At 46.4% G+C, this 57671-nt stretch carries 50 protein-coding genes and 2 pseudogenes (1 of these 52 running past the window's edge); 48 read left to right on the top strand and 4 right to left on the bottom strand.

All coding sequences use genetic code 11. From position 1 onward, the window contains the following. Positions 1-823, bottom strand: partial view of a nicotinate phosphoribosyltransferase gene (locus Selli1_RS11160; protein ID WP_281873031.1) — the 5' portion only. It extends 638 nt beyond the left edge of the window; the window shows 823 of its 1461 coding nt (coding positions 1-823); its start codon is at positions 821-823; its stop codon lies beyond the left edge, outside the window. Between the two features lie 188 nt (positions 824-1011). Here Selli1_RS11160 and Selli1_RS11155 point away from each other — a divergent pair, with 188 nt between their 5' ends. Genes Selli1_RS11155 through Selli1_RS11145 form a run of 3 tightly spaced genes read left to right on the top strand, consistent with a single transcriptional unit; the run spans position 1012 to position 3150 of the window. Continuing rightward, entirely contained in the window at positions 1012-1275 is a 264-nt protein-coding gene (locus tag Selli1_RS11155; RefSeq protein ID WP_087167083.1) for an HPr family phosphocarrier protein, read from the top strand. Between the two features lie 33 nt (positions 1276-1308). Next, on the top strand, positions 1309-2418 hold the full coding sequence (locus tag Selli1_RS11150; RefSeq protein WP_087167084.1) for an AAA family ATPase: 1110 nt from the start codon (positions 1309-1311) through the stop codon (positions 2416-2418). Beyond that, positions 2419-3150 (top strand): DUF3226 domain-containing protein, encoded by a 732-nt coding sequence (locus tag Selli1_RS11145; RefSeq protein WP_087167085.1) that lies wholly within the window; start codon positions 2419-2421, stop codon positions 3148-3150. Positions 3151-3214: 64 nt separating this feature from the next. Here Selli1_RS11145 and Selli1_RS11140 read toward each other — a convergent pair whose 3' ends face one another. Continuing rightward, on the bottom strand, positions 3215-3949 hold the full coding sequence (locus Selli1_RS11140) for a lysophospholipid acyltransferase family protein (RefSeq protein ID WP_281873030.1): 735 nt from the start codon (positions 3947-3949) through the stop codon (positions 3215-3217). 168 nt (positions 3950-4117) lie between these two features. Between Selli1_RS11140 and Selli1_RS11135 the strand changes: the two genes are divergently transcribed. From Selli1_RS11135 to Selli1_RS11025, 24 genes and pseudogenes are all read left to right on the top strand, one after another. Then, the gene (locus Selli1_RS11135; RefSeq protein ID WP_281873029.1) at positions 4118-4549 is read left to right on the top strand and encodes a protease complex subunit PrcB family protein; all 432 of its coding nucleotides are present in this window, start codon (positions 4118-4120) and stop codon (positions 4547-4549) included. Positions 4550-4560: 11 nt separating this feature from the next. Beyond that, positions 4561-6120: a DUF3794 and LysM peptidoglycan-binding domain-containing protein gene (locus tag Selli1_RS11130; RefSeq protein ID WP_087167088.1), complete on the top strand. Its 1560-nt coding sequence runs from the start codon at positions 4561-4563 to the stop codon at positions 6118-6120. 118 nt (positions 6121-6238) lie between these two features. Further along, a complete protein-coding gene (ispE, locus tag Selli1_RS11125; RefSeq protein WP_087167089.1) occupies positions 6239-7126 on the top strand; it encodes a 4-(cytidine 5'-diphospho)-2-C-methyl-D-erythritol kinase in 888 nt (295 codons plus the stop codon). Further along, a complete protein-coding gene (locus Selli1_RS11120; protein WP_087167090.1) occupies positions 7126-7818 on the top strand; it encodes a GntR family transcriptional regulator in 693 nt (230 codons plus the stop codon). The genes ispE and Selli1_RS11120 overlap by 1 nt, the downstream gene beginning before the upstream one ends. A gap of 59 nt (positions 7819-7877) precedes the next feature. Further along, positions 7878-8498, top strand: coding sequence for a stage II sporulation protein R (spoIIR, locus tag Selli1_RS11115; RefSeq protein WP_281873028.1), 621 nt, complete (start codon positions 7878-7880; stop codon positions 8496-8498). Positions 8499-8538: 40 nt separating this feature from the next. After that, positions 8539-9726, top strand: a complete 1188-nt coding sequence (locus Selli1_RS11110; RefSeq protein ID WP_281873027.1) for a cation diffusion facilitator family transporter — start codon at positions 8539-8541, stop codon at positions 9724-9726. A gap of 12 nt (positions 9727-9738) precedes the next feature. After that, positions 9739-10500: an acyl-[acyl-carrier-protein] thioesterase gene (locus Selli1_RS11105; protein ID WP_087253702.1), complete on the top strand. Its 762-nt coding sequence runs from the start codon at positions 9739-9741 to the stop codon at positions 10498-10500. Beyond that, entirely contained in the window at positions 10466-11293 is an 828-nt protein-coding gene (locus Selli1_RS11100) for a CvfB family protein (RefSeq protein WP_191435513.1), read from the top strand. The genes Selli1_RS11105 and Selli1_RS11100 overlap by 35 nt, the downstream gene beginning before the upstream one ends. A gap of 42 nt (positions 11294-11335) precedes the next feature. Further along, positions 11336-11569 (top strand): polya polymerase, encoded by a 234-nt coding sequence (locus Selli1_RS11095; protein WP_087167095.1) that lies wholly within the window; start codon positions 11336-11338, stop codon positions 11567-11569. A 220-nt stretch (positions 11570-11789) separates the two neighbouring features. Further along, on the top strand, positions 11790-12383 hold the full coding sequence (locus tag Selli1_RS11090; RefSeq protein ID WP_281873025.1) for a hypothetical protein: 594 nt from the start codon (positions 11790-11792) through the stop codon (positions 12381-12383). After that, positions 12358-13122 (top strand): LytR/AlgR family response regulator transcription factor, encoded by a 765-nt coding sequence (locus Selli1_RS11085; RefSeq protein WP_191435509.1) that lies wholly within the window; start codon positions 12358-12360, stop codon positions 13120-13122. Before Selli1_RS11090 ends, Selli1_RS11085 begins: the two co-directional genes overlap by 26 nt. Further along, positions 13098-14429, top strand: a complete 1332-nt coding sequence (locus Selli1_RS11080; protein ID WP_281844404.1) for a sensor histidine kinase — start codon at positions 13098-13100, stop codon at positions 14427-14429. Before Selli1_RS11085 ends, Selli1_RS11080 begins: the two co-directional genes overlap by 25 nt. After that, the gene (locus Selli1_RS11075) at positions 14426-14575 is read left to right on the top strand and encodes a hypothetical protein (protein ID WP_162610124.1); all 150 of its coding nucleotides are present in this window, start codon (positions 14426-14428) and stop codon (positions 14573-14575) included. Before Selli1_RS11080 ends, Selli1_RS11075 begins: the two co-directional genes overlap by 4 nt. A 54-nt stretch (positions 14576-14629) precedes the next feature. Then, positions 14630-17662: a type 2 lanthipeptide synthetase LanM family protein gene (locus tag Selli1_RS11070; protein ID WP_087167099.1), complete on the top strand. Its 3033-nt coding sequence runs from the start codon at positions 14630-14632 to the stop codon at positions 17660-17662. Between the two features lie 575 nt (positions 17663-18237). Further along, positions 18238-18741 (top strand): hypothetical protein, encoded by a 504-nt coding sequence (locus Selli1_RS11065; protein WP_191437147.1) that lies wholly within the window; start codon positions 18238-18240, stop codon positions 18739-18741. Positions 18742-19244: 503 nt separating this feature from the next. Further along, complete coding sequence (locus Selli1_RS11060; protein WP_281873023.1) at positions 19245-21941, top strand: FtsX-like permease family protein; 2697 nt, start codon at positions 19245-19247, stop codon at positions 21939-21941. A gap of 169 nt (positions 21942-22110) precedes the next feature. Next, positions 22111-23142, top strand: a complete 1032-nt coding sequence (locus tag Selli1_RS11055; RefSeq protein WP_087167103.1) for a CPBP family intramembrane glutamic endopeptidase — start codon at positions 22111-22113, stop codon at positions 23140-23142. A 142-nt stretch (positions 23143-23284) separates the two neighbouring features. Next, a complete protein-coding gene (locus Selli1_RS11050; RefSeq protein ID WP_087167104.1) occupies positions 23285-25270 on the top strand; it encodes an FtsX-like permease family protein in 1986 nt (661 codons plus the stop codon). Next, entirely contained in the window at positions 25270-26022 is a 753-nt protein-coding gene (locus tag Selli1_RS11045) for an ABC transporter ATP-binding protein (protein ID WP_281873022.1), read from the top strand. The genes Selli1_RS11050 and Selli1_RS11045 overlap by 1 nt, the downstream gene beginning before the upstream one ends. 308 nt (positions 26023-26330) lie before the next feature. Continuing rightward, positions 26331-26759: a hypothetical protein gene (locus Selli1_RS11040; protein ID WP_281873021.1), complete on the top strand. Its 429-nt coding sequence runs from the start codon at positions 26331-26333 to the stop codon at positions 26757-26759. Between the two features lie 6 nt (positions 26760-26765). Continuing rightward, positions 26766-28970 carry an FtsX-like permease family protein gene (locus Selli1_RS11035; protein ID WP_281873020.1) on the top strand — a complete coding sequence of 735 codons (2205 nt, stop codon included), beginning with the start codon at positions 26766-26768 and terminating at the stop codon, positions 28968-28970. 57 nt (positions 28971-29027) lie between these two features. Beyond that, the gene (locus tag Selli1_RS11030; protein ID WP_281873019.1) at positions 29028-29531 is read left to right on the top strand and encodes a hypothetical protein; all 504 of its coding nucleotides are present in this window, start codon (positions 29028-29030) and stop codon (positions 29529-29531) included. Between the two features lie 121 nt (positions 29532-29652). Next, positions 29653-29826: pseudogene (locus Selli1_RS18695) on the top strand (HEPN domain-containing protein); the annotation flags it as partial. A gap of 278 nt (positions 29827-30104) precedes the next feature. Then, a complete protein-coding gene (locus Selli1_RS11025) occupies positions 30105-31358 on the top strand; it encodes an ATP-binding protein (RefSeq protein ID WP_281873018.1) in 1254 nt (417 codons plus the stop codon). An 87-nt stretch (positions 31359-31445) separates the two neighbouring features. Here the strand turns inward: Selli1_RS11025 and Selli1_RS11020 are convergent, their stop codons facing one another. Then, complete coding sequence (locus tag Selli1_RS11020; protein WP_281873017.1) at positions 31446-32642, bottom strand: Gfo/Idh/MocA family protein; 1197 nt, start codon at positions 32640-32642, stop codon at positions 31446-31448. 140 nt (positions 32643-32782) lie between these two features. Here Selli1_RS11020 and Selli1_RS11015 point away from each other — a divergent pair, with 140 nt between their 5' ends. The 11 genes and pseudogenes from Selli1_RS11015 to Selli1_RS18785 all read left to right on the top strand — a co-directional run. Beyond that, a complete protein-coding gene (locus Selli1_RS11015) occupies positions 32783-36247 on the top strand; it encodes a DNA polymerase III subunit alpha (protein ID WP_281873015.1) in 3465 nt (1154 codons plus the stop codon). 109 nt (positions 36248-36356) lie between these two features. Further along, positions 36357-37331: a 6-phosphofructokinase gene (gene pfkA / locus Selli1_RS11010; RefSeq protein ID WP_087167112.1), complete on the top strand. Its 975-nt coding sequence runs from the start codon at positions 36357-36359 to the stop codon at positions 37329-37331. Positions 37332-37449: 118 nt separating this feature from the next. Then, on the top strand, positions 37450-38298 hold the full coding sequence (murI, locus tag Selli1_RS11005; protein WP_087167113.1) for a glutamate racemase: 849 nt from the start codon (positions 37450-37452) through the stop codon (positions 38296-38298). Positions 38299-38316: 18 nt separating this feature from the next. After that, complete coding sequence (locus Selli1_RS11000) at positions 38317-38832, top strand: YwiB family protein (RefSeq protein ID WP_158099304.1); 516 nt, start codon at positions 38317-38319, stop codon at positions 38830-38832. Between the two features lie 94 nt (positions 38833-38926). After that, entirely contained in the window at positions 38927-39751 is an 825-nt protein-coding gene (locus tag Selli1_RS10995; protein WP_281873014.1) for a MerR family transcriptional regulator, read from the top strand. 135 nt (positions 39752-39886) lie between these two features. Next, on the top strand, positions 39887-40990 hold the full coding sequence (locus Selli1_RS10990) for an ABC transporter substrate-binding protein (RefSeq protein WP_204864200.1): 1104 nt from the start codon (positions 39887-39889) through the stop codon (positions 40988-40990). An 11-nt stretch (positions 40991-41001) separates the two neighbouring features. Continuing rightward, positions 41002-41859 (top strand): ABC transporter permease, encoded by an 858-nt coding sequence (locus Selli1_RS10985; protein WP_281873012.1) that lies wholly within the window; start codon positions 41002-41004, stop codon positions 41857-41859. Then, positions 41849-42640, top strand: a complete 792-nt coding sequence (locus Selli1_RS10980; protein ID WP_087255283.1) for an ABC transporter permease — start codon at positions 41849-41851, stop codon at positions 42638-42640. The genes Selli1_RS10985 and Selli1_RS10980 overlap by 11 nt, the downstream gene beginning before the upstream one ends. 6 nt (positions 42641-42646) lie before the next feature. Continuing rightward, positions 42647-43678, top strand: a complete 1032-nt coding sequence (locus Selli1_RS10975; protein WP_281873009.1) for an ABC transporter ATP-binding protein — start codon at positions 42647-42649, stop codon at positions 43676-43678. Further along, positions 43675-44634 carry an agmatinase gene (gene speB, locus Selli1_RS10970; RefSeq protein WP_087255289.1) on the top strand — a complete coding sequence of 320 codons (960 nt, stop codon included), beginning with the start codon at positions 43675-43677 and terminating at the stop codon, positions 44632-44634. The genes Selli1_RS10975 and speB overlap by 4 nt, the downstream gene beginning before the upstream one ends. After that, positions 44615-45928, top strand: a pseudogene (locus tag Selli1_RS18785) (D-serine ammonia-lyase); the annotation flags it as partial. The gene speB and the pseudogene Selli1_RS18785, both read left to right, overlap by 20 nt. Before the next feature lie 1126 nt (positions 45929-47054). On the opposite strand, the gene Selli1_RS10955 reads toward Selli1_RS18785, so the two are convergent. Continuing rightward, on the bottom strand, positions 47055-47540 hold the full coding sequence (locus Selli1_RS10955) for a 6TM ABC transporter family protein (protein WP_281873007.1): 486 nt from the start codon (positions 47538-47540) through the stop codon (positions 47055-47057). Between the two features lie 141 nt (positions 47541-47681). On the opposite strand from Selli1_RS10955, the gene cls reads away from it, so the two are divergent. From cls to Selli1_RS10905, 10 genes are all read left to right on the top strand, one after another. Further along, entirely contained in the window at positions 47682-49157 is a 1476-nt protein-coding gene (gene cls, locus Selli1_RS10950; RefSeq protein ID WP_281873005.1) for a cardiolipin synthase, read from the top strand. A gap of 155 nt (positions 49158-49312) precedes the next feature. Continuing rightward, entirely contained in the window at positions 49313-50152 is an 840-nt protein-coding gene (gene thiM / locus Selli1_RS10945; protein ID WP_405595539.1) for a hydroxyethylthiazole kinase, read from the top strand. Then, positions 50139-50780, top strand: a complete 642-nt coding sequence (thiE, locus tag Selli1_RS10940; protein WP_087255292.1) for a thiamine phosphate synthase — start codon at positions 50139-50141, stop codon at positions 50778-50780. Before thiM ends, thiE begins: the two co-directional genes overlap by 14 nt. Beyond that, positions 50777-51439: an HAD family hydrolase gene (locus Selli1_RS10935; RefSeq protein ID WP_087255295.1), complete on the top strand. Its 663-nt coding sequence runs from the start codon at positions 50777-50779 to the stop codon at positions 51437-51439. Before thiE ends, Selli1_RS10935 begins: the two co-directional genes overlap by 4 nt. 41 nt (positions 51440-51480) lie before the next feature. Then, positions 51481-52299 carry a bifunctional hydroxymethylpyrimidine kinase/phosphomethylpyrimidine kinase gene (thiD, locus tag Selli1_RS10930; RefSeq protein ID WP_087255298.1) on the top strand — a complete coding sequence of 273 codons (819 nt, stop codon included), beginning with the start codon at positions 51481-51483 and terminating at the stop codon, positions 52297-52299. A gap of 79 nt (positions 52300-52378) precedes the next feature. Then, on the top strand, positions 52379-53449 hold the full coding sequence (gene tig / locus Selli1_RS10925) for a trigger factor (RefSeq protein WP_118635516.1): 1071 nt from the start codon (positions 52379-52381) through the stop codon (positions 53447-53449). Positions 53450-53618: 169 nt separating this feature from the next. Beyond that, positions 53619-54335, top strand: coding sequence for a M48 family metallopeptidase (locus tag Selli1_RS10920; RefSeq protein ID WP_087167124.1), 717 nt, complete (start codon positions 53619-53621; stop codon positions 54333-54335). Further along, the gene (locus tag Selli1_RS10915) at positions 54332-55867 is read left to right on the top strand and encodes a YARHG domain-containing protein (RefSeq protein WP_087167125.1); all 1536 of its coding nucleotides are present in this window, start codon (positions 54332-54334) and stop codon (positions 55865-55867) included. Before Selli1_RS10920 ends, Selli1_RS10915 begins: the two co-directional genes overlap by 4 nt. A 61-nt stretch (positions 55868-55928) precedes the next feature. Beyond that, positions 55929-56759, top strand: coding sequence for an N-acetylmuramoyl-L-alanine amidase (locus Selli1_RS10910; RefSeq protein WP_087167126.1), 831 nt, complete (start codon positions 55929-55931; stop codon positions 56757-56759). A 39-nt stretch (positions 56760-56798) separates the two neighbouring features. Next, positions 56799-57485, top strand: a complete 687-nt coding sequence (locus Selli1_RS10905; protein WP_087167127.1) for a sigma-70 family RNA polymerase sigma factor — start codon at positions 56799-56801, stop codon at positions 57483-57485. The last annotated feature ends 186 nt before the right edge of the window (positions 57486-57671 follow it).

Below are 57671 nucleotides of genomic sequence, written 5' to 3'. Positions count from 1 at the left end.
CCTTCTTAGAAAGATATGCAAGGTCGCCGCTGTCAAGACGGATTCCGAAGCTTTTCGACTGGATTCCCTCTTCCCGCATCTCACTGAACACACGGATCGCGTTCGGTACACCGGATTTTAAGGTGTCATATGTGTCCACAAGCAGAGTACAGGAATCAGGATACATCCGGGCGTACGCCTTAAATGCTTCGTATTCACTTGGAAAACTCATGATCCAGCTGTGGGCATGGGTTCCCATCACCGGAACATCAAACATCTGTCCGGCCAGAACATTGGATGTACCGACGCAGCCGCCGATCATGGCAGCTCTCGCCCCGTAAAGTCCGGCATCCGGCCCCTGGGCACGGCGAAGGCCGAACTCCATGATGCCGCCGCCGTTTGCCGCGTAGACAACACGGGCAGTCTTGGTAGCAATCAGAGACTGGTGGTTTACGATATTCAAAATCGCCGTCTCCACCAGTTGGGCCTCCATAATCGGGGCAACGACTTTGATAATCGGTTCTCTTGGGAAAATCACACTTCCTTCCGGAATTGCGTAGATATCACCGCTGAAATGATATCCACTTAAATAATGAAGGAAATCTTCATCAAAAATGTGCAGGCTTCTTAAATAATCCACTGCTTCATACGAAAAATGCAGCCCCTTGATATACTCGATCACCTGATCCAGCCCGGCTGCAATGGAATAGCCATTATTACAAGGGTTGGCACGGTAAAAGACGTCAAATACAACGACTTTGTCGTGATCCTTCTCCTTAAAATATCCCTGCATCATTGTCAGTTCATACAAATCTGTCAATAATGTCAAATTACGTTCCAACATAGGACACACTCCTTTTTTGCCGCACAAAAGAGTGTACGGCCTTTTTTTCAGCATAATACTGGAAACATTATAGCACTCATCCGGGCAAAGGGAAAGAAAAAATCCGCAACTTCAAATTGAAAGCCCCGGGGAACTGGTATATAATAAGCTTAAAAAAAGAACATTTCCAGATGGAAGGAGGAGTCAATATGACCACACGAAAAGTGATAGCAGCAGATATCGAAAGCAGATATGAGGCACCGGGCGCAGAACTGGTTCGTATTGCATGCCAGTTCCAGAGCAGGATTATGTTAAAGAGCGGCGATATGCATATCAACGCAAAGAGTATTATGGGGATGATGGCTTTCCGACCATCAAAGGGAATGGAGATCGAGATCACTGCAGAGGGTGACGACGAAGAAGAGGCAGTCATCGGCATTGAGGCCTTTTTGAAAAATGACCAGGTAAGGTGAGAGAATGTAGTGGGCAGAGAGGAAGAAAGGCGAATGACATATATTAATAGTCTGGACATTCAATCGTTCAGAGGAATTTCTTCATTACAATTAGATCAGCTTTCCAGTATTAATATTCTGACAGGGGATAATAATTCTGGAAAAACAAGTGTACTCGAAGTCATAGAAAGTTACAGTAATCCAGAAAGCCTCAAAATGTGGGGGACATTGTTAAGAAAGGGATCGTCAGCGTCGGCATATTCTTTTTATGAAGGATTCTATGACCTATTTAATATCAATGAAAAAGATAAGAGTATCGAATACACTATTAAAAGCCAGGACTCTATATCAAAACATGTTGTAAAAGAAAGAATACGAGTTGATGCACGGATTATAGACGAAGAGATGACCGAATCTGAGTATAATCAAGTAAGAGAAATTGTCAATTATGCCCCAAGCGATTCAGAAGAAATGCTTCAGAGAGTGGGAAAGATGGAGCTTTGTATCCGAATCAATGATTCGACCGTGGCAAAAGGCTGGGTGTATGAGGGGCAAAGACGTTTAGATACCGCTTCCGTTGGAACAGAAGGAAAGCAAAAACATAATATAGTCTATATTGCGCCATCCAGTCATACGGATGCAGATATATATCTTACAGATATTCTAAAATATCCGAATCTTTATGAAGAAATGTTAGAGATATTAAAAGATTATGATGAAAATATTATCAGCATTAATTATGATAAAGGGAATCATAATTATGGAAAAGGTATCTATAAAATCTTGTCAAAGTCGTATCAGGAAGCTTTGCCATTGAATGTATATGGCGATGGAATGAAAAAAGCAGTTTTGCTGATGAGTGCAGTTTTAAAGGCGCAAGACGGGATTTTGCTTCTGGATGAATTTGAAACTGCAATTCATACATCAGCTATGAGCAGAACATTTCGATGGATTTTGGAAACTTGTCTTAAACTGAATGTACAGGTGTTTTTAACGTCACACAGCAAAGAAGCGATTGATAAAGTTTTAAAATGTTCTGAAAAAGTGAGAAGTCGTACAGCAGTATATACTCTTTACAGAAAGAAGGATAAAATCACAGTTAGGCGGCTTTCCGGAAATAAAGCGTTGGAAGTACAGGACGAAATGGGATTGGAGTTGAGATAAATGAAAAGTATGTTAATCTGCGAAGGCTCAACGGATTCCGTTCTGATCCAGTACTTTATGAGAAACACATATCAGTGGGAGGACACCCGGGAGAGTTTCCTCATAAGTAAAAAATTTAAAACATTTCGTGTTCTCAAAAAAGAAGAGCGATTATTGTGCATAGGAGGAAGCGGAGGAGCCAGTCGGATTTTGGAAAAGTTTGGATATATGCTGGAACTAAACAGTCTGGCTGCCGATGAAGAAGAATATAATAAAATTGTGATTCTGACGGATCGGGATGAGGTCGATACGGAGGCAGAATTCTGTACTAAGATTAGAGACATGATGTCTGAGCGACATGTACAAACTCAGCAAGAGATAAAGAATAATGAATGGATTCATTGTCATATGCAAAACGGACAGAAAAAGGAAATTACGGTGGATATATTATTACTGGTAATTCCGTTTGAGGAAACGGGAGCGATGGAAACATTTCTTTTGAAAGCGATTGCTGAAAACGATCCATATGACGCTCAATTGATCTGTCAAAGCAATCAGTTTGTAGAATCCGTAGATCCGAAAAAAAGATATTTAAATAAACGAAGATATATTACTAAGGCAAAATTTGATGTATTTTTTTCAGTTAGGACTGCTGCAGAGCAGTTTGTGGAACGGCAGAACATACTCAGAAGTGTGCCATGGGAGAAGTATCAGAAGATACAGGAATGTTTCAAAAAATTTGCGGATCTTTAAAAGAACAGAACGATAAAGGGGAGACAGTGACTCATAGGGCCGCTGTCTCCCCTTAACTGTTGCCTTATACCATATCCGCGTTTTTCTCAATCGTTTCCTTAATAATCGCTTCAAAATACGGCGCGAGATGTTTTCTTGTCTCCTTGTCCAGATCTTTCGGATATACCGGCTTCCCGTACTCTACGACCACATGAGTCTTCCGGACAAACGGAAGATGGGCTTCAAAAATCTGAGCGGTATTATTCAAACTGATCGGGACAATCGCACATCCCGCCTTTTCCGCAATCTTAAAGGACCCCTCTTTAAAAGGAAGAAGACTTAACTCTTCTCCGGTATTTCTCGTTCCTTCCGGGAAAATACAGATGGAAATCCCGCTCTTTACATAGTCAATCGCCTGAAGAATCGTTTTCATGCCCTGCTTCGGATCTTCGCGGTCCAGAAACAGGCAGTATACATACTTCATCCAGGTGGAGAGAAGAGGAATCCTCTCCATCTCCTTTTTGGCAACATATCCGGTGAGCCGCGGGCATCTGGAATAGGTCAGCAGAATATCGAAATAACTTCTGTGATTTCCCACAAACAGGACCGGCTCATCCGGAATATTCTCAAGTCCGATCACCGTAGCATCTACGCCCGCGATTTTCAGGATACATTTAAAACCCCACTGCACAATCCGCAGGGAAGAAAGATCGCGCATCTGCCGGTTTTTCTTTCCGATCAGCCATTCCACGAAAAAGACCGGTATGGAAAGAATCAGATAGACAACCAGATAAATGACAATACAGATAAAGCGAATCATGGGGATACGCTCCTTTCCATAAAATTTAATAGACAGTATGTCGAAAAAAGACGTACTTACAAAGTAACACTATTATACTATAAAAATGCGCGAAAAGAAATCAAGATTTGGTATTTTTTATGGGAAGTTTGTGTAAGATGATAAAGAGAAACTGCAGGATCGCATGGAATGAGCAAAAAAGTAGGAAATTTCCGAAAAATCATCTTCTCCTGTACTGCAGTCTTCCTGATTTTATGCATGTCCGGATGCTCTGTCACGGACCTGGGAGGAACGAAAAAGCAGGAGCTGGACTTTACGGTCCTGGAAAAGGAAGACATACCGGAGGAATTAAAGACTCAAATCGAAGAGAAAAAGGACGAACCGATGAAGCTGACGTATACGGACCAGGGACAGATGTACCTTGTCAGAGGGTATGGAAAAAAGGAGAGCAGCGGATACAGCATTGAGGTAAAAGAACTTTACGAGACCGAAAACGCCGTCCATATCCGCACGGAGCTGAAAGGACCGGGAGAAAAGGAACAGGTCATCGAAAAACACACATGGCCTTATCTTGTCGTGAAACTGGATTATCAGGACAGACATGTTGTCTTTGAAGAATGAGGAGGTTCCCTATGGAGTTGGTAAAAAAACAGATTATGAAACAATGGAGCGGAAAGCCGGTGACAGACCAGTTTCTGATTGATGAAGACTACAATGTGCCGGACAACAAAAAGGATATCAAAAAAGTCATGCAAAGCGAAGGAACGCTGCGGATCGAGGAAATCCGAAAGGTGGATCATTATGTGAAAATCCATGGAAAGCTGATGTTCAAAATTCTCTATGTCACCGATGAGGCGGATGAAAAGATGGCAGAAATCTCCGGACAGTTCCCGTTTGAAGAGATGGTTTACACAGAAGAGGAACGGGGAGACTGGCTGATCCGAAGCACCAGAACAGATGTGACGGCGGTGATGATCCATTCCAGAAAGCTCAATATCCGGACCATGGCGGAGATGGTGCTGGTTCCGGAAGCCGGAGAGGAAGGCGAATTGACGATAGACGTGGACGGCGTCGACCGGTGCTGTAAGAAAAAGGAGACCCGGAAGATTCTGAAGATGCTGACTTCCATCCGTGATACATACCGGATCAAAGAGGAAATCCACCTTCCGAAAGGGAAAGAAAATATTGCCTCCCTGCTGTGGACGGATATCAAACCGCAGCGGCTGGATACGAAACTGATACAGGACGGACTGATCGTGGAAGGGGAGCTGCTTGTTTTTGCCTTTTATGAGACGCCGGATGAGACATTGAACTGGATCGAGGAGCCGGTACGCTTTGAGGGCAGAATTCCGTGCCCGGGAGCAGACGAGACAATGTTCCACCAGATCGACAGCGCTTTTACCGACGAAAACGCGGAAGTGCGGCTGGATGAGGACGGAGAAATGCGGATTGTCGGCATTGAGGCATCGCTGGAAGTGAAAGCTTCCGTTTTCGAGGAGGAAGAAGTGGAAATCCTTCAGGATCTGTATTCTTTAAGCTGCAATCTGACAGCTGAAAAGGAGAAGGATGAATATGAGCAGATGGTGATGCAGAACCACCTGAAATGCAGTGTCAGCGAGACCCTTTCCCTGCCGGAACTCAAAGACAATATTTTTCAGATCTGCCATACGTCGGGCAGCCTTGAAATTGTCCGGACGGAAGCGAAAGAAGAAGGAATTCAGGTAGAAGGAATCCTCCACATCGGATTTTTGTATGTCAAGCCGGATGATGATATTCCGTTTGACACCTGGCAGGGCATGGTCCCGTTTTCCTGTATGCTGGAATGCAATGAAATGTATCCGGATATCCGCTGTTCCTTAAACGGCTGCATCGAACAGCTGACAGTCAACCTTCTGGGACAGGGGAAAGCGGAGATTAAGGCTGCCGTCTGCTTCCGGGCGCTGGTAAGGAAACCGGTGGAAATCGAAAATATCAAAGGCATTACCATGGAAGAACGCTCGATGGAAGAACTGGCAAAGAGACCGGGTATTGTAGGGTATGCAGTCAAAGACGGAGATGATCTGTTCTCCCTTGCCAAGCGGTTCGGAACGACCGAAGAGAGCATCTGTGAGGTCAATGGAATCGAGAAGGAAAAAGGACTGCGTCCAGGTGAGAGGATATTGATTTTTAAGGAAAATTTGAGTATACTATAAGAAAATGTATACAAAATACATATTGTCCGTTTCTTCTATATATATAGAATCTTTTATAAGATCCGGAACAGGAAGAAAAGGGCAGGAGAGAAAAGAGGATAAACTAAGGAGAGATTGGATGGAACGAATTCAGTTAAAAGCACTTGGAAAGATTAATCTGGGGCTCGATGTACTTGGAAGAAGAGAAAACGGATATCACGATGTCAGGATGATCATGCAGACCGTCTACCTGTATGATGAGGTCACGCTGGAAAAGCGGAAAGAGCCTGGCATTACCGTTGCATCCAATCTCGTTTTTTTGCCGACGGATGAAAGCAACATTGCGTTTCGTGCAGCAAAGATTCTGCTGGATGAATTTGGAGAAAAGCACGGAGTTTCCATCACGTTGAAAAAGCACATTCCGGTGGCGGCAGGGATGGCAGGCGGAAGCGCGGACGCCGCCGCCGTGCTCTTCGGGATGAACCGGCTTTTCGGATGGAAATTAAGTGAAAAAGAACTGATGGAGCGCGGGGTCACACTTGGCGCGGATGTCCCGTACTGTATCATGCGGGGAACGGCTCTGGCAGAAGGAATCGGGGAAAAGCTTACCCGCCTTCCGGCCATGCCAAAATGCCACGTTCTCATTGCAAAACCGCCCATCAGCGTCTCCACAAAGATGGTCTACGAAAAGCTGGATTCTTCTGCCATCGTGGATCATCCGGACATTGACGGAATCATCGAAGGACTTCGGGCAAAAGACGTCACCCGTGTGGCCGGCTCGATGGGAAATGTCCTGGAGAGTGTGACAGAGAAACAGTACCCGGTGATCACGCAGATCAAAGAAGAGATGCTTCGCGGCGGAGCCATGAACGCCATGATGAGCGGAAGTGGACCTACCGTATTCGGCCTGTTCAGGGAACGCAGTATGGCAAAGAAAACAGCGGAACAGATTCGACAGAAGGGATTTGCAAGACAGATTTACACAACAACCATTCACAATGTACGAAAGAACAGGAGGAACGATTGATGGAAGCAGATTTTGGAGCAGAAATGAATGAGTATCTTCCGCTGCGCGACGTGGTGTTCAATACACTCCGCCAGGCGATTTTGAGAGGAGAGTTAAAGCCGGGAGAACGGTTGATGGAAGTCCAGCTTGCGAAAAAGCTGGGCGTGAGTCGTACACCGATCCGTGAGGCGATCCGGAAGCTGGAGCTGGAAGGGCTGGTACTGATGATTCCGCGAAGAGGAGCAGAAGTGGCGGAAATCACGGAGAAAAGCATGCGGGACGTGCTGGAAGTCAGACGGGCGCTGGAAGTGCTTGCGGTCAGCCTGAGCTGCGAGCGGATCACAAAGGAGCAGATTGAAGAGCTCAAAAAGGCGGCGGAAGAGTTTGACCGGTCGCTGACATCTGATGATGTGACAAGGACTGCCGAGGCAGACGTCCACTTCCACGACATCATTTACAACTCTACAGAAAACCAGAGACTGATCCAGCTTCTGAACAATCTGGGAGAGCAGATGTACCGGTACCGGGTGGAATACTTAAAGCACCGGGAATTCCATCCGCAGATCTCAAAAGAACACAAAGAGCTGATCACCTATCTGGAAGCAGGCGCAAAAGAGCAGGCGGAAGAAAAAATCGGCGTACACATCGACAAGCAGGCAAGAACCGTGCTTGAGACGATCCGCCGGAATAAAAATCCGGAAAAAGCAGAATAAATCAACCAGATCCGGCAATACTCCCGTTAGTAATGGAAACAACGGGAGGGACATGGATCATGGAAAAACGAAGAAATCTCATCATGGCAGCGTTAGCTGTCATGATTTCGCTGATGCTGACTGCGTGTGTCTGGCGCACGGAGACAGTCAGCGCAAAAGTAGAGAAAACACAGGAGCACATGGCAGAGGAAGTGCTGCGCTTCCATGTGCTTGCAAACAGCGACAGCAAAGAGGACCAGAACCTGAAAATGAAAGTAAAGGATACGGTTGTCTCCTGGATGGAAGAAGAGATGGATACAAAAAGCCTTGCACAGACAAAAGCATTTATCCGCTCCCACCTTCCGCAGATCGAAGCACTTGCCGAAGAGACCATCCAGAAGGAAGGATATTCCTATCCGGTCTGGGCATCCCTTGAGTGGACAGTCTTCCCGGAAAAGACCTACGGGGATATCACCTTTCCGGCCGGAACGTATGAAGCGCTCCGGATCCAGATCGGGGAAGCAAAAGGGCACAACTGGTGGTGTGTTCTGTATCCGAGCCTTTGCTTTATCGACAGCGTCCATGCGGTCGTCCCGGAAAAAGGGAAAAAGCAGCTGGAACATGTCCTGACAGAAGAGGAATATGAGATGGTGACAGCGACATCAAAATTCAAAATCAAATGGTTCTTCTTCGGATCATAAAGAAAAAGTACTTCAGGACAAAAGACGAAAGGGAAAAGGAATGACAGAATTTTTAGTAAGACGGTTTGTAAAAAACTACGAACAGACAGAGACGGTTGCGGTGCGGACAGCCTACGGAGTACTGGCAAGTGTGGTGGGTATCCTCTGCAATGTCTTTCTCTTTCTTGTAAAAGGAGCCGTGGGAATTATACTTCACAGTATTTCCGTTACGGCAGACGCATTCAACAATCTTTCCGATGCCGGATCATCGATCATCGGTCTCGTCGGGGTCAAGATGGCGGAAAAGCCCGCCGATGAGGAACATCCCTTCGGACATGGGCGGATCGAGTATATCGCGGCGCTTGTTGTGGCATTTATTGTGCTGGAAGTAGGATTCACCTTTCTGAAAGACGCCGTCGGGAGAATCCGGAATCCGGAAATTTTAAGCTTCAATACCATCTCGGTTGTTATACTGATCCTGTCCATCGGGGTCAAGCTGTGGATGGCCGCGTTTAACCGGAAACTCGGAAAAAAGATTGATTCCAAAGTCATGCTGGCCACAGCAGCCGATGCCATGGGAGATGTGACAACGACAACGGCGACAATCCTCTCAGTGCTGTTTTTCCGTGTGACAGGGATCAATATCGACGGTTTCGTCGGAATCGGCGTGGCGCTCGTTGTCATGTGGGCCGGAGTAGGAATCGCGAAAGATACACTGGAACCATTAATCGGGGAAGCGGTTCCCCAGGAAACCTTTGATGAAATCACAAAGTTTGTAGAATCCTACGACGGCATTGTCGGGACACACGATCTTCTGGTACATAATTACGGACCGGGACGGAGCATGGCGTCCATCCATGCGGAAGTGCCAAATGACGTCAATATCGAAGTTTCCCACGAGATCATCGACCGGATCGAGCGGGATGCCAGAAAATATCTGGGTATCTATCTTCTGATCCACATGGATCCGATCGAGACAAAAGATCAGGATGTACTTCAGATCCGGGAAAAGGTGGAACACATTGTGGCCGAGACCGATCCGGAAGCAAGCATTCATGACTTCCGTATGGTGCCGGGCGAACATCAGATCAATCTGATCTTTGACATGGTGATGCCCCACGGGTATGATAAAGAAGAGGAAAATACACTGCTTCATCTGGTGATGGAGAAAATCCGTCATCTGGACGAGCGGTATCAATGCGTAATTACGATGGAAAAAAGCTATGTGGCAGAATCAAAAGAAAAGTAAAAGAGGGATGATATGTACGAGGTGAAATCAAGAGTACGGCTCAGTGAAGTGTCGGACAACGGATGCATGACACTTCCGGGCATAATCAATTCGTTCCAGGACGCAAGCATCTTTCAGTCGGAGGATCTTGGCGTAGGAACGAAGTATCTCGAAGAACAGAAAAAAGCATGGGTGCTTTCTTCCTGGCAGGTAGAAATCCTGCGCTATCCAAAACTTGGAGAAGAAATCCGGACCTGCACCTGGCCGACCGGATTCCACGGATTCTTCGGTGACCGGAACTTTGTCATGAAGGATCAAAATGGAGAAGTCACGGCGTATGCCAACTCAATCTGGGTTTACATGGATCTGGCATCCGGACGTCCGACCCGGCCTTCCGAAGAGGAGATCAGCCGTTACGGGATGGAAGAGCCGTATCCGATGGAATATGCATCCCGGAAAGTGCCGATGCCGGAAGGAGGAGTCAAAACGTCTCCGATCAAAGTCAGGAAGTATCATATTGACACGAACCATCACGTCAACAACTGCCAGTATGTGCAGATGGCGGTGGAACTTCTGGAAGAAAACGGGATGGAGCCGGACTTTTCCGGCCTGCGGGTAGAATATAAGAAATCAGCGGTTTACGGGGACATTCTTTATCCTTCATACAAGATACAGGACGGTATTTCGACAGTATTGCTTGGGGATGAGAATGGAAAGCCGTATGCGGTTGTGGAGCTAAAGCATAAAGGAGAACAGAACGATGAAATTGGGCGAAAAGCAAGTATTGACGATTGAAAAGCAGGTAGACTTCGGAGTATATCTGGGAACGGAAGAGGAGCATGTCCTTCTTCCGAAAAAACAGGTACCGAAAGGGGCAGAGCTGGGAGATCCTGTGGAAGTCTTTTTATACAAAGATTCCAGAGACCGTCTCATTGCAACGACAAATGAGCCGAAGCTCACCCTCGGAGAACTGGCGGTGCTGGAAGTGATCGATACCGGAAAGAACGGCGCATTCCTCGACTGGGGACTGGAAAAGGATCTCTTCCTTCCATTCAGGGAGCAGACCGGACCGGTGAAAAAGGGCGATCACGTTCTGGTAAGCCTTTACATTGACAAAAGCTCCCGCCTGTGCGCGACCATGAAAGTCTACGAAAAGCTGTCCTGCGATTCCCCGTACCAGAAAGACGATATGGTGGAAGGAATTGTCTACGAACTCAGTGACCGCTTCGGTGTCTTCGTGGCGGTAGACGGAAAATACTCTGCCCTGATCCCGAAACGGGAAGTGTACCATTCCTACCGGGTAGGCGAGACGATCCGTGCCAGAGTATCTGCAGTCAAAGACAACGGAAAACTGGATTTAAGCGTGCGGGAAAAAGCATTCATCCAGATGGATGTAGACGCGGCAAAACTGATGGACTACATGGAAAAACATGGCGGCCGGATTCCATTTACGGATAAGGCGGCGCCGGAAACGATCCGCAAGGAATTTGAGATGAGCAAAAACGAATTCAAACGGGCGGTGGGACGCCTCTTGAAAGAGAAAAAGATTGAAATCAGGGAAAAGGACATTGTCCTTGCAGGCAAATAAATCATATAAGAAACAAACAGGAAAAAGAAAGGAGAAACGCAGATGAAAGTACAGAACATTACGGACATTGACAAATTTTTTGAAGTAGTGGACAGCTGTAAAGGAAAGGTGGAACTGGTAACAGGAGAGGGTGACAGACTGAATCTCAAATCAAAACTGTCTCAGTATGTATCTCTGGCAAATATCTTTTCCAACGGCGAGATTCCGGAACTGGAAATCATTGCCTATGAAAAGGAAGATATCGACAAACTCGTATCCTTCATGATTAACGGCTAAGAAAACAAAACAGAATCAAAGAAAGCAGGGCGGAAGAGCAGATCTTCCGCCTTTTCAATACATTTTGCAAGCGTAGAAATACAAAAAGGAAAAGGGAAAATCGGAGAATTCGAGGACAAAAATGATGATTTCATGGCCAGTAGGGCGAAAATTAGTGAGAAATGTAGTACAATTTCATCAGGACGAAAAGATAGTTAAGTTGAGGGCGCAGGGAGAAAAAATGAAATTTGCCAAAGTAGAAGTCGAAGGAATCAAACTTGCGGTCTCAAAATTTTACAAAACGGACGCACTTCAGTGCAGGAAAATCTTATTAGAGAGTATTCAGTGGCTGAGGGATCGGTATGAGCGTTTGAAAGAGAAAGAAGATCTCAAGAAAGCGCTCTGCCACATGGAAGCGTATGGAGAGCTTGGCTTTTCATACGACGATGTAAAAGATGAGGCGGAAGAGATCTTCGGCCTGCTGGAAGCGGACAGGGAGGTGAGAAAGGAGTTTCGGAGACATTTCTGCGAAAAGATCGTCGTCAACAAAACAAGAGTCAACCGTCTGCTTGGACGATGGAATCCGGCCCGGCATTCTATGAGAATCAGTGATGCGGTGGATGATATCATCCGGAAAGTGACGGAACAGGAGGAGGGGATTTCCCTTTATCACTGCGGAAGAAAGATTGCCGGAGACGGGGAAGACGGACTGTGGGAGCATACTTTCCGCCTGCAGATACAGGATGGAGAAGCAATTTTCCACGATGTCAACAATAATCAATACTATCTTCTGCTGAAGGAGGAGACACATGCTGAAAATTGTAATTGTAGATGACGATAAACAAATGCAGGATATGATCCGGAACAAAATCAAAGAAACAGCGGACGCATTTCTGAACACACAACTTCTGGTTTTCTCATCCGGAGAAGCATTTCTGGAGTATGCGAAGACACAGGAATACGGAGAGGAAGGGGATCTCTTTTTTGTGGATATCGAACTTGGAGACGGTATGACCGGACTTGAATTTGGAAGGATTCTGCGAAAAACATATCCGAACCGGGGACTTGTATTTCTGACATCCCATACGGAATTTGCGCTGGAAAGCTATGAGATCGAGGCAGATCAGTATATTCTGAAAGAAACGATGGATGAGCGGCTGCCGCGTATTCTGGAAAAACTTATGCGCCGGCTGGGTGCGGAGAAAAATGATTTTCGGATGCTGAAACGTCAGGATGAACCGGAAGAAAAGGAACAGAAAGTCTTTTTCAGTGAGATGATTGCAGTCCATAAGAAAAAGATGGGAAAATATGCAGAATATGTGACTTTCCACGGGAACTTCAAAGAGCGGATTTCTTTGAGCGAATTGATGAAAGAACTGGACAGTAATGAATTTTTCCTTGCAGATCGAAGTAATATTATCAACCTCCGCAATGTCCAGGGAATCCAGGACAATACGATCTACATGGAGAAAGACTACGAACTTGAACTGAACCAGTACCGGATCGATGCAACGAAGAAACAGATTGAAGCTTACTGGAGGGAACAGAAATGGGACGACAAATTCATGGAATAGTACTGATTCTGCTTTCCATCTGTGAGGTGTGGATGTGCTATCAGGTCTTATACCGGACGGTATTGGAGAAGGAGCATCTGCGGAAATGGCAAAAGGTGCTGATCTGGGGGAATATTCTGGGGGCAGGCATCATTTTAGGGATTAATCGTAAGCTCCTTTTTTTCTCTATTACCATGTTTGTATTCGTTATTTCAATTACGCTATTCTGTGCCTGGATTGTAGAGAGAAAGAATATGTTAATTAAAATAGAAATCATTATTCTATATTATACGATTCTTGCTTTGCTGGATTTTTTCTGCGGATTTATCAGCATGGAAATGATCGGAAAACAATTTTGGGAAGAGATATATAAGTTTTCGCAGTCCATGGTGCAATGTGCGTTGTTTTTGATACCAAGAGCAGGTGTAGCTCTGCTTTTGGCAAAATGGGAAGAAAACGGTTTGGTTTTAAAAGGGGACAGAAAGAAGCTTGCACTCCTTTGTGCTATGTTTTTAGGACTTTTGAGGATATATTGGGTCATAATGATGAATATGGCAATAGATGCCAGAAAGGCACAAGGATGGGGTGCGGCAGTTTCGATGGTATTTGTGAGTGTGTTAACAGCAGGAGTTTTCATGTTTTTTCATCGTTTTCAACTGTTGAAAACAGAAAACAAAATGCTGTTGGAAATGGAAATACTATCCGAAAATCATATGAAAGATATGAAAATCATGATGGAAAAGAACAGAATACAGACCCATGACATGAAGCATCATCTGCTGATTTTGCGTGAGTATGGACAGGAGAAACAATGGGATTCGCTAATGTCATATCTCAACGAGTTGTCGGATGACATTTTGGTACAAAAGAAGACGGTGTGGACTCAAGTTGGAATTTTGGATACCCTTCTGGAACAGAAAAAGACAAAAGCAGAGTCAAAGGGGATCGAAGTTCGTGTCCAGGCGGATCGAATCGTAGGACTGCCTTTTTCAGATATGGAAATCTGCACCTTATTCAGTAATCTTTTGGACAATGCCATCGAAGCCTGTGAGAAAATCGAGGATGACAGGCGGTGGGTTGCGATACAGATCACACGAAAATCAGGGATGCTTTATCTTACCATTTCCAACAGTATCAAAGACAGACCGGCAGAACAAGAGGGAAAATTGATTACGAATAAACAAAATCATCAACTGCATGGGTATGGGATCAAAAGTGTACAGAAGATTGTCCGTAAATACGAAGGAGACTTTTCTTATCAGATACGTGAAAGTGAATTTATAGTAACCATTACATTTTGGAGATTAGAGGAGAGAAACGAAATATGAATCAAGAAGTGTATTTGTATACTGCCGGAGACTTAAAAAGCGAATTAAAAGAAATAAACGGGATGCAAGATCTGGAATTGGAAGAAGCAGTAGAGCGTTTTACTAATCCGGCTGGAGATACCTTTTTAACAATCTTATGTTGCTAATTATTTTAAGAGCAGGATGTTCATGCGAGCATCCTGCTTTTTTCGGAGGAGCTTATGAAAGATACGTATTTGTGGGAGAGAGAGTATAGAAAAGACCAGAAGAAACCAGCCAATGAAAAGAAAAAGCAATACTGGGAGCAGCTTTTAGGAGAAGCTTTGGTGTCGGAACTTCAAAAGCGACATCCTGACTTTCAGGCATATCTGGAAGATCAAAGATTTGAGCGAAAAGAAGGGACTTACACGGGAAGTTTGCGTGTGGAATATAGGGAATGGAATGATCCATCAAAGGAGATACGAAGAAAGATTGGAGATACGAAGCTGTTTTTTGCAGAATTTTACCAGCCTTTTTTGATAACAGGAATAGAGGAATTCAAACGTCAGTTACATACCGGGAAAGAGCAGATCACTTCGGGCGTATATGAAGATTTTGGGAATGAACTGGCGGTCCGTCTGCAAAATATGGCACTTCGCACTTTGATTGCGGAAATGCATGGTTACAAGCAAAGGGGAATGCTAAAGGGAGCGGACTCGAAAGAGGAGTATCAGGACTTTTGCAGAATATGTGGAAGAAAAGAGTTTTTCTATTATATCGCAGCCACCTATCCGGTTCTGATTCGATGTATCCGGGAGCGTATAGAGTGTCAGATCCAGTACTATGTACAGGTAGTGCAATGGTTCCGGGAAGATTCTGATAAAATCGGGGAACTCTTTTTTGACGGGGGAACTCAGGGCAGGATCACAGGGATAGAATCGGGACTATCGGATCTTCATAACGGTGGGAAAGAAGTACTGAAAATATGTCTGGAAAACGGGAAAAAGCTACTTTTAAAACCTCGTTCTATGGAGAATGAACAGTTTTTCACAAGGCTTCTGGGGTGGATCAGTGAAAGGACGGGTTCAAGCCAGTATCATTATAGAATCCTGTCCTGCCGCGACCATAGCTGGTGTGAAATCGTGGAATATCAAAGCTGTGAATCGGAGCAGGAGATCCGTCAGTATTACAGACGACTGGGAGAACAGCTCTTTCTCTCCTATCTCCTTGGAACGAGTGATATCCATGCGGAAAATCTGATTGCCTGTGGAGCATATCCGGTGATTGTGGATCTGGAAGCATTGGCACGACCGGGGAAAGAGATACAGGCAGAGTCAGCGGAGGATGCAATTTATTCCTGGATCCGGGAATCGGTGATTGGAACAGGAATCCTGCCTTTTTATGTGTGGAACAAAGAGGGAGAGGGAATTGACGGGAGCGCCATTCACAGCAAGAAAGGTCAAAAGCTTCCATTTCAGATTCCGGCGGTGGCGGAAGAAGAGACTTCCAACATGTATATCACCTACCGGGAGGGAGTTACTTCCGCAGGCAGGAATCTTGCATGGATGAAAGGAAAAGAGGAAACGATCACGGCATATGTGGACGATCTTCTTAGAGGATTTTCCGAGGCGTATCAGGCAGTGGAGAAAGAAAAAAGAAGCTTTCAAAGTGTTCTGGAAGAAGGGAAAGGACTCAAAAGCAGGGTTGTTTTGATGCATACGCAGCGGTACGCGATGCTGTTAAACAGTTCCTATCACCCGTCCCTTCTGATGGATGGAGCGGATCGGGAAATCTTCCTGTGTTCCATTGGACAGGGACGCCGGGACAGGGAAGAGCGGATTGTCCGGGAAGAAATCCGGGCATTGCTGCGGGGAGACATCCCATGCTTTTCCAGTGGAATGGATGAGAAGAGCTTATATGCCGGAGAGGAGAAGTGTGAGGAAGCCTTTTTTCAAAGGACAGCATACAGCCGGATTCTGGAACGTCTGGGAGGGATCGGTCAATCGGACCGGAATAAGCAGTGTGATCTGATTCGTACATCCATGGAACTTATTCCGGAGAATAAAGAGCATTTTGTGAATCAGATATACGAAGTCAGAGCGGACGAGGAATTTGAACGGACGGTGAATAAGGAAAGTCTGGATCGGGTCATTACTATGCTGTCAGACAGATTGTGCAGTTATGCGCTCTGGAATCAGAAGAGGAGCGAGGTGAGCTGGCCTGTCCTTCGCTTTGCTTCTTCCGGGAGCTGTGCGTGGCAGATCCGTCCGATGGGTATTTACTTTTATGATGGATTAAGCGGGATGCTGCTCCTTACTACTGTGATGCAGGAAAAACAAAAATCCGAAAGAATTGAGAGAATTCAGAAAGCGTTACAGAGACAGTTGTTTCGATATACAGATGAGGGGATGGAAGATCTAAAGAATCTACAGTCCCAAAATACCGGGGCGTATACAGGGGAAAGTTCTGTCGTCTATACCTATTTAAAACTGTATCAACTGACAAAGGAAGCGATTTATTTACAGTATGCCAGAAAACATGAAGAAATCGTTTCAAAAATCGTTCCGAAAGATACTTGTGCCGACCTGCTTGGAGGGAAAGCGGGAGCAGCATGGATCTTCCTTCAGATGTTTGAGCAGACGGGAGAAGAGAGATATGTGAAGGAGGCAGAAAAGGCGGTCTACTCTATGCTCCCGCAGGCGGTGAAGATGGATTGCGGAATCGGATGGAAATTGGAAACAGGAGAAAATCCAGTCAGTGGAATGGCACATGGAAACGCAGGAATTTTGATGCCGGTTCTTGCACTTTGGGAACTTACGAAGAAACAGGAGTATGAAATCCTGGCAGAAAAGATCCGGGAATATGAAGAGAGCCTTTATGATGAAAAAAGAGGAAACTGGATCGATCGAAGGAAAGATAAGGAAGAAGGAGAAGATACCGTAGCATGGTGCCATGGGGCGGCCGGGATCTTACTTGCGAGGCTGTGGTGCTATCAACGTGTGACGGACAGAGCATGGAAGGAAAGGTTGAAAAACGATATTGAAAGAGCGTATCGAAAAACAGAAACATACTGGAAACGCGACAGCTGGAGTCTGTGTCATGGAACAGGAGGTAATCTGTGGATTCTGGATATCGCAGATCGGGTACTTGGGAAGGAACAAAAGAACAGGATGGATATAGACGAATTCCGATTACTTCCACAGGAGAGATTGAATCCGGGGATTATGGGCGGATATGGGGGAATATTGTTATATCTTCTGCAAAAAATAAACTGAAAACAAAAAGAATATAAATCAAAGAACAGAAAAATAAATTAAATAAAAGAGTATTGAAAAAACAATAATGATGAATTAAAGTATAACTAACATAACAGAGAAAAAAGAGAGAATGAGGTGATGCCGGTGTATTTTAAAATATAATATTTTTTGAAAAACAAAAAGGCGTTTTGATAAGTAGAGGGATGGTTGAATAATCTACTCAGCACCAGCAAGGGGTGAATTATGAAAAGAAAATCTAAAATCAATTACCCGGCGATACTAGTGATCCTTACTGCAGTCGTATATGAGTTTATGTATAAACAAAATTTTTCTTCAATCTGGCTCAATTTTGTATCAACGATGGCTTCGGTCAGTTTTTCGATCTATCTGTTTTTTGAATGGAAAAAATCTCGCCGCCGTTTTGAACTGATATGCTTTATACTTTCTTTAATCCCAATATTTATTATTGGCAGTTATGTAATCAGAGTTTTGATGAAACAATAGATGCAAAGGAAATCTGGAGGAACTTGGGAATGGATCACCAAACTATAAAGAGAATATTGGTATTCTCCTTGTGTGCAGTCATAATAAGCTTGTCAGGTTGTTCTAAGGGAGAAGAAGAGCAAAAAGAGAAAGAAGTAGTAACTACGGTACTGGAAAAATTGTTTACAATTCCAAATCAGAAAATGCAGGATGCCTATGAAGAAGCAACGAAGATGGCAGAGCAGGATTCTTCTGAGACAACAGAACCGGGTGCATATGGAGTATATGATTTTCAAAAGTTACTGGAAGAAATGTACGGTTCATATTTTACAGAGGAAGGAATTGAAAGTATACCGTACTGGATTTATACGAATTTGAATGTATATGCTGCGGATCGGGATGTGACAGTTACGTTTAAAAGTGCGGATGTCCAGCCGGAAGAAAGCTCGGAGGGAAATTATTATACATTTGTAACTGAATTGGAGTATTCTATTGGTCGGGAAGAGGCATCGTTTGAACAGAATGGAACGGTACTGTTTGAAGATGGAAAGATCAAAAATATTTACTTTGCGGATGGGCTGATGACAGAGATTGAAAATCAACTGTTTATGTAAGAGATGACAGGAGGAAGGTAAAGATTGCTACCAGATACAAAACTGGTAGCAATCTTTTTTGAATATTTATTTGTTTGTCTAGAAGAAAATGAGTCAGATAGGATGGAAGAACTTCTTCTGTTGGTATCATTGCAGCTGAAAAAATAAAATTGTCAAGATGCATGATGAGAAAGGAAGCTGTAAATTGGATACGGAGGATTTAACTCAAAAAAAGAAAAGTACTGATATGTCTAAAGTTAATTTTTATGTTTAAAAACTGAATCTTATAAACGATTATTCTAGTAGAATTTTGTAATATCTTTAAAACAATTTTAATAACAAGAAAAATGGAAATTAGAGGACAGAAAAACCAAAGTCAAGGACAAAATATTGAAATCGTATTATCTGTAAATTATAGTAGGGTAAAAACGTGAGCAATAATTCATTTTAGATTTAAGAGAGAGGCAGTGGATTATCATAATGCCTCTCTTTCCTTAAGGGAAATTAGGAGAGGTGGGGAAAAGATGAAGACAGATAGAAAAAGCAAGTGGATCAGGTGCATACAGCTTGGCGGAGGCATTCTTGCGGTGTTGCCTTTGTTTTTTATGAAATTCCGTGCCCCAGGGGCATCGCTTTATTGGCCGAAAATGGCTGTCAGGATGATGCAAGAAGACGGATTCCACCCGGAATATCTGATTTTTGTTCTGACTTCGCTTTTTGTGATGGCGTCGGTGATCCGGATAGTTTTCATCCTGCGGGGAAAGAGACAGGGATGGTATTCCTATCTGCCTGTAGTGAGTCTGGTGGTGTATGGAGGAATGCTCGCGGTCATCACTAATACGATGGATCTGACACTTTATGTTAATTTTCCGCTGTATTATATCATCGTTTCCATAGTGGAATTTTTGAGTGTAAAATATTTGGAGCAGCAGGAAGAAATCAACGAACGGTACGAGACGATTCAGGAAGAAGAACGAAGAGAAAAAGCTCACCGAAAGAAGGCAGACTATTTTCCGGGAAAATATCCAAAAGAATTTTATCAGGTCATTCGGGCGAACCTCCGGTACCGGGGGAAAGATCAGGCAGTTTTCATTATGGCAGGGGCGATGCTTGCCGCAATTTGCTACATCGTTATTGCCATGTATCAGATGACAAATCAGCTCTACGGAGGAAAAGGGGAAACGCATACTGCCCTGGTGAGCGTCATGTTCGGGGAAGGCATCCATGGACTGTTCAAAAGTCTGGCACTGATTTTAGGAATTTTGAGTGTCTTGATGATGACCCTGGTGACTTCCTGGTATATGAAGGAGCAGAAGAAGGAATATCGTCTGATGGTGATCCTTGGAATCCGGAAGAATACGGCGTATCGTATTTTTCTTGCGGAGTTTTTCGGTAATCTTCTGATCGGTGCGCTCATAGGAATCCCGGCTGGAGCTCTGGGATCGGTCTTTATGAGAATGTCATTTGCGAAAAGCTTTCCTAAAAGTGTAGATCTGCCGGGAGTGGTGAGTGTTTCCCGGTTTCTGACAGGATTTCTGGTGTACCTTGTTTTGATGCTTTTGGCGCTTGGGTTCAATCAGGAAAACTTTATCGCTCTTGGAAATTCGACCAATCTGACCGAAGAAAAGATAAAGGAGCGACGACCGGAACGAAATCTGGTGTTTGTGGTTATCCTTGGAATCTTCTTTTATGTCCTTGGAATGAAGTGGTTTTCCATCCGGGGATGGGCAGAGATGAAAGTGGTTTACGTCCTTCCGGTACTTGGAATCCTCGGTCTTCTCATGGCGGGAATGGGACTGTGGCTGAAAAGACGAAAATGCCGGGCAGCATATTATCAGGGATTGTTCCGGTGGCATACATGGTATTACCATTTTTGGAAGAATGCCTGGGTGATGTTTTACCTCTCGATTATTCAGTTTTTACTTCTGTCGATGTTTTCACCGGCATTTATCAGTTCGATGATGAAGCAGAATGTAGAAACCATGTACCCGTATGATCTTGTATGTACGGCGTATGAGTCAGATCTTCCGGAGCTGGAACAGATCGTAAAAAAAGCCGGAGCTGATGTCATCGAGTACCCGATGGTGAGAATGACATCCTTATATGGAAGCGATCAAATTCCATCGTGGGCAGGCCCGCGCCCGGTGCAATGGCCGCAGGGACAGCATATCGCCATTTCCGAGACTTCTTATCACCAGATGCGGGAGAGGATGGGAAAGAAAGCAAACAATCTGGCACTTTCCGGGGAGGATATGCATGTCGTCTATCAGCAGGATCTTTCCGTCAAGACTAATACCATTGACTGGGATACGACCAGGATCGAAAAGCACCTGCGTTTTGGACAGCCTTTACAGTATTATGATACGGTAGACTATGAAAAAGCCTTTCCGAAACGTCGGATTGTAAGCGAAGAGAAGGACAGTCTGATTGGAAGTTTTCAGCAGGGAAAGCAGGAGAATCTGATTGTCCTGTCTGATGAATATTTTGAAAAAGTATGGAAGAAAATCACATCCCACAATCAGGAACACTGGGCGGAGCGGGAACATGCATCAGAGGAAGAGTGGATTCTTTATACCGGAACTCACACAGGCAATCTGACGGAAGGACCTACCATGCTACTTTGTATAAATGTCCCAGATGGAACAGAAAAGCAAGTCGCAGAGCAGATGGAATATTTGAAAGAGAAAAACCGGTTTGATCAGCTTTGGGACCGTTCGATCCAGCCTTTCTATGAGAAGACACAGATGATCCAAAATACGGAATCAGAAATCCTTCTGACCCGGACAGCAAACGGGTTTATCTTGCTGATCCTGCTGATGATGGCAGTCTTTCAATATGTTCTGTTTGTCAGGGAAGAGGAAAGAAATTGGAAATGGGAGAATGACTTTTTGGAAAAGCTGGGAATGAAGCAGAAAGACAGATGGGAAAAAATTGTATTTCAGCTCCGCTTTTTCATTCTTCTGCCATTAGTTCAGGCGTTGATCGGTGGAGCGCTGTTTGCTGCACTTACAGGAAAGGCAAGATTATTTACCGGGGAAGAGGGTATGGAATACGCAATGACTCTTGGCATTGTGTACCTGATATATGCCACAATTTGGCTTGGGATCTATCTGGCGATGAAACATGATATCAAAAAAAGAGTGATAGATCACGGGTTCCGTTGTACAGAAAACAACCTTGAGACGAAATCCGGCAATGTAGATAAGAAGATGGGGGTGTGATATACTAAAATCAATAAAAAGAAACCCAGAATTTGACAGGAGGTTGGTGTCATGGATAAGAACCAGGGCTAAAAGTAGAACTGTAAAAAAGAAATTTGATATTATTTATTAGCGCAATTTACCGTAATGTAATTGTTCTATAATTATTTTTAAAAAGAGGGGTGATTATATGAAATTTTTACGCCGTCAGAAACCGCTGCCTTTATTTTTGCTTTTTTTAATTATCCTTACTATAGGGGAGGGGGTAGGTATGGGGCTTGCTTCGTACTTTCACAAACCGCTATCTGGGTTAGAAACCTTTCAAATGATGATTCCGGCTACGGCAGCGTTTTTAGTCTTCCGGATTTTGGCGGGACAGACGCAGCCATTCCCGAAATATGTGTGCAGAGCTTTTTTTGCAGCAGATATTCTGTTTTTGATCGCTGTTGTCTTGGAAAGTGTGCTTCTTCCGGTATCCTTAAGTCAAACTGTGAGTCCAATATTGGTTTTGACCGGTATAGTATTTTTTGATCTTGCTCTTTTTCTGGAACCGGCAGAGACAAAAGATGCCTATGGGCTGCTGTGTAAAACAAAGATCAAAACAATACTTTTTTATTTGTTTTTATTTCTGATTCTTCAGGCAGGCAACTATTTCATCCAAACTGTTTTTGACTATTTTTCCGGAAACCGTCACGCATTTTTGGATTTTATAGAATTATATAGTCATTTTCCTTCGGCTCTTCTTCGACTGCCCTTTTTTTTCCTCTGTGTGTTTCTTCCATATTTCGGAGAAGAATACGGTTGGCGCGGTTTTCTGCAGCCAAGGATGCAGAAACAGTTTGGGATGAAAAAGGGACTGATTTTGACAGGAATGATATGGGGTGTCTGGCATTTGCCTCTGTATTTGTTTCGCTATCCGTCATCAACACTTTTGCAGGAGCTTCTTCATCAAATCGCTTGTTGTGTGTTGATCGGTATCTTTATGGGATATGTCTACTTAAAAACAAAGAATATTTGGATTTGCACAGCAATTCATTTCCTGAATAATGCAATGATAGGTACACTCTTTCCTTCTGTTGCAGAGTCCGCACCATCGAGTTCGCTGGAAGATCAAGCAATAGGGATTTTAGCTATTTTCCTCGTATATGGATTTTTCATAGGTTCCAGGGTATTTCGGGAGAAAAAGATTCTTGAGGATCTTCTATTGCCGCGAACCAGATAGAGAGGTGAGATTCCCGTTAGTGTAACTTGGAAAAAACAGAAAATTTTGAATGGGGGGGCGGGTATTGATAAGACAATATATGCCGTGATAAAATATATTCAAATATTAATATATTATATTTTATGGGCTGGGGGAAAAGATAATGTTTAATAAAATTATTCTCAAAAATTTTAAAAGTAATCTACATAATTACATTTTATTTTTCATCAGCAACATTGTTGCGGTGGCGGAGATGATCGCATTCTGGGGCATGAATGACATTGTAACAAAAGCAATTACAGATAAGGTGACGGCAGCGGCACTGAAAATGGACTTCAAGATTGCAGCCGGACTCATTACCGTCATCACTGTTTTGCTGATGGTTTTTTCTATGAAGCACTATATTCAGCTTCGGATGAAGGACTATTCCACCTTTATTATTCTTGGCATGAGGAAACGAACCTCCTATCTCATGATGCTGACTGAATATGTGGCAGGATGTGTGCTTTCCCTGATTCTGGGGATTCTGCTTGGAATCGGGCTGTTATACGGCATCCAGTACTGGATCCGGGGTATCTATCCGGAGTTTATCAAGATCACGGCATTTGACTGGAAGATTCTGAGAAATGCCTGCGGTCTGAGTATCGGAATTATGGCGCTTGTTTTCGTGGCGCTGATTACGTGGATGGACGGGAAGGATATGAGCGCCTTCATGTCGTCCGCAGAGCAGAATGAGAAACGTCCGGTCAGCGGGCGGTGGCTTCTGCTGGTTGTATTGGGTATTGTTCTTCTTGTGATTGGGGAAGACATGTATCAGGGTTCGGATTCTATGTATCTGACGTCCCATGCGGTCTTTCCGGCAGGCATGGTACTGATTGTCGTGTTTGGACTGGCGTGGGTGCTGGAGCGGTTTCGGAAACGGAAAAAATCTTATCTGCGCCATATTTTTCAGCTAAACCAGTTGTACAGTAAATTCCAGAATAATTTGATGATCCTGATCCTTCTGTTAGTGATTCACTTTTTTGCTCTGACCTATCTGACAGTGGAAATTTCCAGCCTCCTGCCCCTTGATAGGTACCGGGAGAACTATCCGTATGACAGTGTATGGATTGCAAGGGAAGAGGACAAAGAGTATGCAAAAGAACTGGCTGAAAAATATGACGGTACCGTAACAGAGTTTCCGATGCTGCGTGTCACAACCGCTTATACAGCACAGCAGATCGGCGTGTCCGCCTCCACATATCAAAAACTGACGGGAAAAGATTGTGATCTGGAAGGACGCGAGATCTGGTTTGGCATGGAGGATGCGGAATTTCGGAAGGAAAAAGATATAACGAACTGGGACAGTCATGATTTGTATGAAGATGTGTTTGTAGGAAATTATGATCCAGAGTTTAATATGGTCATGCTGAAGAATACAGAGGAAGGGAAACCGTATCATTACGAATTGACGAAAGCTTTCACCCAGAGTCTTATCGGACAGTATTCGCTGGATCAGTACCATGAAAACATGGTTATTTTTTCCGATGAGTTCTTTGAAGAACGGTGGCAGGAAGTGCGGAGGGACAAGACGGAAGCTTCCGAGCTTTACCTGTTTACTTTCCCGGCGAGGGAAAGAGCGGATGCATACACAGAACTGACTGCATATAATGATGCCAATGGAATCAAAAATAAGAATGAAGTAATGATGGAGAACAGTCTGTACAATACGGATGAGTTTTTGAAGGGACAGCGGATGCGTGCGGTATTCAGCCTGTCCAGCAAGCTGTTTTTGATGGCGACCCTTCTGCTCAGCGGATTTTTCGTTGTGGCATTGAAGAACCTGTCGGAGATGACATCTTTCAAACGGCGGTATGAGTTCCTGAATTATATGGGAATGAAAGAAAAGGAGCAGCGAAAGAATATCCGGTTTGAGACAAAGATTTTGACGATGATTTCGGCAGGAGCGGCATTTGTCATGGGCGTGCTGTATGTATGTTCCTATCTGTATCAGCAGAATACCGGTGGAGGCGACGGAGTCGGAACCGAATTCTGGAAGTACTGGGCGGCGATTATGATCGCATATTTAGTGGTAGTATATTTAATCCAGCAGTTATTCGGATGGTATGTGATCCGCAGATTAAAACGTGAGAGGAGGAAACAGGGGTAATGCATGTACTGGAAGTAAAAGATTTGATTCGGAATTATCAGAAGTCGTCCTTTAAAAAGAGCGAGGATGATATTAAAGTCCTGAAAGGACTGAATTTTACCGTGGAGGAAGGAGAGTTTGTTGGCATCATGGGAAAATCCGGGTGCGGGAAGACGACTCTTCTGAAGGTACTTGGCATGATCGACAAGCAGACGGATGGAGAGGTTTTCTTCATGGAGCAGAATACCACAGATCTTTTCAGGGATAAGCTGGCGGACATCCGAAGGACCAAGATCGGATTTATCTTTCAGGATTTTTATTTGATGGACAGTCTGTCCGTGGAAGAAAATATCATGCTGCCGATGATCCTCGGAAAAGAAAAAGTGGATGTCATGACAAAGGCGGCGAAGAAATATGCAGATCAGTTTGAGATCACCCATCTGCTCAAGAAGAATCCATACGAACTGTCCGGCGGGGAGAAGCAGAGAGTGGCGATCTGCCGGGCGCTCATCAACGACCCGGATCTGGTACTGGCGGATGAGCCGACGGGGAACCTGGACTCCAAGTCCGGGAAGATCGTCATCGACGCTCTGAACCGGATCAACCGGGAGTTCGGAAAGACCATCGTTATGGTAACACATGATCCGCAGATGGCAAGCAACTGCAGCCGGATCATTCTTTTAAAAGACGGGGTGATTCTGGATACCCTTAACCGGGGAGACAATCAGGAGAAATTTTATCAGGAGATTATCAGCCGGATGGCAGATCTGTAATATGGGAAAAGATATTTACAAGCAGTTTTTGAAAACGAGGAAAAGTCAATGACTAAAGATTCGACGGATACGCGATTTGTGCGTATCCGTTTTGTAATTGCGTTGTAAAAAATGTCACAAAAATTAATGAAAATAGAGTGCAAAGATATTGAAAATGAATAGTCTGAATGTTATTATTTAGACAAATTAGAGACGAAAAAACATTGTAAACAGAAATCTGTTTTTGGTAAGAGGTGAGACCGATGGTGAGTAAATCAAGAGGATAAAAAGTTCATACGAGGCCGGGGAAGGCTGGAGGTGAAGGTGTTATGAAGAAGAGATCGAAATATCAGCAAAAGATCTGGTGGTGCCGCCTGATTGTAAGTGTCGTACAGGTTTTCCTGTTTTTGTTTTGTCCCATCATACTGAAAGAGGGGAAGACATGCGGCGCGATGGTGATTTTCACTATGATAGTGGATACGGGATTTCAGATCCGGTATATTCTGCTGATGCTCTGCATGGTGCCGGCCCTGCTTTATCTGATCCGTTTTATCCTTATGATCCGTAATAAAAGTCTTGGCATTTTGGAAAAGCTTTCTGCAAAGACGCTGTGCTGGCTGGGAATTTCTATTTTTGTTGTGTCAGTGCTGCCCATTTCTCCGGATGATTTCAGCAAGACGGATATAGCGGGCATGATGCTTGTATACTGCCTGTTTACTTTCATCGGGGGAATTGAGTTTTTATACTGCCGGTGTTAGGAAACAATGGAAGACACCGAGGAAGAAGTGATTGCAGCGCGGGAGAAAGAGAAGATCGACAGACAGCACCGGAAGAAGGCGAATTACTTTCCGGGGAAGTACCCGAAGGAATTTTATCAGGTGATCCGCAGGATGTTCCGGTCCAGAATAAAGGTGCAGGTGTTGATGATTGCTTCGGAAGCTTTTGCAGCAGCGAGCCTCTTTATCGTCTTTTCCATGTATGGAATCATGAAAGATACCTATGAGATGGAGAGTTCCATTACCGGGGACGGGCTGTATGGTCTGTTCCGGAGTCTTGGGCTGATTCTGATCCTTTTACACCTCGTGATGATGACAATGATGAGTGCCTGGTATATCAAAGAAGCGAAAAAGGATTTCCGTCTGCTTGTTATTCTGGGAATCAGACGGCGGACAGTCTACATGCAGTTTCTGCTGGAATTCTGGACGGGCGTGCTTGTCGCCGCAGTGTTTGGTTTGGGAGCAGGGGCGGCAGGAGCTTCTGCAATGCGGATGGAGCTGCAAAAAGGGATCCCGGGCGGAGCGGTATTTCCGGAAGTCGTTACCGGAAACTATTTTCTCATCGGACTGATTTCTTTCCTGATTCTGATGGGATTGTCGTTGGCTTTTAATCAGGAAAACTTCATTGACCTGGGACAGTCCGTGGACAGAAATGAGGATGTACAGAAGGAAGAACGGTTGAGGAAAGGAATCAGTCTTTGGATTGCAGGAGGAGTGTTTCTGGCAGCTCTGGCGGTGGGATGGTATTCGGTCAGAGAATGGGCGGAGAGCAGGTTTATCCATATTTTGACGGTTGTGGCAATGTTCCTTCTGCTTTCCGGCGGAACAGCACTGTGGATGCGGATACGGGAGAGAAAGCATAGATATGATACCGGTCTTTTGAAAAGGAACCTGTTTTATCACAAGTTTGAGAGTAATATAGAGCGTCTGTTTCTTCTGGCAGTGATTCAGTTCCTTGCGCTTGGGATGTTTGCGGCGCCGATGGCGGGGGCATGTATTCCGCAGAAGATTCCGTCCATGTACCCGTATGATATCGTGGTGACGGCATATGAACCGGAGCTTGAGAAGCTGGAAGCGATTGCGGACAGGTACGAAGCCCGGGTTACGCAGTATCCGATGCTTCGGATGACTTCCATCTACGGGAGCGATAAAATCAAGCCGTGGAGAAGGACAACCAGACCAATCCAGTGGCCGCAGGGACAGCAGATTGCCATTTCGGAAAGCACCTATCAGCAGATGCGGAAGTTTGTGGGAAAAGAGCCGAAAAAGCTTTCACTGCAGGGCGAGGAGCTGCATGTAGTGTATCAGCAGGATCTGTCTGTCAAGGCACATACGATTGACTGGGATACCGGACGTCTGGAAAAGCATTTAAGGTTCGGCCAGCCTCTGGAATATTATAATCCGGATGATTTTCGCAGATTCTTTCCGGTCAGAACCATCGCAGGCGAAGAGCGAGCCAGCCTGACCGGAAGCTTTCACCAGGGAATGCAGGATAATCTGATCGTGTTGACAGATTCGTATTTTCAGGAAAATTATGACCGGATCACGGCGTATAACAGGAAAAACTGGGAGACGAGACAGAAGATGACGAGAGAAGAGTGGCGGATGTACACAGTCCGGCATCCGGAGAATCTTACAGAGGGACCAACAACACTCTTCTGTATGAATCTGGATGATGCCCTTGTGGATCAGGCAGCGGCGGATCTGGAATATCTGAACGAGGAGCAGGATTTTGACACGGTATGGGACAATAATATCCAGCCGTTTTATGTGAAATCTCAAATGATCGTCAATACAGAGTCGGAAATCTTTTTTACGAGAATGGGAAATGGATTCATTTTGCTGGTACTGATGATTCTCGGAGTCTTTCAGTTCTTTGTAAAAGTTAAGTCGGAAGAAGATAACTGGCGGTGGGAGAATATCTTCCTGAAACGTCTTGGAATGCACGAGAAGGAACGAAAAGCCAAGCTCCGGTATCAGATCCGGATGTTTGTACTCATACCGGTGCTGTCCGGGATCACGGGAGGAGTTATCTTCGCGGCATTGACTGCAAAGGCAAGGCTGTATACCATGCAGGAAACACTGCAGTTTGCTGGATATCTTGGAATGATCTATCTGATCTGGATTCTGGTGTGGGCAGCTGCCTGTCAGGTGATGGACTGGAATATCTGGAAACATGTTGAGAAAGAATAGGGAAAAAGTAAGATCTTGTGCTCCGAACAGGGGCTTCCTGTTCAGAAAGGAGAGCTTATGAAAAGAAAGTATATTTATACGATAGTAGCTGCAGCACTTCTGGTCTGCCTTGGTATGTCGGTTGCTTTTCTTAGACCGGACAAGGAGGAACAGCTCGTAAAGGAGTTTCTGAATCAGACATTCACCAAGAGCGAAGAAAATGCAAAGTTGTATCAGGCAGTCATGGATTCGCCGTCCGTCATAGGGCTGGGTGTAGATCAGCAGACACAGAAAGAAACGGCGGGAAAAGCGCAGCAGGCGTCGGAAGAATTTGAAAAAGCATACAGCACCTATCTGGATTCAAATGGCATGGATGATTTCCAGAATGGACTGTTTGGCTATATGCTGGACTTGTATACGGCAGACGAGATGTGGGAGATTTCTGAAACAGAAATCACGAAAGATAACGAAGCGTATAAATTCCGCGTCAGCATGAATGTGGGAGATACGCCGCAGGAAATTCAGGGAAGAGCAGAAGTGAACGATGGGAAGATCGGCAATCTGGATATTACAGAGTTATAGGAAATATTGGGGAAACCGCAGCAGGATTTAGCCTGCTGCGGTTGATTTTTGGTATGCAGAATGTATATACTATAATTGAAATTGAGAAACATCCGGGAAGGAGGATTTTGTCCATACCGGTGTATTTCCGAAAGAAATCAGTAGAAAAATCAGCAGGGCACAAGAAGTTCGACATGCCAGCGATTACGATGACTTTTATATTATTTCAATAGAAGATGCAAAAGAGCAGTTGGAAACAGCGAAAGAGGTAGTAGAATTGGTTGAACGGTACCTCAAGACACTGGATGAAAAATAAGATTGTTAAGAAGGTAAAATATAAAAAATCGGAAGAATTCCACAGAGGAAAAGTCTTCCAATTTTTTCTCCGGGAAACTAAGTGATCGTCGAGCAACTTTATGTAAAAAGTTTTGCATGATGTAGAAAAATCAGTAGATCTGGAAATCCTTTTATTTAAGAATCGACGCAATTGATTTGCAACGCAAAACGAATCGTTGTACAAAGAAGTGCAACGCAAAACAAAATCGTTGCAAAATGATTGCGACGATTTTATAATAATAGGAGAGGTGATGTGCGATGAGAGAGAATAAAAGGCTGGAATATAAAGAAAATATGGAATCAGGAACATTTCTGAAAACGATCAGTGCATATGCAAATTATGGTGGTGGGAAGATCATTTTTGGAATTGCAGATGATGGAACTGTAAAAGGAATCTCTAAACCGGAAGAAGCATGTCTAAATCTGGAAAATAAGATTAATGACAGTATAAAACCGGTTCCGGAATATTCGATAGAGATTGGGGAAGATTCTACAATTATTCTCAGCGTCTGCGAGGGTCCTTATAAACCTTATCTTTATAAAGGAAAAGCGTATAAGCGGTATGATTCCGCTGCCACTGAGGTGGATCGCCTGGAATATGGAAGACTGATTCTGGAGGGACAAAATCAGTCTTACGAAGAACTTCCTTCATCTATGCAGGAACTGACATTTGACCGTTTGGAAGAGGAGTTAAAAGAAAGTCTGGGAATTACCAGTCTGAATGAAGATATCCTGAAAACGCTGGAACTCTATTCGGAAAAAAGAGGATTCAATAATGCGGCAGCTTTACTGGCTGACAGAAATCAGTTTCCGGGAATCGATATGATTCGCTTCGGAAGCAGTATTGATGAGATCATGGACAGGGCGACGTTTGAACATATGTCTGTTTTGGCACAGTTAAGCAGTTGTATCGAGATGTTTCAGACGTACTATCAGTATGAGAAAATAGAAGGCGTTGAGAGAAAACAAATTGACAAGATACCGGAGAAGGCCTTCCGTGAAGCGATTGCAAATGCTTTGGTACATCGGGCATGGGATGTCCGGGCTTCCATAAAAATCAGTATGTTTGAAGATAGAATCGAAATCAGCTCACCTGGCGGGCTCCCGGCAGGAATTGGCCGGGAAGAATATTTGAATGGGCAGATTTCTGTCCTCAGAAATCCGATTCTTGGAAATGTTTTTTTCCGGCTGAAATATATTGAGAAGTTTGGAACGGGGATTATGAGAATTAACCGGTCTTATTCTAATGCATTGGAAAAACCGTCCTATCAGATTTTTGAGAATTCCATTCAGGTGGTACTTCCGGTAATCGCATCAGATGAGGAACTCTCAGAAAAGGATAAGAAGATTCTGGACATTATCCGGGACAAGGGAACCGTGAGCAGAAGTGAGATTGAAAAGCTTGCGGGAACAGGAAAAGATTCGACAATCCGCAGTCTGAATCTGCTGTTGAAGAAACATATTATTGAAAAAACGGGAGCCGGAAGAGGAGTAAAATATCATATCCGGTAAAGAATAAAGCATACGAAAAGCAACCGGAATACATCCCATGGAATGAGATGCACCGGTTGCTTTCTATTTACTGTAGTCCGACGGTGTCTATCTTGTCATCCACCGCCCGTTTGTAAAGTCCGGAATGGCAACCGGATGTCCGCCCATTGCGATGGACTGTTCGGAGAGGACGCTGATGCACATCCAGGAAGCTGCGTCATAGACATCGATCGGGCAAGGCCGTCCGTCGCGGATGCACTGTGCGAATTCACGGAAGACGAGGTAGTCCATGCCGCCGTGTCCGCCTTTGATTTCGCTCTTTAAGAAGTCTTTCCAGACCGGATGGTCATACTGCTCTTCATATTCTTTTGCGTTTCCCCAGTGTTTGTTCCAGAAGAATTCCTCTTCCATGGAATACAGTCCGTCCAGGAAGACGGAATCGGTCTTTTCCTCATACATGCCCTTTGTGCCGCAGACTGTGAAATCACGGCTGTAGTAGCGTGGAAGAGAGGTATCGAGTGTCAGCAGAATCGTTTCCCCTCCGGCGCAGGTGATGACAGTGTTGACGACGTCGCCCTGGGCAAACCGTGCGTGGAGCAGGGACTGGTCGCAGTCCGGGTGCCGGCGCACGTATTCATTCATCCCTTTGGAGATGGAAGCGGTGCTTGTCAGAGTGAGCATCCGGTTTCCGTGGTTGATATCAAGGATCCGCGCGATCGGACCGAGTTCGTGAGTCGGATAGTTCTCCGCATTCCGGTTGAGATAATTTCTGAGACGGTAATGGCGGTTTTCTTTTCCGCGGGTAACCTCGCTTCTCAGATCATGCATATAGCCGCCGCGGCAGTGGACGATATCTCCGAATACACCCTGCTCTTTCATATTCAGGGCCATCAGCTCCCGGCGTCCGTAACAGCAGTTTTCCATGAACATAAACGGTGTTTTTGTCTCTTCGTAAGTCCGGACAAGCTCCCAGCATTCTTCCAGACTGTATACGCCTCCGACTTCAATTCCTACCGGGATTCCTGCTTTCATTGCCTGGATGGCAGCAGGTACGTGGTGCTCCCAGGAGGTGGCGATAATCAAAGCGTCAATATCCGAGCGGGTCAGAACTTCTGAATAATCCAGCTCAGCAGCAGGACGGCGCCCGCAGCGTTCTTCGATCAGGTCCTGTGCCTGTTTGATTCTGTCCTCATAAGCATCGCATACGACAGAAATCTGCATTTCCGGGATATATAAAAGGGTCTCTTTTAAAAGCATATACCCCCTGCTTCCCAGTCCGACAAGTCCGATCTTTAATGGTTCCATAATCAAGTCCTCCTTCATGAAATCTCATTCACAGCATAGCACAAAGCAAAGGGAGTTACAATAATCACAAATCTCTTTTTCCCCCTGTTTTCCGATGCCTTTTTTTCTGCTATAATAGGTACCGGAAAAGGAGGAACACAATGAGTTTTGTACATTTGCATGTTCATACAGAATATAGTTTGTTAGACGGTTCCAACAAGATCAAGGAGTATGTCGCCCGTGTGAAGGAACTCGGCATGAACAGTGCCGCCATTACGGACCACGGTGTGATGTACGGTGTGATCGATTTTTATAAAGAAGCAAAGAAGGCGGGGATCAATCCGATCCTTGGATGTGAGGTATATGTGGCTCCGGGTTCCCGGTTTGACCGTGAGGCAGGGCACAATGATGACCGGTATTACCACCTTGTCCTTCTGGCGGAAAATGATGAGGGATACCACAACCTGATGAAGATTGTATCGAGAGGGTTTACGGAAGGGTATTACTACAAGCCGCGTGTGGATAAAGAGCTTTTGAGGCAGTACAGCGGCGGGATCATCGCTCTGAGTGCCTGTCTGGCCGGAGAGGTGCAGAAGAATCTGGTGAGGGGTCTTTATGAAGAGGCCAAGAAAGCCGCATACGAGTATCAGGATATTTTCGGAAAAGGGAACTTTTTCCTGGAGCTGCAGGATCACGGGATGGGCGAGCAGCAGACGGCCAACCAGGGTCTTCTTCGTCTGTCGGAAGAGACGGGAATTGAGCTGGTAGCTACCAATGACGTCCACTATACCTATGCGGAGGATGAAAAGCCGCATGACATCCTGCTTTGTCTTCAGACGGGAAAGAAGCTTTCTGATGAGAACCGGATGCGTTACGAAGGCGGCCAGTATTATGTAAAGAGTGAAGAGGAGATGCGGGGGCTCTTCCCGTATGCCCTGCAGGCACTTGAGAATACGCAGAAAATCGCAGACCGCTGCCATGTGGAGATTGAATTCGGAGTCACCAAGCTTCCGAAATACGATGTGCCGGATGGCTATACATCATGGGAATATTTGCAGAAGCTCTGCTTTGACGGGCTGGAGGACCGGTATCCGGGAAGCCCCAAGGAACTGGTGGAGCGGCTGAATTATGAGCTGGATACAATCCGCACGATGGGGTATGTGGACTACTTCCTGATTGTGTGGGATTTCATCAAATATGCACGGGATCATGACATTATGGTGGGACCGGGACGAGGTTCCGCGGCGGGAAGTATCGTGTCCTACTGTCTTGGAATTACCAACATTGATCCGATCCGGTATAACCTGCTCTTTGAGCGGTTCCTGAATCCGGAGCGTGTCACCATGCCGGATATCGACGTGGACTTCTGCTTCGAGAGAAGGCAGGAGGTTATCGATTATGTAACGAGAAAATACGGAACAGACCGTGTGGTACAGATTGTTACCTTCGGTACCCTGGCGGCGCGGGGAGTTATCCGGGATGTGGGGCGTGTCATGGATCTTCCGTACGCCTTTGTGGACAGCATTGCAAAGATGATTCCGACCGAGCTGAATATGACGCTTGACCGGGCGCTTACGATGAATCCGGAGCTGAAAAAGCTGTATGATACGGATGAGCAGGTAAGAGAACTGATTGACATGAGCAGGCGTCTGGAAGGTCTTCCGAGACATACGTCCATGCACGCGGCGGGGGTTGTCATCAGTCAGAAGTCCATCGATGAATATGTGCCGCTCTCCCTTGGATCGGACAATTCTCCGGTGACCCAGTTTACCATGACGACGCTGGAAGAGCTCGGACTTCTGAAGATGGACTTTCTTGGGCTTCGGACCCTTACCGTCATTCAGAATGCGGCCAGGCTTGCCCGGCAAAGCACCGGAAAGAAGATCGACATGTCCAGGATCGACTATGATGACAAGGCAGTCTTCGATTCCCTTTGCAGCGGAAAGACGGACGGCGTGTTCCAGCTGGAAAGCGCAGGGATGAAGAGCTTCATGAAGGAATTAAAGCCGCGGAATCTGGAGGACGTCATTGCGGGGATTTCTCTGTACCGTCCGGGACCGATGGACTTTATTCCGCAGTATGTCAAAGGAAAGAATCATCCGGAACAGATCACCTATGACTGTCCGCAGTTAAAACCGATTCTGGAACCGACCTACGGATGTATCGTCTATCAGGAGCAGGTTATGCAGATCGTGCGGGATCTGGCGGGATACACGCTGGGGCGAAGCGACATTCTGCGGCGTGCCATGTCAAAGAAAAAGGGCGATGTCATGGAGCGGGAGCGCCAGAATTTCGTCTACGGCAATCCGGAGGAAAACGTGCCGGGATGCGTGGCAAACGGCATCGATGAGAAAACGGCCAACAAGATTTACGACGAGATGATTGATTTTGCGAAATATGCCTTCAACAAGTCTCACGCGGCGGCCTATGCGGTCGTTTCCTACGAGACGGCATGGCTGAAATATTATTATCCGGTAGAATTTATGGCGGCGCTGATGACTTCGGTCATCGATAATCCGGGGAAAGTGGCGGAATACATTTATACCTGTAAGGAGATGGGCATAAAACTGCTGCCTCCGGACATCAATAAAGGGTACGGCAACTTTTCCGTGGACGGGGGCGATATCCGTTACGGCCTTGCGGCAATCAAAAGTATCGGACGGTCCGTGATCGATGACATTATCCGGGAAAGAGAGGCCGGGGGAGAGTTCAAAAACCTCCGGGATTTCGCGGAGCGGATGTCCGGCAAGGACATCAACAAAAGGACGGTTGAAAACTTTATTAAAGCCGGGGCCTTCGACTGTTTTACCGGGACGAGAAAGCAGCACATGATGGTCTATCTTAAGATCCTTGACCAGATCAATCAGGAGAAGAAATATTCCATGGCAGGACAGATGAGCCTGTTTGATATTGTGGATGAGGATCAGAGAAAGGAATTTGATATTCAGTTCCCGGATGTGGGCGAATACGAAAAGGAGACGATGCTTGCCTTTGAAAAGGAAGTGCTCGGCGTCTATGTCAGCGGTCATCCGCTGGAGGAATACGAGGACCGGTGGAAGAAAGCGATCACGGCGACGACACATGATTTCCAGTATGACGATGAGACCGGACATACGAAAGTCCGGGACGGGGCCAAAGAAACCATCGGCGGTATGATTACGTCCCGCACCATAAAATATACGAAGACCAACAAGGTGATGGCATTTATTACCATCGAGGACCTGCTTGGTACGGTGGAGGTCGTGATTTTCCCGAGGGATTACGAGAAGAATCAGCAGTATCTGGAAGTGGACCGGAAGGTGTTCGTAAGAGGCCGGGTGTCAGAAGAAGACGAAAGTGCCAGCAAGTTGATCTGTGAGACGATCATTCCGTTTGAGCAGACAGAAAAACAGCTCTGGATTCAGTATCCCGATAAGGCATCCTTCCTTCAGGAAGAGCAGCTTGTCTACTCCATGCTCCACATGAGTGAAGGGGAGGAGAAAGTCTTCATTTACTGTCAGGCAGAACGGGCAGTCAAACAGCTTCCGGCGGGGCGGAATGTGGATATCTCAGATGAACTCATGAGCAGATTGACGAACTATTTTGGCAAAGAGCGGGTAAAAGTAGTAGAAAAGTCAAAGATATAGGAAAGATATTGAAAAACGAAAATAAATAGTTTAGTATATTAGGTGGTTAAACTATTCACAGAAAACACATACAGAAATCAGGGAATGACCTAATGGAGGTATAAGAATCATGGCAAAAGAAATCAGGACAATAGGTGTTTTAACGAGTGGTGGAGATGCGCCGGGAATGAACGCGGCGATTCGTGCCGTTGTAAGAACAGCACTTGGAAATGGACTGAAGGTCAGAGGAATCAGAAGAGGATACTCAGGACTTTTAAATGAAGATATTATTGATATGTCCGCGCGCGATGTTTCCGATACGATTCAGCGCGGAGGTACGATTCTCCAGACTGCAAGATGCCAGGAGATGTGCACAGAAGAAGGACAGCAGAGAGCGGCAGCGATCTGTAAGAAATATGAGATTGACGGACTGATTGTAATCGGAGGAGACGGTTCCTTTAAAGGAGCAAGAGCGCTGTCCAATCTCGGGGTGAATACGATCGGTCTTCCGGGAACGATTGACCTGGATATCGCATGTACAGAGTACACGATCGGATTTGATACTGCGGTGAATACGGCGATGGAAGCCATCGACAAAGTACGTGATACCTCTACATCCCATGAAAGATGCAGTATCGTTGAGGTTATGGGACGTGATGCGGGATACCTTGCGCTGTGGTGCGGTATTGCCAACGGAGCAGAGAGAATTCTGCTTCCGGAAGAGCATGATTATAATGCAGAGAAGATCATCGAAGATATCAAGCTGAACAGAAAACGCGGAAAGAAGCATTACATCATCATCAATGCAGAAGGTGTCGGTAACTCCGTCGGCCTTGCAAAAGAGATTGAAGAGGCAACAGGCATGGAGACAAGAGCGACGATTCTTGGACACATGCAGCGCGGTGGAAGCCCGACAGCAAAAGACCGTGTCTACGCGTCCATCATGGGAGCAAAGGCAGTGGATCTTCTTCTGGAAGGAAAGACAAACCGTGTCGTAGGCTACAAGCACGGCGAATATGTAGACTTTGATATCGACGAAGCACTGGAAATGGAAAAGGGAATTCCGCAGTATCAGTACGATATTGCAAAAGAACTCTCTCTTTAATTTACCTTGGAGAGCCAAAAAGCAGGGGGCATTGCGTACTCCCTGCTTTTTTATACTTGAAAAGCAAAAACAGAAATTGTACAATGATAGGACAGAAGGTAAAAAGGAGATATGGACTGTGAGTAGCAATAAAAAGGCGGCGCCTGTCGGCGTGTTTGATTCCGGAGTGGGAGGACTGACAGTAACAAGAGAGATCATGCGGCAGCTTCCGGACGAAAATATGGTGTATTTCGGGGACACTGCGAGAGTGCCGTACGGAAGCAAATCGAAAGATAATATCATACGTTACAGCCGGCAGATCATCCGGTTTCTGCAGACAAAGAATGTCAAGGCTATTGTGATCGCCTGCAATACAGCCAGTGCGCTGGCGCTGGATGTGGTGAAAGAGGAGACCGACATCCCGATTATGGGAGTGATTGTGCCGGGAGCCGCTGCGGCTGTCCGGGCCACCAGAAATAAAAAGATCGGCGTGATCGGGACAGAGGCGACGATCCGGAGCCAGATGTATTCCAAAGTGATGAAGGAGATGCTTCCGGGTGTGGAAGTGATCGGAAAGCCGTGTCCGCTTTTTGTTCCGATTGTGGAAGAAGGATTTGCAAAGCACAAGATTGCGGAGGAGGTCATCGATTACTATCTGGCATCGATGAAAGAGACGGATATAGACACAATGATTCTTGGATGCACCCATTATCCGCTGTTAAGATCCCGGATCATGAAATATCTGGGAGACGGCATTCAGCTGGTGAATCCTGCTTATGAGACGGCGATGGAGCTTAAGAAGCTTCTCAGGAAGATGGATCTGCTCAATGAAGGGCAAAGCAGCGCAGAAGAGAGCGGTCAGGTCTGTGCCAACGGCTCCTATGAGTTTTACGTAAGCGATACGGCGGACAAATTCAAGCAGTTTGCAAATTCCATCCTTCCTTATGATATCCGCACAACCCAGCGGATCAATATCGAAGAATATTAAACATGACGGGGAATGATTATGGATAGAGAGATATTACTTGGAATTACAGGAATGCAGTGGGAGATGATGGACGATGGAGAACAGAAGACAGAGGATGCCGAAGCAGTGGAAATGCTTACTTCTGCTGATTATTTCTTTAAAAATGGAAAACATTATTTCGTGTATGATGAGACGTCTGGAAGCGGTCGAAAGATTGGAAAAAGCAAGATCAAAATTACGGGAGACCGGATCGTTGAAATCATGAAAGCAGGAGAGATGAGAGGAGGACTGTTCTTTGAGAAGGACAAGCGCACCCTTACCTGTTATGAGACTCCGTACGGTCAGCTTCACTTTGGCGTCTGGACGACCGGTATTGATGTTGATGTAAAAGAGGACGAAATCCTTGCGGAGATCCGCTACCGGATGGAGATGGAAGACAAGCCGATGGCGGACTGCTGCGTCAAAATTCATGCCTGCAGCAAGGGGGAAAAGTCGGCTCAGATGGTGAGAGAGCTGATGGAGCATCAGAAGCAGGATCTCATAAAAGCAGAATAAAGACAGGACAAAGAGTACATTTCATGCTGGATGAAGAGTACTCTTTTTTTCTATTAGAAGTGTTGTCATGACAGAGATGGAAAGGAGCGGGAAAATGAGAAAATATGTACTGACTATTTCGGAGCTTGCAAAGCTTCGAAATACGACAAGCGAGACGCTGAGGCATTATGACAGGATCGGGCTGTTAAAACCGGTCTATGTATCGGACGGCGGACACCGGTATTACTCGATCCGGCAGTATGAAAAGCTTGGGACGATTCTGGAACTCAAAGAGATGGGGATGTCGCTGGAGGAGATCAAGGAATATTTCGAGAACCGGAACCTGAGGAAATCCTATGAGATGCTGAAAACGTACCAGCAGAGGTTTGAGGAACGGCTTAAGGAGCAGATCCGGCTCAATGAGATCATGCAGGAAAAGCTGGAGTTCGTCCGGAGTCTGTTCTCCCTTCCGGAAATGGAGACGGTTTTCGAGGAGGAGTTTCCGTTACGCCATATGATTACTCTTGGCAGGGAGTCCGGCGACCGGGAAGAGCACGCCATGGCCTTTACGAAGCTGGAGGGGAGCCTGGAAGAGAAGATTCCGATTCTGGCTACCGACCGGATGGGTGTGTTTTCAGATCAGAGGATCCTGATTCCAAGCGATGAGATGATTCCGGCTGTCCCGATGGTACTGGTGGATTCGGAAAAAGAAGGAAACAAGTACGTCCGGGAAATCCAGGCGGGAAAGTATGTCTGCATGATGTACAAAAATGGTCTTCTTGAGAAATATCATCCGTCCTTTGAAAAGATCAAACAGTATCTGTATCAGAAGCATTACCGGATCTGCGGACCGATTTTGCAGATCTATATTGTGGATGCCACCCTGACCAACGAAGAAGAGGAAAAGGTTCTGGAGATCCAGATCCCGGTAGAAGAATAAAGAAACGCCTTCCGGTCAGACTGATTTCGACAAAATTTAACAGTACTTTACAGAAACGTGCATTGAACTTTGTGTAACACAAAGATTTAAATTAAATTCGTAAAGGATAATCAGTTTGATTAGAGGAGGAAGAAAATGAAAGTGAGATTTGCAAAAGCGGCTGCGGCAGCTCTCGCGGCAGCAATGTTACTGACAGGATGTGGTTCTTCAGGAAGCACAAACAATGAAAATCTGGATTTAAACAGTATGTCACTGGAAGAGATTGAAGAGAAAGCAAAAGAAGAGGGCGAAGTCAACTCGGTAGGAATGCCGGACGACTGGGCAAACTGGGATGACACCTGGGCAGGCCTCAAGGAGAAATACGGACTGGAGCATACAGACGTGGATCTTTCCTCCGCGGAGGAGCTTTCCATGTTTGAAGCTGAGAAAAACAATGCGACAAAAGATATCGGAGACGTGGGAGAGACCTACGGTGCTGTTGCGGAAGACCAGGGCCTGACACTGAAATATAAGACAAGCTACTGGGATGAGATTCCGGACTGGGCAAAAGACGATGACGGCGACTGGGTCGTTGCATATTACGGAACCATGGGAATCATCACAAACAAGAAACTCGTATCCGATGCACCGACTTCCTTTGCGGATCTTCTGGAAGGAGACTACATGGTTTCCGTTGGAGACGTTGCAAGATCCACAAGAGCACAGTATGCAGTCCTTGCGGCGGCTTATGCAATGGGAGGCGATGAGAACAATATCCAGCCTGGACTTGACTTTTTCAAACAGATTGCAGAGCAGGGAAGACTGGACAAAGGAGAATTTACGCTGAGCAGAATGGAAAAAGGAGAGATCGAAGTTGCGATTGTATGGGATTTCGTAGGAATCGGTTACCGTGAACAGATCAAGGAAAACAATCCGGACGCGGACTTTGAGATCTGTATTCCGGAAGAAGGATCCGTACAGAGCGGATACGCTACCATCATCAATGCCTATACGAAACGTCCGCATGCAGCGGCTCTTACCAGAGAATATATTTTAAGTGATGAAGGACAGCTCAACCTGGCAAAAGGATATGCAAGAACAGTCAGAGATGTAGAACTTCCGGCAGAACTGGAAGAAAAGATGATTCCGGACGAACAGTACCAGAATGTACACATGGTAGAAGATGCGGAAGGATGGCAGAAGACAACGGAAGAACTTCCGACACTTTGGAATGAACAGGTACTTGCCTACGCAAATTAGGAGATGGGATCATGAAAAAATCAAGGAGCAAAACGTATTTACTGGCACTGCTTCCGTTCCTTGTGCTGGTCGGGATGTTTGAGATCGTACCGGTCATCTCGATTATCGTACAGAGCTTCATGCCGTCCGGTTCGGGAGCGGGAGTCACACTGGATAATTACATTCGGGTTTTTAGTGAAAAGCTGTACCAGACAGCAATTATCAACAGCGTGGTGATCGCAGTCTTTTCCTCGCTGATAGGCCTTGTGATCGCGTTTTTCGGCGCGAAAGCGGCCAATGAAAAAGGCGGAAAAATCGGGAGACTCTTCATGAGCCTTCTGAACATGGTCTCCAACTTCTCCGGAGTACCGCTTGCCTTTGCCTACATCATCATGCTTGGAAATACAGGAATCCTGACCCTGATCGGGCAGAAATACGGGATCGGATTCCTGGCGGAATTCCCGCTTTATTCTACAGTGGGGCTGATGATTACCTACATTTATTTCCAGGTTCCCCTTGCAACGCTGCTTCTGATTCCGGTATTTGATTCCGTGAAAAAGGAGTGGAAAGAAGCAGTCGGAATTCTGGGAGGCACACAGAAAACATTCTGGTTCAAAGTCGGAATTCCGGTTATGATGCCGGGAATCCTGGGAACCTTTTCGACACTGTTTGCCAATGCCATTGCGGCTTATGCAACAGCATACGCGCTGGTCATGAACAATGTTTCCATTCTGCCGATCCGGATTTCGGAGCAGTTTGTCGGTGACGTTGTCCAGAATCCACAGCTTGGCGGTGCCCTTGCGGTCGTACTGATGGCGCTGATGGTACTTTCGATTCTTTTCAATGACGGGATTTTGAAGAAGAACAGGAGGAGAAGCAATGGCAGGTAAAAAGAAAAAGACGGGAAGCATGGTTGTGCTTATTATTGTTGCGCTGTACCTTCTGATCCCGCTGGTTTTAACATTTTTATATTCCTTGTTTACGGAATGGATTTCCATTCTGCCAAACGGTTTTACCTTGAATGCCTATGTGGAATTATTCCAGGACAGCTATTTCTGGCAGAGCATTGTGCGGACACTTCTGATTTCGATACTTCCGATCGCGATCTGTACGCTGGTCGTGCTGCTGGCCATGTATGTGGTAGTTGTATACGTGCCGGCGCTTGACAAGGTGATGAAGATGATCTGTACGATCCCGTACGCGATCCAGGGCGTCATCCTCCCGATCAGTGTGCTCGGACTGTACGCAGGAGCGCCGGAACCGTTTTCCAATCGTGTGTTTATGCTGGTATGCACCTATTGTATCGTTGTCCTTCCGTATGTTTATCAGGGAGTGAGAAACAATCTGGACGCAGTGTCCGCTCCGAGGCTTCTGGAAGCGGCACAGATGCTGGGGGCAGGAAAGTTCTATGCATTCTGGAGGATCATTCTTCCGAATATCACAAATGGAATCATGGTATCCGTCATGCTGGCCATGTCCATCGTGTTTGGAGATTTCGTAATTATCAATACACTGGCAGGAAACTATTTCCCGACCGGACAGATGTACCTGTATTCGGCAATGAGACAGTCAGGTCAGAAAGCAAGTGCCGTGATCGTGATTCTGTTTATTATCACACTGGCAATTTCACTGGTGGGTTTTGGTCTGCAGAAAAGCAAGAAAAGGAGATAAGAGAAGATGTCTTACATAGAGTTTCAGAATATCAATAAGTTTTATGGAAAGAACCAGGTATTGAAGGATATCAGCCTGAACATTGAAAAAGGACAGTTTGTGACATTGCTCGGACCTTCCGGATGCGGAAAAAGTACGCTTCTTAGGTGTCTGTCCGGACTCGAAGAGATCAGCTCCGGCCGAATCATCATGGATGGAAAAGACATTACGAATCTGGAACCTAAAGACAGAAACATCGGAATGGTGTTCCAGCACTACAGCCTCTTTCCGAATATGACGGTGGAGGAAAACATTGCCTTCGGTCTGAAAATGCAGAAGAAAAGTAAAGAAGAAATCAAGGCGAAAGTGGATTCTGCGATTCAGATCGTGGAGCTGGAAGGAAAGGAAAAGGCCTATCCGGAAAATCTTTCCGGAGGACAGCAGCAGAGAGTGGCGCTTGCGAGAAGTATCGTGCAGCAGCCAAAGGTTCTGCTTCTGGATGAGCCGTTAAGCGCCATCGATGCGAAGCTTCGGAAGTCTCTGCAGAACAGCATCAAGCAGATTCACAAGGATCTGGGACTGACCTGTATTTTCGTAACCCATGATCAGGACGAGGCGATGGTAATGTCTGATACGATCCACCTCTTCCATGAGGGACGCATTGAACAGTCCAGCGATCCGATTACCATGTATACATCTCCGGTAAGCCAGTTTGCAGCGGCATTCATCGGTAACTATAATATTCTTTCCCGGGAGCAGTTTGCAGCTGTAACCGGAAAGAAGATTGCATCTGAAAACGGAATCGCAATCCGCCCGGAAACGATTCAGATTGTAACAGATCCGTCGGAAGAGACAGACTATACATTTGACGGTGTAATTATTGATAATACACCAAAAGGAAACGTTTTGCAGTATAATATTAACGTAAATGGTGTTAAAATGAAAGTAGACGTACTCTTCAGGAGTAAGGTACTTTTTGAAAACGGACAGAAACTTCGTCTGTCTGTAGCAGATCACAACTGCATCAGAATTTGCAGAAAGGAACAAAAACGACTATGAAACATGGAATCGTCAATTCGCTCGAAATCCCGCGTTTTTCAGGGATTCAGACCTTTATGAGAATGGAGAATGACACGGATCTTCAGGATGCGGACTTTGTCGTGGCAGGAATTCCGTTCGATACCTGTGCGACTTACCGTGCAGGGGCCAGATTTGGCCCGGCCGCAGTCAGGGAGATGTCTTCTCTGGCGGCCAAACCGTATAATCCCGTTCTGGAAGTGGATATTTTCGGGGAATGCCGGGGAGTGGACTACGGCGATCTTCCGACGGTGCCGGGGTATGTGGAGGAGACTTTTGACAAGGTGCATGCGCAGATGAGAACACTCTTTGAAAGCGGAGCCGTTCCGATTGTAATAGGAGGAGATCACAGTGTGACGCTGCCGGAACTTCGGGCATGCAAGGATGTACACGGAGAGGTGGCGCTGATTCATTTTGACGCCCACTATGATACGATCAAAGAATACTTCGGAAAACCGTACAGCCACGGTACACCGTTTTACCATGCGGCAAAGGAAGGGCTGGTGGATCCGTCCTGCTCCATTCAGGTAGGAATCAGGGAAGGGCTTTACGGACCGGAGGACGCGCAGAATTCCGCAAATCTCGGGTACGAGTCCATCGATGCTCTTACGATGCACCACATGAGTGCACAGGAGGTCATAGACCGGATCAAAAGCAGGGTTGGCGGAAAGAAAGTGTTCCTGACATTTGATATCGATTTCCTGGATCCGGCATTTGCTCCGGGAACCGGTACACCGGTGCCGGGCGGATTTTCCACCTGGGAGACGCTGGAGATCCTGCATGGCTTAAAAGATCTGGATGTTGTGGGATACGATGTGGTAGAAGTGGCAAACGCATTTGACGGTTCGGGAATCACTGCCATCGCGGCAGCAGGAATCATTCAGGAGTTCATGTCTCATATTGCATGGAGGAAAAAGCATGGAAAAGATCAAAGATAGGATTGGTGAAAATCCGGTCGTAGAAAAGCTTGCACGAGCAGAGGAAACAGCGTGGATCAATCCGAAAAAAGAATGCTGGGATGATGCCGGAGAAACTTTTGATGTCCGGCCGGAAGAGATTGAGGATGCAAGGGCAAGACTGGAGCGGTTTGCACCGCTGATTCTCAGGTATTTCCCGGAGACGAAAGACCGGGGAGGACTCATCGAGTCCCCTCTTGAGGAAATCCCGAAGATGAAGGCGGCGCTGGAAGAAAAGACCGGAAGCGCTGTTGCCGGAAGACTGCTCTTAAAGGAAGACAGCCATCTTGCCATTGCAGGTTCCGTCAAGGCAAGGGGCGGGATTTATGAGGTGCTGAAATATGCGGAGGATCTTGCGGTGAAGCACGGTCTATTGAAAGATGGCGACAGCTACGCGGTTCTTGGAGAGGAAGAGAATCGTGCAGTATTCCGGAAGTATACGATTCAGGTGGGATCCACAGGAAATCTGGGGCTCAGCATCGGTATTATCAGTGCAGTTCTCGGATTTCGGGTCATTGTTCATATGTCTGCGGATGCAAAAGAATGGAAGAAACAGCTTCTTCGGAAGTTCGGCGTCGAAGTCAGGGAATATGAGCAGGACTACGGAGAAGCGGTCAGACAGGGAAGGGCGCTCTCGGACCAGGACTCAAACAGCTATTTTGTGGATGATGAAAATTCCAGAACACTCTTCCTTGGATACGCGACAGCAGGAAAACGGCTGAAAGAGCAGCTGGATGAACAGAAGATTGTCGTAGATAAGGAGCATCCGCTCTTTGTCTATATTCCATGCGGAGTCGGCGGAGCGCCGGGCGGCATTACGGCGGGACTCAAATGGGTGTTTGGCGATGCGGTGCATTGTTTCTTCGCGGAGCCGGTGCAGGCTCCTTGTATGCTGCTTGGTATGGCATCCAGACTGCACAATGAGATTGCGGTTCAGGATATCGGACTGACAGGAAAGACCGATGCAGACGGACTTGCGGTAGGACGTCCGTCTGCCTTTGCGGGAAAGATGATGGAACGTGTATTAAGCGGCGAAGTGACAGTGGAAGACCGGAAACTTCTTCAGTATATGAAGCTTTTGATGGATACGGAAGAGATTTTCCTGGAGCCGAGCGCCTGCGCCGGATTTGCAGGTGTGTCAGCGATGGCAGCACAGGAGGAATTTCAGAAGTATGTGAAGGAACACGGGCTGGAGCCGGTGATGGGAAACGCCGTACAGATCGTCTGGGCGACCGGAGGAAGCCTGGTGCCGGAAGAGATGCGCAGGCAGTATCTGGAAGAGGCACGGATCCTGTCACTGAACGTACCGGGATTTACAGAAAGTGGAAACTGGTACAAAGGAAACCTTCACAGCCACACGGTCAATTCTGACGGCCATCTGACACCGGCGGAGTCGGTGAAACTGTTCCGGGAGCACGGGTATCATTTCCTCTGCTTTTCCGAACACGATCGTTATACCGATTACAGGGACGAATTTGACTGTGAGGACTTTATTATCCTTCCGGGGCTTGAGGCCTCTGCCGTGCTCTATGAGTCAGAAGGATCGAAACTCAGACCGAAGGTGCATCACATCCATGGAATTCTCGGCACGAAAGAAATGCAGAAACAGGCCACAAAAGAGCCGTACAAGCATATGGAGATCCATCCGGTGGACAAATATTACGGAGACTGGGATGGAGCGAAAGCGGCGCAGAAACTGGCGGATGAGATGACGTCCAGAGGAATGATCGCGACCTACAATCATCCGATCTGGTCCAGAGTGCGGGAGGAAGAATTCATCCATACAAAAGGAATCTGGGCGCTGGAAATCTATAATTACGGCACGGTAAATGAAAGTGCCACCGGATATGATGAGACATACTGGGATGTCATGCTGCGGGAAGGGAAACAGATCTTTGCCTTTGCATCCGATGACAATCATAATGACGGGATTGTGGAAGACGCCTGCGGCGGATATATCGTTGTAAAGGCAGAGGAACTTTCCCGCGAAGCGATTGTAAAAAACATGCTGGCAGGAAATTATTATTCATCCTCAGGACCGGAAATCTACGACTGGGGAATCCGGGACGGAAAAGCATATGTCAGCTCAAGCCCGGTGTACAGGATCGATTTTATCGCAGGCAACTGTATTAACGACGGGACATCAATTGTATGCAGATCTGTGGACGAGACAGTGGAAAGCGGCGAATATGTCCTTAAAGGACATGAGAAATATGTGAGGGTAAAATGTACTGACCGGTACGGAAAGACTGCATGGAGCAATCCGATTTTCCTTGACCGGGAAAATGCATAGTTTTCCGGAAGGGGAAAACGAAAGAAGATACCGGAGAGTCCGGAATCATTAATAGAAAAAGAGACAGAAAAAGAGTGCGGATGAAATATTCCGCACTCTTTATGCTGTCTTATTTCTTTTTTGATTTTGATGAATTCTTGGAAGCCTCTTCCCTGGCTGCTTCCTTAGCTCTTGCAAAAAATCCTTTTTTCTTCTTTGGAGCTTCCAGAGGCCCTCTGACACCTCTTACTCCTGTAATATAAATACCGCTCACGGTAGCTTTGACTTCTTTTTTCACAGGAACAAGCGGGTAAACCTTATCATCACACATAAATGTCATGATCTTCGGCCCGACTTTTGCCTTAACGACATAAACCTTGGACCGGCGTAAATATTTCGGCGTGCTTTCCATTACGATAGATGGAAAACCGGCATCTTTCAGCTTCATACGGCCCTTGTCTATGACGAGTATGGAAATTGTCTGAGCCATGGCATCGATCTTCTCCTGCTGTTCCGCCTGCTTCTTCTGAGCGCGCTTTCCAAGAAAATAAAGGACGATCAGAGCGATGACCAGAATAACAAGAATCACGAGTGATACGATAAAAAACGGACTCATCTTAATTACTCTCCTCCAATCTTTTGTTACACATGTTGTATTGTAGCATTGTTTTTGGGGAAGCGCAAGTAGTTTGCAGGCGGGTTGCATCTTTTTTCCCCTGCAAGTATAATAAGAGAGGAATCGAGGAGGAAATAGTATATGGAAATAATATTCGAATTAACAAAAGACGCAGCTCTTTGGATACTGGACAACCTCGTATTCATCAACATCATTTTATCGATCATTATTATTTTCTTTCAAAGACGAAATCCGACAGCGGTCTGGACATGGCTTTTAGTCCTTTACTTTATTCCGATTGTCGGTTTTATCCTGTACCTTGTGGTGGGACAGGACTATAGAAAAAGTAAAATGTTCAAGATGAAAGAGATTGAAGATGAGATCAAGTACGCGGTGAGGCGCCAGGAGGAATTGATCTACCGGAGGAAGCTGAGACTGAAAACCCCGGAGATGGAGCGGTTCCAGAGCCTGATTCTTTATAACCTCAATGCGGCCGAAGCAGTGCTGACAGATAACAATGACATTCGGATTTACACGGACGGCAGGGAGAAATTCGATGCCCTGATCGCAGAAATGAACGGGGCGAAAAATTACATTCATCTGCAGTATTATATTATCCGGAATGACGAACTATGGCAGGAAATTGAAGAAGTACTGACAAGAAAAGTACAGGAAGGTGTTGAAGTCCGGGTGCTTTTTGACAGTATGGGCTGCCGGAAAATGAGGGAACGTTCCTGGAGACGTCTCGAAAAGGCCGGCGTCCAGGTGGCAGAGTTTTTCCCGGCATTTCTGGGTCAGCTGCAGCTGCGCGTCAATTACCGGAACCACAGAAAGATTGCGGTCATTGACGGCAGAGTCGGATTTGTAGGGGGATTTAATATCGGAAGAGAATATCTGGGGCTTGATACGAAGAAATTCGGATACTGGAGAGACACCCATCTTTGTATCGAAGGATCCGCAGTGACATCCCTTGCTGTCCGCTTTGTACTGGACTGGAACTACGCGGCCAAGGAAAATCTTTTCCTTCAGGACCGGCTTTTTGAAATTCCGGAATATGAGAGAGACGGAAGGTCTCTCGTACAGATTGTATCCAGCGGACCGGACTCCAAATACGACAGCGTCCGGGATAACTACTTAAAGATGATTCAGATGGCCGAAAAGTACATCTACATCCAGACCCCGTATTTCATACCGGACCAGCCGATTCTGGACTCCTTAAAAATCGCGGCAAAATCAGGAGTCGATGTCCGGATCATGATCCCGTGTAAACCGGATCACCCGTTCGTTTACTGGGCGACCTATTCCTATCTTGGCGAAATGGCGGCCGCAGGAGCAAGATGCTACACATACCAGAACGGATTTCTCCACGCAAAGACCATGACTGTTGACGGCCTGGTCAGCTGCGTCGGGACCGCCAACATGGACATTCGCAGCTTTCAGCTCAACTTCGAAGTCAACGCCACCATCTACAGCGAAGGAACAGCAAAAAAACTGGAAGACGCATTCGAAAACGACCTCCTCGTCTGCAAAGAGGTGACAGAAGAAACCTACAGACAACGCGGCCTGTCCATCCGCATCCGGGAACAGATCTCCAGACTGTTCTCACCACTTCTGTAGAACTTACGTATTTTTGGGGACGTGTTCCGATGCACAGGTACACGACGTAAATGACAAAAAAATCCCCGAAACCCGCATAAAATAAGGCAAAACTTGAATTATCAGATTTTTTTCATCGGGGACGGGTTCCGGTGCACAGGTACACGTCCCCGATGATGCGAAAGGAGTGGAGGATATTGAAGGAGTTTCTTGAGAATGTGAGAGGTTTGATGCCGCTTGTGCATAATATTACGAACTATGTGACGGTGAATGATGTGGCGAATGTGCTGCTGGCGTGTGGTGGAAGTCCGATCATGTCGGATGAGCCGGAGGATGTGGAGGATATTACTTCAATCTGCGGTGGTCTGAATATTAATATTGGTACGCTGCACAAGACGAGTATTGACGGGATGGTCCGTGCGGGGAAGCGGGCGAATGCGTTATCCCACCCGGTGCTTCTGGATCCGGTGGGGGCGGGAGCGAGTGTGTTCAGGACGAATACGGCGTTGAAGCTGATGGAGGAACTGAAGCTCACTGTGATTCGTGGAAACATCTCGGAGATCAAGACGCTTTATCTTGGGAGCGGAACGACAAAGGGGGTAGACGCGGATATTGCGGATGCCGTGACGGAGGAGAATCTGGAGGAGAGTATCGTTTTTGTCAAATCGTTTGCGAAGAAAGAGGGATGTATCATAGCTGTGACCGGAGCGATTGATCTGGTCACCGATGGAGACAGGTGTTACGTGATTCGCAATGGTCGTCCGGAAATGGGCAAAATCACCGGAACCGGATGCCAGCTTTCGGGTATGATGACGGCATATCTGACAGCGAATCCGGAGCATCCGCTTGATGCGGCGGCAGCGGCAGTCTGTGTGATGGGACTTGCCGGAGAGACGGCGTGGAAGCGGATGGAGGATGGGGATGGAAATGCCACCTACCGGAACCGGATTATCGATGCTATCTACAATATGACCGGGGAGGACCTGGAGAAAGGAGCTGTTTATGAAGTGCGATAGAAAAGATTTTGTTCTTTATGCGGTGACAGACCGGAGCTGGCTGAATGGTAAGACGCTGACAGAGCAGGTGAGAGAAGCGCTGGAAGGGGGAGCAACCTTTATCCAGTTAAGAGAGAAAAATCTGGATGAGGAGACATTTCTTGAGGAAGCAAAAGAAATTCAGAAATTGTGCCGGGAATATCAGGTGCCGTTTGTCATCAATGATAATGTGAAGATTGCAGAGGAGATTGGTGCGGACGGGGTTCATGTCGGTCAAAAAGACATGGAAGCGGAAGATGTGAGAAAGCGGCTTGGGCCGGACAAGATTATTGGTGTTTCTGCCCAGACTGTGGAGCAGGCAAAAAAAGCGGAGCAGCACGGCGCGGATTACCTTGGAGTGGGAGCCGTGTTCCCGACGGGCTCCAAGGCGGATGCCACGGAGGTAAGCCATGAAGTATTAAAGGAAATCTGCAGGGCGGTCCGGATTCCGGTCATTGCCATCGGAGGTATCAGCAGAAAAAATGTGATGGAGCTGAAAGGCAGCGGTATCTGCGGTGTGGCTGTGATCAGCGCGATTTTTGCAAGCAGGGATATCAGGACAGCGGCGGCAGAGTTAAAAAAGAGTGTGGAAGAGATGATTAAAGAATGATCAAGGGAGTTATTTTTGATGTGGACGGAGTCCTGCTTGATTCGATGCCGGTCTGGGAAGAGATCGGCGAACTTTATCTGAAAAGCCAGGGACGGGAAGGGAAACCGGGGCTTCGGGAAATTTTGTTTCCGATGAGTCTTGAGCAGGCAGCAGACTATCTGATCCGGGAGTATGATCTTCCGAAGACGGCCGTCCGGGTGGTAGAGGAAGTCAACGGGATGATCCGGACATTTTATGCGGAGAAGGCAGAATTAAAGCCGGGAGTCCGGCGGTATCTGGAACAATTCCGGAAAGCGGGGATTCCGATGGCTGTTGCAACTTCGAGCGGAAGAGAAAATGTGGAAGCTGCATTTCGAAGACTTTCGGTGCTGGATCTGTTTCAGGATATTTTGACTTGTTCGGAAGTGGGACAGGGGAAAAATCATCCGAAGATCTATCTGGAGGCAGCAGAAAAAATTGGTACAAGACCGGAAGAAACGTGGGTATTTGAGGATACCTGCCATGCACTTCTGACCGCGAAGAGGGCAGGCTTCCGGACGGTGGCGGTTTATGACCGGGCAAGCAGAAAAGATCTGGACACCTTAAAATCCGAGGCGGATATATTTCTGACGGAGTACGGGGATGTGGAATTGTTTTTGCAGCAGGCATCTGCTCGGTAATCAGGCGGGAATGCGGCGAAAAAAGAAAGGACGTGTGGAAAATGAGAACAGCATTGACAATTGCGGGAAGTGACTCCAGTGGAGGTGCGGGGATTCAGGCGGATATCAAAACCATGACTGCAAACGGTGTATTTGCCATGAGTGCGGTGACTGCGTTGACTGCACAGAATACGACCGGGGTGAAAGATATCATGGAGGTTTCTCCTGCGTTTTTAAAGGAGCAGCTGGACTGTGTTTTTACTGATATCCGGCCGGACGCGGTAAAGATCGGCATGGTTTCGTCTTCGGAACTGATCCGGGCTATTGCAGACAAACTAAAGGAATACAGGGCTGAAAATATTGTGGTGGATCCGGTGATGGTAGCGACAAGCGGGGCAAGACTGATCAGCGAAGATGCAGTAGAAACCTTAAAGGAATGTCTTCTCCCGGAGGCGGACATCCTGACACCAAACATTCCGGAGGCGGAGGTTCTTTCCGGGATGAGGATCTGCACAGAAGAGGATATGATCTGTGCCGGACAGAAGATCAGTGAAACGTACCATCTGGCTGTACTGGTCAAGGGAGGCCATCAGTTAAATGATGCCAATGACCTGCTATGTCAGGGCGGTGTCTGTCGCTGGTTTTACGGAAAGCGGATCGACAACCCGAACACCCATGGAACCGGGTGCACATTGTCAAGCGCTATTGCCTCCAATCTGGCAAAGGGCTTTTCCATGGAGGAATCGGTGGAACGGGCAAAAACTTACATATCCGGAGCGCTGGGAGCCATGCTGGATCTGGGAAAGGGCAGCGGACCGATGAACCATGCCTTTGACATTCACGGAATGTTTGTCCGGGAAGCAGGAAAAGAGGCTGAATAGAAGCGGGAAAAGGACGGCTTGTCAAGAGAACAGAAGTATGATATAACTGGAAAGAGATGATAATAAAGGAGACAGGAGTATGAATAATAAAAGGAAACAGGCTCTGGCTGCAGGAGTATGTATGATTGCGGCTGTATCCCTGCTGGCCGGATGCGGACCGAAGGAAATCGAAAATGATTATGTCAAAATTAATGGATATACAGACCTGGAAGTCAGCGAGATCACAGAGACGGAAGTGACCGACGAAACCGTGGATTCCCAGATCGAACAGATCCGGCAGAATTATGCGACCTATACGGAGATTACAGACCGGGCTGCTCAGGAGGGAGATATGGTTACGATCGATTATTCCGGAGCGATTGACGGAGTTGCCTTTGACGGAGGCACGGCATCCGGACAGCAGCTCGAACTTGGAGCGGGCGGATATATTGATGGATTTGAGGATGGAATTGTAGGCCATACAACAGGGGAAACTTTTGATGTCAATACGACATTCCCGGACCCGTACGAGAATAACCCTGATCTGGCCGGAAAAGATGCGGTATTTACAATCACACTGACAAAGATCGAAGAAGTTTCCCTTCCGGAGTTGAATGATGAGTTTGTCACCATGGTGAAGGGCGAAGACACAACAGTTGATGATTATAAGAAAGAAATCAGGGATATCCTGGAAAGTCAGGCCGAGGTACAGGATCAGACACAGAGACAGACGGAGATTGTTGACGCTCTGATGGAGAATGTAGAGCTGAAAGAATATCCGGAGGATAAAGTAGAAGAATATACCAGCCTTATGAAAGAGCAGTACCAGCAGATCGCAACTTCCTTAAATATGGAGTATGCGGATTTTCTGGAACAGTACATGGGGATGGACGAGGAAGCATTTAATGAAGAGATAGATACACAGGTCAAAGAGTATGTCAAACAGCAGGAAGTGCTGGATCTGATTGCCGGGGAGGAGAACATTACCGTATCCGACGACGAGATTGATGAGTGGGTAGAACAGAATGCGCAGGCACAGCAGATGACAGCGGATGAGCTGAAAGAGCAGTATTCGGAAGATGAACTGAAAGAACAGGCATTAAATGAAAAAGTGATTTCCTGGCTTTGGGATGAAGCAAAAGTGACATCGGAAAGCTCTGATAATGAATAGGAATCCATAAACGCAGAGGCGTATCAGTTATTGGGAGACAGGACTGATACGCCGTTTATATTACGCAGAAAAGAACGAAAATCGAAAGAATCTGTTGCGTAAAGCGGGGAAACATAAGATAATATGAGATAAGGGGATATCTTTATATTTCTTGATTGGGGGATACAACATGAGACGCTGCTTTTATGACAGACAGACGGGAGCGGTCTTTTATGACCTGCAGAGAGGAAAGAGGGAAACAATTGAGGTGGCCATTCTTTCCGGAGGGAAAGTGCGGGTAAAAGCACCGTACCGGATGCCGGAAACAGCCATCCGCAGATTTTTAAAAGAAAAGGCTCCATGGGTCAAAGAGCAGCTGGAAAAGATCGAAAAGAGCCGTAGAGAATGGATGGAAAAACGGTTTCAGGACGGCAGCGTCTTTTATTATCTGGGAGAGCCGTTGAAGCTTTCGATAAAGAAATCAGAAGGTGAGACTGTATGGCAGAGAGACGGACAGCTGCTGATAGATCAGACAGCAGCAACACCTCAGAAGCGGAAAGAGCAGTTGGAAAAATGGTACCGGATCCGGGCAAAAGAAAATATTGAAAGCCGGGTGAAGGTGTTTGCCGCAAAGATCGGGGAGAGCCCGAACAAAGTGACTATCAAGGCACAGAAAACAAGATGGGGCAGCTGCAGCAGCCTTGGAAATTTGAATTTCAACTGGAGGTTGATCATGATGCCGCAGAAGATTATTGACTATGTGGTGGTTCATGAGCTGTGTCACTTGAAGGAGATGAACCATTCCTCGGCTTTCTGGAACCGGGTGGAGGAAATAATGCCGGATTACCGGAACCGCAGGAAATGGCTGAAAAACAATGCATGGAAAGTTGAGTGGGAGCAGATATGAAAGAAAGTTTGAAGTTGGCAGTGGAGAAGGCAAAGAGAGGCGAGAGCGAGGGATTCGGCACGATCTACAGAGAAACCTGTGCGGATGTCTATTTTCGTGCCAGACTGATGATGGGAAACCGCGGCGAAGCCAGAGAACTGGTCCGCCAGATCTACCTTGTCGTGTTCCGGACTATCAGCACGCTCCAGGATCCGGCGAAGATGGAAAAGTGGCTTTATACCGTTCTCTATAAACTCGGGGAGAGAGAATGCCAGAAAAAGAAAGGAATGATTCTGGAGAAAGAAAAGACAGCGCCTTCCTGGGAGGGACAGCGCGCTCCGGAGACGACAGCGGAGCGGCAGCAGATCGTCCGGATTCTGAAATCCAGCTACAAGAAAATAGGAACAGCCGGGAGGCTGGTCTGCCTGGCATACTACTATGAGGGATGGAGCATGGAAGAACTGTCCCGTCTGTGGAAGTGTCCGGCCGAGAAACTGGAGGGAATTCTGGAATATGCAAGGATTGAGCTGGGACTGATGTGTACCCAGGCAGGATATCTGCACGTGGACATTTCTTCGGATATGATGGTCCTGATGTTTGAACTTCTGCGGGAAGACGCGGAAGAAGAAATCCGCCAGGCAAGACTTGGGAAGCTTTATGAAGAGCTGGAAGGAGAGCTTGATATCGAAGATCAGGATGAGCCGGACGAAGAAAAGTCTTTTTTCAGGAAATGGTTCGCCATGATTATCCTTGCAGCAGCGGTGATTATCGGACTTGCCGCAGTTGGAGGGAACTATCTCGGGCAGCTTGTCACCCGCAATGAGACGGAGAAAAACGAAGAGACTGACCAGAACGAAGAAGAGGAAAAGAATACCTGGAGCCTGGCAGACTATAAAGGAAACTGGTGTGACGAGGCGAATGCGGGCTCTGAAGTGATGTCGACGGACGGAATCTGCGAGGTGGAAATCAAAAGTGCCGCAGACCAGAGAGTTGTATTTGATATCCGGAAAACTTACGGAAGCGACGAGGATTATGTATTCCGGGGAGCGAATGACGTGACCGGCGTTGTTTCTGATAAAACGGCCTCTTTTACCTTTTCGGACGAATATAACAACCGGATGGAAGGAACCATCGAATTCCAGGATGAGGCTCTGAAGGTTGTCGTAAAGAGGGCCTCGGGCGGACAGTCAGAAGGGCTGACAGCGGCAATGGACTGCACGATGAAGCGGGATCAGTACGCTGACAGCAGGACAAGACCTCAGGAAGAAGAGGAAGATGAGGATTATATTTTCCCGGAAAGTGACAGCCGGCTTCTGACAGAAGAAGACTTCGAGGGAAAGACAAAAGCAGAACTGCGTCTTGGACGAAATGAGATTTTTGCAAGACATGGAAGAATCTTCGAAACCGAAGATCTTGACGAATGGTTCTCATCCAAAGACTGGTATGAACCGCTCTACACAGCGGATGAATTTTCCCGGAATGTACGGTTGAATTCTTATGAAAGACAGAATGCGAACCTGATTCTGGCGGAAGAGAGAAGAGCCGTGGATTAGACGGGAACGTAGGACAGGACTCCTGCATATGTATGTAAAAAAGACATATGCAGGAGCTTTTATGGCTGTTTCGATTATGCTGGATGCAGGGCACGGCGGAAGAGATCCGGGTGCTGTTTACAAGGGAAGACAGGAGAAAGATGACGCACTTCAGATGGTACTGGCGGTGGGAGAGATTCTGGAAAACCGGGGAATTGATGTTCAGTACACACGGACAACAGACATCTACGAGACACCGTATCAGAAGGCGATGAAAGCAAATGAGGCCGGAGTGGATTATTTTATTTCGATCCACCGGAATTCCTACCCGGTGGACAATGCGGTGTCCGGGGTGGAAAGTCTCGTATATGATCTTTCAGGAATCAAATATGAGATGGCCGAGGATATCAATGACCAGCTGGAGACAATCGGTTTCCGGAATCTGGGAGTGAAGGCAAGACCGAATCTGGTCGTCCTGAAACGGACGAAGATGCCGGCCGTTCTTGTGGAACTGGGATTTATCAATTCCGACACGGATAATCAGATTTTTGATGAGAATTTTGACGCTATTGCTCTGGCAATCGCTGAGGGAATTCTTGATACACTGATGCAGCGCCCGGATATGGACCTGGACAGTGAACCGGAGGAAATGCCGGGGGTGACGCCGGAAACAGAGACGGAGGAAACAGAAGAAGAGGCCCGCTACCACATTCAGGCCGGTGCATTCCGTAATCCGGACAATGCACAAAGGCTGAAGGACGAACTGATTGCAGATGAATTCCCGGCTTTTATCAGCCATGAGGGACCATATTATAAAGTGTTGACAGGAAATTTTGCTTCCGTCGACAAAGCAGCGGATACCGAGCAGGCACTGAAACGGGCCGGATATCAGACGGTGATTGTATCAGAATAAAGACAGATACCGGCACGAAAAAGAAAAGGAGAAATACAGATGGCAGACAGACTGGAATTTCAGGGAAAACTTGGATGGATTCTGGAAGAGGCAAAGCGGCAGGATAACAGGATCCGGAAAGAAGAAATCGAGAAATATTTTGAAGATGACCATTTAAGCGACGAACAGATGGAGCTGGTATACGACTACCTTTTGTCTCAGAAGGTAGCCGTATCAGGATACGAAAGAAAGCATGGGAGAATTCTGACAGAAGAGGAAAGGGAGAAATCCTATTCAGAGGAAGAAAAGCGCTATCTTCGCAATTATCAGATGGAGTTAAGAGAAGTGCAGGGAGAGCAAAAAGGACTTTCCGAATTTCTGGAAAAAGTACTGGGGATCGCGGAATCTGTCCATGACGGGAGCGTTTTTCTCGGGGATCTGGTACAGGAAGGAAATGTCAGCCTGATGCTGGCGCTTCAGGAGACAGAAGACGAAGAAAAGATTCTGGAAGCGGTACAGGAGGGGATCGAGGCATTTCAGGAAGAGCAGAAAGACGTCCATGTCAGAGACCGGAAGATGGTTGAGAAGGTGGACGAGCTGGAAAGACAGATCAAAAAGCTCAAAGAAGAGATGGGCAGAAAGATTACCCTGGAAGAACTTGCCCTTTATACGGACAGGAGCGAGGCGGAAATCCGCTCTGTTTTAAAGCTTGCGGGCGAGGAAGTGAAAGACGAAGAAGAAAACTGACAGATAAACAAAGCGCCGTGCCGGAGCAGATCCGGGAACGGCGCTTTGTTGTTTTCTGATTATATGGCTTTAGCCAGTTAAGCGTGATGGAGTTTTTCGTGTTCCGAAAAATGTAGGCACGCTTAACAAAAAACCACCCGCTATGCGGGTGCGCGTCGATCGTTATACACCAAAAATCACCTTTCC

This window comes from Sellimonas catena (assembly GCF_027924685.1).
GTDB lineage: Bacteria > Bacillota > Clostridia > Lachnospirales > Lachnospiraceae > Sellimonas > Sellimonas catena.
The sequence above is the reverse complement of the archived record's forward strand: the minus strand, read 5'-3'. Positions and strand labels throughout refer to the sequence as shown.

Excerpts from the sequence above, each read along its gene's own strand:
- Selli1_RS11085 (WP_191435509.1), top strand. The coding sequence starts at position 12,358 with ATGCTGAAAATTGTAATTGTAGATGACGATAAACAAATGCAGGATATG.
- Selli1_RS11060 (WP_281873023.1), top strand. The coding sequence starts at position 19,245 with ATGAAGACAGATAGAAAAAGCAAGTGGATCAGGTGCATACAGCTTGGC.
- Selli1_RS11040 (WP_281873021.1), top strand. The coding sequence starts at position 26,331 with ATGAAGAAGAGATCGAAATATCAGCAAAAGATCTGGTGGTGCCGCCTG.
- Selli1_RS10975 (WP_281873009.1), top strand. The coding sequence starts at position 42,647 with ATGTCTTACATAGAGTTTCAGAATATCAATAAGTTTTATGGAAAGAAC.
- Selli1_RS11090 (WP_281873025.1), top strand. The coding sequence starts at position 11,790 with ATGAAATTTGCCAAAGTAGAAGTCGAAGGAATCAAACTTGCGGTCTCA.
- Selli1_RS10905 (WP_087167127.1), top strand. The coding sequence starts at position 56,799 with ATGGCAGACAGACTGGAATTTCAGGGAAAACTTGGATGGATTCTGGAA.
- Selli1_RS11050 (WP_087167104.1), top strand. The coding sequence starts at position 23,285 with ATGTTTAATAAAATTATTCTCAAAAATTTTAAAAGTAATCTACATAAT.
- Selli1_RS11055 (WP_087167103.1), top strand. The coding sequence starts at position 22,111 with ATGAAATTTTTACGCCGTCAGAAACCGCTGCCTTTATTTTTGCTTTTT.
- cls (WP_281873005.1), top strand. The coding sequence starts at position 47,682 with ATGGAAATAATATTCGAATTAACAAAAGACGCAGCTCTTTGGATACTG.
- Selli1_RS11145 (WP_087167085.1), top strand. The coding sequence starts at position 2,419 with ATGAAAAGTATGTTAATCTGCGAAGGCTCAACGGATTCCGTTCTGATC.
- Selli1_RS10995 (WP_281873014.1), top strand. The coding sequence starts at position 38,927 with ATGAGAAAATATGTACTGACTATTTCGGAGCTTGCAAAGCTTCGAAAT.
- Selli1_RS10990 (WP_204864200.1), top strand. The coding sequence starts at position 39,887 with ATGAAAGTGAGATTTGCAAAAGCGGCTGCGGCAGCTCTCGCGGCAGCA.
- tig (WP_118635516.1), top strand. The coding sequence starts at position 52,379 with ATGAATAATAAAAGGAAACAGGCTCTGGCTGCAGGAGTATGTATGATT.
- Selli1_RS11030 (WP_281873019.1), top strand. The coding sequence starts at position 29,028 with ATGAAAAGAAAGTATATTTATACGATAGTAGCTGCAGCACTTCTGGTC.
- Selli1_RS11135 (WP_281873029.1), top strand. The coding sequence starts at position 4,118 with ATGAGCAAAAAAGTAGGAAATTTCCGAAAAATCATCTTCTCCTGTACT.
- Selli1_RS11000 (WP_158099304.1), top strand. The coding sequence starts at position 38,317 with ATGGATAGAGAGATATTACTTGGAATTACAGGAATGCAGTGGGAGATG.
- Selli1_RS10920 (WP_087167124.1), top strand. The coding sequence starts at position 53,619 with ATGAGACGCTGCTTTTATGACAGACAGACGGGAGCGGTCTTTTATGAC.
- thiM (WP_405595539.1), top strand. The coding sequence starts at position 49,313 with ATGCGAAAGGAGTGGAGGATATTGAAGGAGTTTCTTGAGAATGTGAGA.
- Selli1_RS10915 (WP_087167125.1), top strand. The coding sequence starts at position 54,332 with ATGAAAGAAAGTTTGAAGTTGGCAGTGGAGAAGGCAAAGAGAGGCGAG.
- thiE (WP_087255292.1), top strand. The coding sequence starts at position 50,139 with ATGAAGTGCGATAGAAAAGATTTTGTTCTTTATGCGGTGACAGACCGG.
- Selli1_RS10910 (WP_087167126.1), top strand. The coding sequence starts at position 55,929 with ATGGCTGTTTCGATTATGCTGGATGCAGGGCACGGCGGAAGAGATCCG.
- Selli1_RS11075 (WP_162610124.1), top strand. The coding sequence starts at position 14,426 with ATGAATCAAGAAGTGTATTTGTATACTGCCGGAGACTTAAAAAGCGAA.
- Selli1_RS11120 (WP_087167090.1), top strand. The coding sequence starts at position 7,126 with ATGGAAGCAGATTTTGGAGCAGAAATGAATGAGTATCTTCCGCTGCGC.
- Selli1_RS11035 (WP_281873020.1), top strand. The coding sequence starts at position 26,766 with ATGGAAGACACCGAGGAAGAAGTGATTGCAGCGCGGGAGAAAGAGAAG.
- Selli1_RS11020 (WP_281873017.1), bottom strand. The coding sequence starts at position 32,642 with ATGGAACCATTAAAGATCGGACTTGTCGGACTGGGAAGCAGGGGGTAT.
- Selli1_RS11100 (WP_191435513.1), top strand. The coding sequence starts at position 10,466 with ATGAAATTGGGCGAAAAGCAAGTATTGACGATTGAAAAGCAGGTAGAC.
- Selli1_RS11150 (WP_087167084.1), top strand. The coding sequence starts at position 1,309 with ATGACATATATTAATAGTCTGGACATTCAATCGTTCAGAGGAATTTCT.
- Selli1_RS10985 (WP_281873012.1), top strand. The coding sequence starts at position 41,002 with ATGAAAAAATCAAGGAGCAAAACGTATTTACTGGCACTGCTTCCGTTC.
- pfkA (WP_087167112.1), top strand. The coding sequence starts at position 36,357 with ATGGCAAAAGAAATCAGGACAATAGGTGTTTTAACGAGTGGTGGAGAT.
- Selli1_RS11045 (WP_281873022.1), top strand. The coding sequence starts at position 25,270 with ATGCATGTACTGGAAGTAAAAGATTTGATTCGGAATTATCAGAAGTCG.
- Selli1_RS11105 (WP_087253702.1), top strand. The coding sequence starts at position 9,739 with ATGTACGAGGTGAAATCAAGAGTACGGCTCAGTGAAGTGTCGGACAAC.
- Selli1_RS11015 (WP_281873015.1), top strand. The coding sequence starts at position 32,783 with ATGAGTTTTGTACATTTGCATGTTCATACAGAATATAGTTTGTTAGAC.
- Selli1_RS11130 (WP_087167088.1), top strand. The coding sequence starts at position 4,561 with ATGGAGTTGGTAAAAAAACAGATTATGAAACAATGGAGCGGAAAGCCG.
- Selli1_RS10955 (WP_281873007.1), bottom strand. The coding sequence starts at position 47,540 with ATGAGTCCGTTTTTTATCGTATCACTCGTGATTCTTGTTATTCTGGTC.
- Selli1_RS10935 (WP_087255295.1), top strand. The coding sequence starts at position 50,777 with ATGATCAAGGGAGTTATTTTTGATGTGGACGGAGTCCTGCTTGATTCG.
- thiD (WP_087255298.1), top strand. The coding sequence starts at position 51,481 with ATGAGAACAGCATTGACAATTGCGGGAAGTGACTCCAGTGGAGGTGCG.
- spoIIR (WP_281873028.1), top strand. The coding sequence starts at position 7,878 with ATGGAAAAACGAAGAAATCTCATCATGGCAGCGTTAGCTGTCATGATT.
- Selli1_RS11095 (WP_087167095.1), top strand. The coding sequence starts at position 11,336 with ATGAAAGTACAGAACATTACGGACATTGACAAATTTTTTGAAGTAGTG.
- Selli1_RS11155 (WP_087167083.1), top strand. The coding sequence starts at position 1,012 with ATGACCACACGAAAAGTGATAGCAGCAGATATCGAAAGCAGATATGAG.
- Selli1_RS11025 (WP_281873018.1), top strand. The coding sequence starts at position 30,105 with ATGAGAGAGAATAAAAGGCTGGAATATAAAGAAAATATGGAATCAGGA.
- speB (WP_087255289.1), top strand. The coding sequence starts at position 43,675 with ATGAAACATGGAATCGTCAATTCGCTCGAAATCCCGCGTTTTTCAGGG.
- Selli1_RS11070 (WP_087167099.1), top strand. The coding sequence starts at position 14,630 with ATGAAAGATACGTATTTGTGGGAGAGAGAGTATAGAAAAGACCAGAAG.
- ispE (WP_087167089.1), top strand. The coding sequence starts at position 6,239 with ATGGAACGAATTCAGTTAAAAGCACTTGGAAAGATTAATCTGGGGCTC.
- Selli1_RS11080 (WP_281844404.1), top strand. The coding sequence starts at position 13,098 with ATGGGACGACAAATTCATGGAATAGTACTGATTCTGCTTTCCATCTGT.
- Selli1_RS11140 (WP_281873030.1), bottom strand. The coding sequence starts at position 3,949 with ATGATTCGCTTTATCTGTATTGTCATTTATCTGGTTGTCTATCTGATT.
- Selli1_RS10980 (WP_087255283.1), top strand. The coding sequence starts at position 41,849 with ATGGCAGGTAAAAAGAAAAAGACGGGAAGCATGGTTGTGCTTATTATT.
- Selli1_RS11110 (WP_281873027.1), top strand. The coding sequence starts at position 8,539 with ATGACAGAATTTTTAGTAAGACGGTTTGTAAAAAACTACGAACAGACA.